The sequence below is a fragment of the Arthrobacter sp. 10T419 genome, assembly GCF_056394105.1.
On sequence record NZ_JBFTHF010000005.1, the window covers coordinates 113,492 to 171,162 of the forward strand.

The window sequence follows — 57,671 nt, forward strand, 5'->3', positions numbered from 1 at the left end:
CCGATCGTCATGCTGACGGCCAAATCCGACACCTCGGACGTGGTCCGCGGACTCGAGTCCGGCGCCGACGACTACGTTCCCAAACCTTTCAAGCCCGCCGAACTTGTGGCCCGGGTGCGGGCACGGCTCCGTCCCGGCGACCAGAAGGCCCCGGAGACGCTGCGCATCGCGGACGTCACGATTGACGTCGCCGGCCACGTGGTCAGCCGCAACAGCGAGCGGATCTCGTTGACCCCGCTGGAATTCGACCTGCTGGTCGCCCTGGCGCGCAAGCCCTGGCAGGTCTTCACCCGGGAGCTGCTGCTGGAGCAGGTCTGGGGCTACCGCCACGCGGCGGACACCCGCCTGGTCAACGTCCACGTCCAGCGGCTGCGCTCGAAGATCGAACGCGATCCGGAAGCCCCTGAAGTTGTATTGACGGTCCGTGGTGTCGGCTACAAAGCAGGTTCCTGAGCCGGCGGACGGCCCGCCGGAGACCGCTGCCCGGCTTGAGCTCCCGGAGACTGCCGCCCCGTCGGACGGCCAGCCTGATGCTGCCGCGACCGAGGCCGCTGCCCCCGAGGGCCAGACGGCGCCGTCGTCGTCCCGTGGACAGACCCCGCTTTTCAGGGCCCGGATCTGGAGCCGCCGGGCCCGGATTGTCACCGCCCGCGTTGCCCGGTTGGTCCGCACCGGTGCGTCCCGCATCCTGCCGGCAACCAGGTACCTGTTGCGTGCCGTGCACCGGCGCTGGCGGCGGTCCCTGCAGTTCCGCACCGTGCTCACCACCCTCATGCTCGCGATCGGTTCCTTCGCCGTCGTCGGCGCGTATCTCTCCAACCAGATCGCCAACAACCTATTCCAGKAGCGGCTGGCCCAGGCGGAGTCGGAGACCCGCTACAACGTCAAGCAGGTCCAGGACACGTTCGACGGCGCGCAGGTCACCGACCAGTCCAGCGTCATCACCCTCGTCTACGACACCCTGAACGCCGTCGAAGGCCGCGGCTCGGTGATCCAGCGGCGCTACGTCTTCGAGGCCATGCCCGAACAGACCAAGCCGCGCAACCGGTGGGTCGAGTCGCGCGCGTCCGACCAGCTCACGATCAGTGTGATCCCGCCCGAGCTGCGCAAGGCGGTGCAGGACTCCGGCAAAGACCAGTTCTGGGCCTCCACGGAATTCCCGGTGGGAACCGAGGATCGCCCCGGGATCGCGGTTGGCAACAAGGTGACTTTCAACGGCACGGTCTACGAGCTCTACCTGATCTACGACCTCAACACGGCGCAAAAGACCCTGGACGAAATCCAGAACGTCCTGCTGGCCGGTGCCGCCGCCCTGGCCCTCATGATCGGCGCCGTGGCCTGGTACGTCACCCGCAACGTGGTCAGCCCGGTCAGCCACGCTGCCGTTGTCTCCGAAAAGTTGGCCGCCGGCCAGTTGCAGGAGCGCATGGTGGTCAAGGGCGAAGACGAAGTCGCCCGGCTGGGCGCTTCCTTCAACCACATGGCCGCCAGCCTGCAGGAGCAGATCACCCAGCTGGCCACCCTGTCCCAAATGCAGCAGCGGTTTGTCTCGGACGTCTCGCACGAGCTCCGCACCCCGCTGACCACGGTCCGGATGGCGGCGGAGGTGCTCTACGACGCCCGTGAGGACTTCGACCCGATCAACAAGCGGTCCGCGGAACTGCTCTACAACCAGGTGGAGCGCTTCCAGTCGCTGCTGGCCGACCTGCTGGAAATCTCCCGGTTCGACGCCGGCGTGGCCATGCTCGACGCCGAACCGTCCGACATCGTCCAGCTCGTCTCGCACGTGATCGAGGGGGTGGCCCCGGTGGCGGCCGAATACGGCTCGGAGGTGACGCTGAATGCCCCCGCAGGCAGCATCATCGTCGAGATGGATGACCGGCGGATCGACCGGATCCTGCGGAACCTGGTTCTGAATGCGCTGGAGCACGGCGAGGGCCGGCCCGTGAACATCTCCGTGGCGGCAAACGACACCGCGGTGGCCGTCGCCGTCCGGGACCATGGAATAGGCATGACCGCCGCGGAGGCCGCGCGCGTGTTCGACCGTTTCTGGCGCGCCGACCCGGCCCGCGCCCGCACCACGGGCGGCAGCGGCCTGGGTCTGTCCATCGCGACCGAGGACACCAAGCTGCACAACGGCTGGCTGCAGGCCTGGGGCGACAAGGGGAGGGGCTCCAACTTCCGACTGACCCTGCCGCTGCGCCAGGGCGAAACGATCACCCGATCACCGCTCCAGCTGGAACCCGCCGACGTCGGGCCCGCCGGCGTCGTGCGTGAACGGACGATGCTGCTGCTGGAGACGGCCGTCAGGGAGCCCCGTCCGGCCCCGTCCGGCCCCGACACAACGAAGGAGCAGCCATGAGAGGTGCCGGGAAACTCACCAGGCTCGCCGGGGCCCTGCTGGCGCTGGTGCTGCTTCTTCTGACCTCGTGCGCGCAGATTCCGCGCTCCGGCCCGGTAGGAAAGAGCACGGACGAGAGCGCGGGAAAGCCCAACAACGCACCGGTCTTCTTCCCCGTGGCTCCGCGGGCGGGGGCGGGCCCGGAGGCAATGATCGAGGACTTCTACCTCGCGGGCAGCGGCTACGAGGACGACTATGCCGTGGCCCGGCAGTACCTCACCCAGGCCTCCTCGGTGAAGTGGAAGCCGGACCAGCGGGTGCTGGTCTTCCGTTCCGCCCGCGTGGTGCGCACCGCCGTCGAAAATGTCTTCAACTACGAACTGGACCTGGCGTATTCGGTCGACGCCGACGGGATCGCCACGCCGTTGCCGGAAGGTTCCAAGGAAAGCATTCCCGCAACGCTGACCAAGGTCGACGGCGAGTGGAGGATCTCGGAAATCCCTGATGGCACCGCCATCCCCGAGCAGACGTTCAAGGTCATCTACGGCGCCTACCCCATCTACTTCTACGACCCCACCTTCACCTACGCGGTGCCGGACATGCGCTGGTTCATCAAGAAGAAGACCGTCAAGGCCATGACCAGCGCCCTGCTCGGCGGCCCGGCCCCTTACCTCAAGGGCGCCGCCGTAAGCGCGTTCCCTTCGGGCATGAAGCTGGCGCGCGAGTCGGTGCCGGTGGTCTCCGGCGCCGCGCAGGTGGACCTCACGGCCAAGGAGCTCGTGGACGCTTCCAACGAGGACCGGCTGCGCATGCAGACCCAGCTGGCGCTGACCTTCCGCAGCCAGCCCGACGTGATCAACGTGGAGCTGCGGGCGAACCAGGACCTTGTCCGGGTCGAAGACGACGGCTCCGTGCTGCCGCCGGTGCGGGACAAGGACGTTCCCGCCCACCAGATCGCCGTCAGCAACAACGACCTGATCCGCTATGAGAACAACAAGCTGGGTCCGCTGCCGGACATCCAGTCCGTCCGGGCGCTGGCGCCGCGTGTGCCCGCCGAATCGCCGGTGTCCCAGGCAGCGGCGTTCCTCAACGCCGGCCGCACCACGCTGTATTCGATCCTGCCGGGCCAGCCGGCGCGCGCCCTCACCACGCGGGCAGGCCTGTCGCGGCCGTCCTTCGACCGCTACGACTGGGTCTGGACCGCCGGCCCCGGCAGCAACGGGGCCACCGAGGTTCTCGCCTACCATCCTGCCGGGACCGCGCCGGGAGCGAACGTGCCTGCCGTGACCATGACCCCGCCCTGGCTCGCCGGACGGAGCATCAAGGAGTTCAGGGTCTCGCGCGAAGGAACCCGTGCACTCGTCATCTCGGAGTTGAACGGCAAAACCAGCGTCCAGATCACCGGAATCATCCGTAACGGCGACGGCACCCCGAGGGACCTCACCGCGCCGATCACACTCCTGTCAGCCCGTGCCCCCGACCGGGGCGTCTGGGTCAACGACACGACCGTCGCCGTGATGAAGAGCTCGGCGAACGACAACGTCACGCCCGAGCTGCTGTCCCTTACCTCCGGGGCGCCGCAGCTGCTGGCACCTTGGCCGGGGCTAACCGCGCTCAGCGCCGGCAACGGACCGACGGAGATCTACGGCCAATCCACGGAGGGCATCTTCCAGCGGCTCGGTAACGGCTGGTCGCCGCAGGTCAAGGGCGCCATCGACCCCTCCTACCCGGGCTGACCGGGAGGGGCCGGGCTGACCGGGAGGGGCCGGGCTGATCGGGCGGCGCCCGGACAGATGTCCACATAGCAGCCGGGAGGGCTTCCGCGGCGGACCGGCGGCGCCCAGCCTTGAAGGGTGAACAAACGCCGGCGCCGCGCCAGAGACCGCACCCGAAACAGCACCAGAAACAGCACCCGAAACAGCACCAGAATCCGCGCTGTCGACCCGGACCTTGCCCCGGTACCCCCGGCAGCGAAACACCGTGGTGGCTACCGACGCTGGACGGAGCGCATCGCGGACCGTGCCGCCACAGCTGCCGCGGAGTTACTGGCGCTGGCAGCGCCGGTGGAATGCGTCTGCTGCGGCGCGGAGGACCGGACGTTGTGCGCCGGCTGCGCGCATCGTGTCCGCCAGCTGACGCGGCGGCCGTTCCGGGCGGAAGGGCGGGCCCCTGCCCTCGTGGACCTGGACGGCTCGGTCCTGCTGCCGGTCGTGGCAGCCGGGGTCTACCGGGGCGAGCTGGCCCAGTCCCTGCTGTCCTTCAAGAGGCACGGCCAGCGTCAGCTGGCCGATGAACTGGCCAAGGCCCTCGTCAAAGCCATCGGCGCCGCGGCCGGCCGGGCGGAAGGAATCCTGCTGGTGCCCGTGCCTACCAGCGGTGCCGCGTTTCGACGCCGGGGCTTCAGCCCGGTCCACCTCCTGCTCGCGCGGGCCCGGCGTATCCCCGCCCTGGCCGGAGCCGACGTCGCCGACGTGCTGCGCCAGGCGCGGCCCACCCTAAACGGTCCCCGGGGCCGACCCGGGCTGGCGGCCGGCTCGCCCGGCGGGCAGAAGGGATTGGGCCGCGCGGCCCGGACCCGGCGGGTACGCGGTTCGATGCGGATCAAGGGCGGACTCCGCCGGCCGGAGCTGAACGGTCGGCCCTGCATCGTCGTGGACGACGTGCTGACCACCGGCGCCACGCTGGCGGAAGCGGCCCGCGCGCTGCACGCCGCGGGAGGGCTGGTCCGCGGCGCAGTGGTGCTCGCGGCGACACGCCCGCCCGCCCGGTACAACTTTGCCGCGGCAATCCCCGGGCTGGCGGGGAACCCCGGCGGTGAGGAAAAAAATAAACCAAAAAAAGATGAATAACAGGGGTCCATGAACTAACGTCGAACATGGGTACCAAGAACAGATGTACCTGTCGATAGCGGCTCGGAAAGGGGCTCGACTGTCAGTCAGATCAGCCCCGGGAAGTGCCGCCGTCGTGTCACCGAAGTCATTTGGAGGGCACCATGGAGTTCATGATCAGCGGTCGTAATTTGACGGTCTCGGACCGGTTCCGCGAATACGCCGACGAAAAGATCTCGAAGATCGCATCACTGGGGGACAAGGTCCAGAGGGTGGACGCCAAGGTTACCAAGGAGACCAAGGCCCGGCAGACCGCAGAACTGCTCACTGTCGAGCTGACCGTCCTGGGCCGAGGGCCCGTGATCCGTGCCGAAGCCAGCGCCGCAGACAAATTTGCCGCGTTCGACCTGGCCTACAACAAGCTTCTTGAACGGTTGCGCCGTGCCAAGGACCGCAAGAAGGTCCACCACGGCCGGCACACTCCGAAGTCCGTCACCGAGGCGACGGCAACCCTGGAACCTGCCAGCACCAGCGAGCCCATCTACGAGGAAGCGAGCCATCCGCCGCAGCCCCGGTCCGCCGAGAAGTCGCCGTACGAGGTGGAAAACGATATTCCTGCCGGCGACTCGCCCGTGCTGATCCGCCGCAAGGTCTTCCCCGCGGCGTCCCTGTCGCTCGACGACGCCGTCGACAACATGGAACTCGTAGGCCACGACTTTTACCTGTTCGTGGACAAGGAGACGAAGGCCCCGTCGGTCGTCTACCGCCGTGAAGGCTGGACCTACGGCGTGATCAGCCTGGACCAGACCTGCGAACCGGGCGAGGCTCCGCTGGAAGAAAAGATCATCGCTTATCGTTCAGAGGATGAGCCCGCCAGCGCCTGAGCTGGTGACCATCCGACGAAGGGACTGATGTGCACGCATCGCTGAGCCTCAAGCAGGCACGGCGGATCGCATTGGCAGCCCAGGGATTGGACAAGGTCCGGCCCGCCGCACCCGTGAGCGCACGGGCGGTGGGCCGTACCTTTGCCCGTCTCCACCTGGTCCAGATTGATTCCGTCAACGTGCTCTCGCGGAGCCACTACCTGCCGTTCTTCTCCCGGCTCGGGAACTACGACCGCACCATCCTGCACCGCATGGCGGGGACACACCCGCGACGGATGATGGAGTACTGGGCCCACGAGGCCAGTTTCATCCGGCCCGAGCATTTCCAGGATCTCGTGCTGTGGCAGAACCGAAAATGGGTCGGCGCGCATGCCATGGATCCGGAGCTGCGCAGCGAGGTGGCAGGGCGGGTACTGGAGGCGCTGGCCGCGGGCCGGCCGCTGACCGCCGCCGAACTCACGGCCAGGCTGGGCCACGTCGAGGACAGGCCCAAGGACAACTGGGGGTGGAACTGGAACGCGGTCAAACGGGTCCTCGAGCACCTCTTTGAAGAGGGCCTGGTCTCGGCCGCGTCCCGGACCGAGTCCTTCGAACGCCGCTATACGCTGACCTCGAGGGTCCTGGCCGGCAGCGTCCCGGCCGCGCCGGGACCACCCGCCGCGGGCCGGGAGCCGGATGCCGCGGCCGCCATGATCCGGCTGATCGACGCCGCAGCCCAGGCGCACGGGATCGGCACCGTGCGGTGCTTCGCAGACTATTTCAGGACCCCGTTGCGCGCCGCCGCCGTCGCGGTGGAACACCTCGTGGACGCCGGGCGGCTGGAGCCCGTGACGGTGGCCGGGTGGAACAGGCCGCTGTACCGGCACGCCGACGCCGGGTTGCCCCGCGCCGCCAACGGCCGCGCGTTGCTGAGCCCCTTCGATTCGTTGGTCTTTGAACGCCGCAGGCTGGAGGAACTGTTCGGCTTCCATTACCGGATCGAGATCTACACCCCCGAGGCCAAACGCCGCTACGGCTACTACGTGCTGCCCTTCCTGCTGCGCGACGGAATCGTGGCCCGCGTGGACCTGAAAGCGGACCGGGCGACCGGCAGCCTGCTCGCCCGGGCCAGCCACGCCGAGCCCGGCGCGCCGGCCGACACCGCCGTCGAACTCGCCGAGGAACTGCAGCTCATGGCAGAGTGGTTGGAGCTGGACCGGGTCGTTGTCGCCCCCGTGGGGGACCTGGCGCCGGCGCTCGGGCAGGCCGTGGCAGGCCTGCATCCGCTCTGAGGGAACAGGCGCGTCCCGCCCTGCGTCTCTCCCGTAGACTAAACACGCCGGAATTCGGCAGCTTGAGACTGGGAGCAATTTCACGTGGCATCACTAATCGAAAAACTTCTCCGCACGGGTGACAAAAAGACCCTGCGGCAACTGCGGAACTATGCCGATTCCATTAACGCCCTGGAAAGCTCCTTCAAGACCTTCACCGACGCCGAACTGCGCGAAGAGACCGACCGTCTCCGCGCCCGCCACGGCGACGGGGAGAAGCTCGACGACCTGCTGCCGGAGGCCTTCGCCGCCGTCCGCGAGGCATCCTCGCGGACCCTGGGGATGCGCCACTTCGACGTCCAGCTGATGGGCGGCGCCGCCCTGCACCTGGGCAACATCGCCGAAATGAAGACCGGTGAAGGCAAGACCCTGGTGGCCACCGCTCCGGCCTACCTCAATGCCCTCACCGGCAAGGGTGTCCACGTCATCACCGTCAACGACTACCTCGCCGAGTACCAGTCGGACCTGATGGGCCGCGTGTACCGCTTCCTCGGCCTGAGCAGCGGCTGCATCCTCTCCAACCAGGACCCCGCCGTCCGCCGCGAGCAGTACGCCTCGGACATCACCTACGGCACCAACAACGAATTCGGCTTCGACTACCTGCGCGACAACATGGCGTGGGACAAGTCCGAACTGGTCCAGCGCGGCCACAACTTCGCCATCGTCGACGAAGTGGACTCCATCCTCATCGATGAGGCCCGCACCCCGCTCATCATTTCCGGACCGGCCCAGGGCGACACCAATCGCTGGTACAGCGAGTTCGCGAAGGTGGTGCTGCGCCTCCAGCCCGAGACCGACTACGAGGTCGATGAAAAGAAGCGCACCGTCGGCGTCCTCGAGGCCGGCATCGAGAAGGTCGAGGATTACCTCGGCATCCACAACCTCTACGAGTCCGCGAACACCCCGCTGATCGGTTTCCTGAACAACGCCATCAAGGCGAAGGAACTGTTCAAGCGGGACAAGGACTACGTCATCCTCGACGGCGAAGTGCTGATCGTGGACGAGCACACCGGCCGCATCCTCGCCGGCCGGCGCTACAACGAGGGCATGCACCAGGCGATCGAAGCCAAAGAAGGCGTCGAGATCAAGGCCGAAAACCAGACCCTCGCAACGGTCACGCTGCAGAACTACTTCCGCATGTACGACAAGCTCGCGGGCATGACGGGTACCGCCGAAACCGAAGCCGCCGAGTTCATGAGCACCTACAAGCTCGGCGTTGTCGCGATCCCCACCAACCGGGACATGCAGCGCATCGACCAGCCGGACCTCGTCTACAAGAACGAGACCGTGAAGTTCGACGCCGTGGTCAAGGACATCGCCGAGCGGCACGAAAAGGGCCAGCCGGTCCTGGTCGGCACCACCAGCGTCGAAAAGAGCGAATACCTCTCCCGGCTGCTGGCCAAGGAAGGCATCCGCCACGAGGTCCTGAACGCCAAGAACCACGCCCGGGAAGCGTCCATCGTGGCGCAGGCCGGCCGCAAGGGCGCCGTGACGGTCGCGACCAACATGGCCGGACGTGGTACCGACATCATGCTCGGCGGCAACGCCGAGTTCACCGCCGTCGCCGAACTCGCCCAGCGCGGGCTCGATCCGGAAGAGAACTCCGAGGAATACGAGGCCGCCTGGCCCGCCGCGTTCGAGGCCGCCAAGCAGTCGGTCAAGGACGAGCACGAGGAAGTCCTCAACCTCGGCGGACTCTACGTGCTCGGCACCGAGCGGCACGAGTCCCGCCGGATCGACAACCAGCTGCGCGGCCGGTCCGGGCGCCAGGGCGACCCCGGCGAGTCCCGGTTCTACCTGTCGCTGACCGATGACCTGATGCGGCTGTTCAACTCCGGCGCGGCCGAACGACTGATGAACAGCTCGGTGCCGGACGACGTTGCCCTCGAATCAAAGCTCGTCTCGCGTGCCATCGCCTCGGCCCAGGGCCAGGTGGAAGGCCGCAACGCCGAACAGCGCAAGAACGTCCTGAAGTACGACGACGTCCTGAACCGCCAGCGCGAGGCAATCTACGGCGACCGCCGTCGCATCCTGGAAGGCGATGACCTGCACGAAAAGGTCCAGTACTTCCTCGAGGACACGATCACCGCGTTCATCGATGAAGCAACCGCCGAAGGTACCGGCGACGACTGGGACTTCAACCTGCTCTGGTCCAACCTGAAGACCCTGTACCCGGTCAGCTTCTCGCCGCGGGACGTGATTGACGAGGCCGGCGGCAAGTCGCGGATTACGGTGGAGTTCCTGAAGGAAGAGATCCTCTCCGATGCGCGTCTGGTTTACCAGGCCCGCGAAGAGCTGATCGGTTCGGAAAGCATGCGTGAGCTGGAGCGCCGCGTGGTGCTCTCCGTGATCGGCCGCAAGTGGCAGGAACACCTGTACGAGATGGATTACCTCAAGGAAGGCATCGGCCTGCGGGCGATGGCCCAGCGCGATCCGCTGGTCGAGTACCAGCGCGAGGGCTTCATCATGTTCCAGGCCATGATGGAGGCCATCCGCGAGGAGAGCGTCGGCTTCCTGTTCAACCTGGAGGTCGAGGTGACCCCGGCGGAGGACGTCGTGGTGGCCGACGCCGCGGGCCAGCACACGGAGCACCACGAGCCGCAGATCCACGCTGCCGGCCTGGAAGCGCCGGAGAAGCCGGCCCAGTTGCAGTACACGGCGCCGGGCGAGGACGGCGCGGCCCAGACCCGGGTCGAGGCGAAGTCCTCCGGCCGTTCCGGCAACCCGGCGAAGGCCGCGGCCCAGGAGTCGCCGCGGCGCGCCAGCAAGAAGAAGCGCCGCTAGGCCTCAGCCGCAAGGACTAGAGCGCACAAGCAGGGCCGGAACGACAGTTCCGGCCCTGCTTCATTTAAGTTGACCTCCTTTCCCTGGGTCCTGGCGCGGATCCTCAGCCGATCTCCAGAACGGTGACCCGCCAGACCAGCCTGCTGCGCTCCAACCGCAGGGCGACGGCGCGGACGCGCAGTTCGTCGGACACGACGGCGCTGGCCTCATAGACGTCCTCGGACACCCGGCAGGCGCGGACCGAGCGGACGGACGGATTCCGGTGCAGCCGGCCCGCCGTCGGCGAGGTGCCCGAAGCCACGCGGCGGGTCAGCGCGGCCCGGTGCTGCAGCGCCGCCAGGCAGCGCTCGTCGAGCCGGCGGGCCAGCTGCTGTGCGGGGCGGGTACCGGCAAGGACCTCGATGGCGGCCTGCACGGTCGAGCGGCAAATCGCACACACCTCGCGGTCCTGGTCCACCAACCGCAGGACCGGTGCCGTACCGGCTGGCACAGGCGGGCGGGGAGCATGCAGCGGGACGGGGCGGGGACCCGGCGGCGCCACCGGGAGGGGGACAGCGGTGCCTGCGCGGATACCGGTCATGGGACTCATGGGACTTCCTTTGCTGTCGTGGAGGGATTGCGGGTTGGCTTGGTTTAGCGTGCGGGCGGCATCCGAAGGACCTGACCGGGAAGCAGCAGCCCGGGGTCGCTGCCGATGACATCGCGGTTGGCCTGGTAGAGCCGCGGCCACGCCAGGGCGATGTCGACGTCGGACGCCAGCGGTCCGAGGTCCGCCGCGCAGATGCTCCACAACGAGTCTCCGGCCCGGACGGTGACCGCCGCCGTGCCCGCCGGCTCCGGGGCGCGCCGCGGGGAGGGCGCCAAGGACCGGGGATCCACCGGCGGCGGCGCCGGCATCCAGTGAGGATCCAGGCCGAGGCTCCGGGGCATAGCGGAGGGGACAGGAGGCTCAGGCTCCGGCGCAGGAGAACGGGCCGGAGGGGGAGCGGCGGATCCGGACGCGAAAGCGGCCAGCTCGGCCCCGCTGGGGATCCATGCGGCGGAAACGGCGGGAGGGGCGGTCGTCTCCGGGCCGGCCGGGGCAGGGTTTGCGTGGGCCAGCGGGGCGGTGGCGAGTTGGAGCCCGAGGGCGGCCAGCGCCAGCCGGCGCATGAAGGCGGGACTGAACTTCCCCGCCGCTTCGGCGGAACGGCGGCTGCCCTCGCGTTCGAGGAGCGCCGCCACGAAGGCGATCAGGAAGGACAACGCCCACCAGACGACGACGATCAGCCCGGCGGTGTTGGCGGCAACCCCGATCTGGTCCTCGAAGGAGGGGGATTGACGCCTCGCCGCCGATGAATGCAGGCGCTGGGCGAGCCGGGCTCCCGAGCCGGCGAGGAAGGCCCCAAGCAGGAGGATGACGAGGGCCATGGCCGCGTCCGCGCCCAGCCCGCGCCGGCGGCCCGCGCCGGAAAAATTTCTTGGGTCCACAACCGCCTCCTCTGCGGGCCGAGCCGCTGTCCTGCCCGCTTGGCCGGTTCGCTGAATGCGGCCGGGAGGGCTTCTGTAGCTGTTTAATGTGATTTGATGCTCTTGGAGTGAGTTTGATGCCTAAAGAAGCTGTTTGTCTATAGGGTGCGCAAAGAATGTGGATTGACCGCCGTTGGGGGTGCGCCTACGCTGGCGCCATGCGTTGGGACGCCCTGTTTGCAGACTTGGAGGCGCAACTGGCTGCCGGCGAACGCCTGGACCTGGACGCCGAAATTGGTGAGCGGGCGCGGGTGGATGCGGCCGCCGTCGAGCTGGCGGACCGGTTGCGGGGCTCGCTGGGCCTGCGGATCGGCGTCCACCTTGGCTCCGGAACTTTGTACGAGGGCACGCTCAGCCACGTGGGCAGCCAGTGGCTGGTGCTCGACGAGGAGCGGCACCAGGTCCTGATTCCCTACGCGTCGGCGGTGCGCTACGCCGGCCTCTCCCGGCTGGCGGTGGTCGCAGGCAACGGTGCCCGGCACCGGCTCGGGCTGGCCAGTGCCCTGCGGGGACTGGCACGGGACCGCGCCAACCTCGCCGTGGTCGTGTCTCGAGGGGCGGCAGGCGAGTCCGTCCTGCACGGCGTCATCGACAGGGTCGGCCGCGACTTCCTTGACCTCGCGCTCACCCCTGTGGGGGAGGAGCGTCGGCCTGCGAATGTCAGCGGCGTGGCCACGGTTCCCTTTGGCGCCCTCGCAGGGATCAGGTCGGTCCGGGGCGCCGACAGCTAGGGGCGGCTCAGTGGCCCTTGGCCTTGGCCTCCTCGATCATGCGGCTTGCCTCCGCGTAGCGCTCCTGGATGTACTGCTCGAGCATGGTTTCTTCGACCCGCCACTGGCCCCGTCCGCCCACCTGGATGGCCTTGAGCTGGCCGCTGCGAACCAGCGCGTAGGCGGCGGGGGAGTTGATCTGGAGCTGCTCGGCAACATCTGCGAGCGTCAGGAATCGGGGCATGGCACCATTTTGCCACCGGTGCTGGCGTTTGGGGGCGTTATCCACAATTTGCTGCTGTTTGCTTAGGTGTCTTCCCGCAGGGCCGCCAATTCGTGAGAATAGGGGTGTCCGGAGCCCGCGGCCCGGGCTGCGACTACAGGGGGAGCAGGACGCATGAGTGTGAGCACGGTAGCCGGCGGCGCCCGGTTAAAGCGGCCCTCGTGGAAGGACCCGCGGCTCCTCGTGGGCATCCTGCTGGTGCTGGCCTCCGTAGTCGGCGTTGTGTCACTCGTGGCGGCAGCGGACCAGACCACCGAGGCCTACGCCGCCAGCGAGCCGATTGCGGTCGGGGAGAAGGTCTCTCCGGACAAGCTGCACCGCGTCAAGGTCCGGCTGGGCGACGTCGAGCCGCAGTACCTCACTCCGGAGTCCGGCATGGACGGCGGCCTGGTCGCCCTCCAGCGCATCGGCAAGGACCAGCTCCTGCCGCGCGAAAGCTTCGGCAGGCTGGACGCCCTGGACCGCAAGCCGGTCGCCATCTCCGTTGAAGAGGCGCTGCCGCCGCAGGCGGTGGCGGGCTCCCGCGTGGATGTCTGGGTGGCGCTGCCGGATACCCGCAACGGTTTCAGCGAGCCGACGCTGCTGCTGCCGGGGGCCGAGATTGCGCAGCTCACCCCGGGAAGCACCGCCCTGGGCTCACAGCGGTCCACTGTGGTGATGGTCCTCGTGTCGGACGGGCAGATGCCCAAACTGCTGGGGGCACAGGCCAACAAGGCAAAGATCTCCGTGGTCTGGAATCCTGGAGGCGCGCCCTGATGGGCATTCCGGTGGTGACGGTGGGCCGGACCCGGGACGACCTGGTCGGCGGGCTGGAGCGGCTCCATGGCCCGGTGTCCGTCGTCCGGCGCTGCAGTGAGCTCGCCGAACTGCTGGCCGCCTGCCAGACCGGCCTGGCGCGGGCCGCCGTCGTCGCCGAGGGGACCGGGGAGCTTACCGCCTCGCTGGTCGACCGCCTGTCCGCCGTGGGAGTCGCCGTGGTGGCGCTGACCGACAGCCCGGAGGAATCGGCCAGGCTTCGGGGGATCGGCGTTACCCCGGAGGTTTCCGGAGTGGAAGCAGCCGCGCTCGCCGCCCTGATCGCGGGCGCGGTGGCGGAACTTGCCGGCGCGCGGCCCGGTCCGCCGGCAAGCGGCTTGGCCGACCCTTCCGCGGCCCTTCACACGCCGGCGGGCCCGGACCGCACTCTGGACGGCGGGGCCGGGGCGGAGCGGGCTGGCCCCGGGCCCGGGCCCGGCGCCGGGGAAGCGGGAACTGCAACGGGAACGGGGAGAATTATCGCCGTCTGGGGTCCCGCCGGATCGCCCGGTCGGACCCTGATGGCCGCCAATATGGCCGGCGAACTGGCAGCGGAGGGAAAGTCCGTCCTGCTGGTCGACGCCGACAGCTATGGCGCCAGCGTCGCGGCGGTGTTGGGGCTGCTGGACGAGGCGGCCGGACTTGCGCAGGCCTGCCGGCTGGCCGACCAGGGCCAGCTCGACGGCGAAGCGTTGCGCCGGATCGCCGTCCCGGTATCCACCCGCGCCGGAACGTTCCGGGTGCTGACCGGCATTACCCGGGCCGACCGCTGGACCGAACTTCGGGCGGCGGCACTCGCGCTGGTCTACGAGCGGGCCCGGGAGATCGCCGAGGTCACGGTGATCGACGCCGGCTTCTGCCTGGAGGCGGACGAGGAACTCAGCTTTGACTCGATGGCGCCGCGCCGGAACGCGGCCACCCTGCGAAGCCTCGAAATGGCCGACACCGTCTATGCCATCGGCGCCGCCGACCCGGTCGGAGTGCCACGGCTGGTGCGCGGACTGGCCGAGCTGGACGCCGCCGTCCCGCAGGCGCGTCCCCGCGTGGTCCTGAACAAGGTGCGCGCCTCCGCCGTCGGCCGTTCCCCGGAACGCCAGCTTCGTGAGGCTTGGGCGCGCTACGGCCCGACCGTACCGCTGGAAGCCTTCCTCCCGGCGGATCCGGCGGCCTGTGACGCCGCCCTGCTGGCTGGCTCGTTGCTGCTCGAGAGCGCGCCGGATTCCACCCTCCGCCGGGCCATCCGGAGCTTGGTTTGTGCACCTGCCCAGCAAAATCGTAAATCCTCTGTCCTTTCTTCCACAGCAAAGCCCCGGCTAAAAGACTAGGCTCGCCATGAGGGCTGCAACGGTGCGGCCGTGAACTTTTTGATGGAGGCGTTTGTCGATGTCGTCTGGGTCCAGCGTGGAGGATCAACCCGTTTCGATCGGTGCCAGCGAAGGGTACTTCGGGGACTACTACGAACATCTCGCCGAGGAGGATGCCCGCGCCTACGGCGATGACGTCCTGACCGCACGGTCACAAACGCACCTGCAGGTGGCCGCCACCCGGCAGCCCGGCGTGGCGAACATTTCGATCTCCGACGAGGCTGAGTCCAGCGTCGTCTACATCGTCACCGACGACATGCCATTCCTCGTGGACTCCGTCAACACCGAGCTGGTCCGGCAGAAGTCCCCGATCCACCTCGTAATCCACCCGCTTTTCGTCGTCACCCGCAACCGCGAGACCGGCCGGCTGGTCAAGGTGGCCCGGGTCCCCTCGCACCTGGGCATCTCCAGCGGCGACACAGCGGCGATGCCCAACCTGTCCCACCTGATCGCCCAGGGGGACAACGCCTCGCACATGGAGTCCTGGATCGCCGTCGAAATCGAACGGGTCGACGACGCCAAGCGGGAGCAGCTGATCGAGGGCCTCTCCCGGGTGCTCGGCGACGTCCGTGCGGCGGTCGAAGACTGGCCGAAGATGCGCAACAAGGCGCACGAGATTTCCGACGACCTCGACAAGGTGGCGCAGGCTGCGCAGATCGCCGAACTGCGCCAGGCCCAGGAACTGCTCCGTTGGCTGGACGACGGCAACTTCACCTTCCTCGGCTACCGCGAATACGACCTGAAGAATGAATCCGGCGAGGATGTGCTGGAACTGCGGGAGGACAGCGGGCTCGGCCTGTTGCGCAACGGCGCCGACACCCGCCACCAGATCCAGCACCTGACCGAAACGGGCCGGAAGAAGGCGCGCGAGAAGAGGGCACTGGTAATCACCAAGGCCAACTCCCGCTCCACCGTTCACCGCTCGGCGTACCTCGACTACATCGGCGTGAAGAGCTTTGACGCCGCCGGCAACGTCAACGGCGAACGGCGTTTCATCGGCCTGTTTGCCACGACCGCCTACGCCGGTTCCGTCCGGGATATCCCGGTCGTCCGTGAAAAGGTCGACGCCGTGCTGCGCGACGCCGGCTTCCCGCCGGACTCCCACTCGGGCAAGGACCTGCTCGGCATCCTTGAGACCTATCCGCGCGATGAGCTCTTCCAGATCGAAATCCCGGACCTCGCAGCCATCACCACCGGCATCCAGCGCCTGCAGGAACGCCGCCGGACCCGGCTGTTCCTGCGCCCGGACATCTACGGCCGGTTCATGTCTGCCCTCGTCTACCTGCCCCGGGACCGGTACACCACCAACGTCCGGCTGCGCATCGAGAAGGAACTGCGGGAGACGTTCGACGCCGTGTCGATCGACTATGAGGCGCGGATGACCGAATCCGCCCTGGCCCGGTTGTTCTTCCGGATCCGGCTGCCCAAGGATGCGGACGTCAGCCACGTCAACAGCGACGAACTGGAAAAGCGCCTGGTCCGCGCCGCCCGGTCCTGGAGCGAAGGCATCACCGAGGTCCTGCGCGCCAGGGCCGGCGCCGACGGCGAGAACGGAGCCAAGGAACTCGCCGCCGTCTGGGCCGAGGCGTTCCCGGCCAGCTACCGCGTCGACTACGAAGTCGAGGACGCGCTCGAGGACATCGCCCGCTTCGAGAAGTACGGCGCCGCCGAGCGCACCGGCGAGCCGGGCGGGGAGCGGCCGGGCGTGCACGTGTACCTTCCGCACGGTGCCGGCGCCACCCTCGAGGAGGACGCCCGCGTCAAGCTGTACATGCTCGAGCCCAAGAGCCTGAGCCAGATCCTGCCGTACTTCCACAACCTCGGCCTTGAGGTCCTGGACGAACGCCCCTTTGAGATCGAAACGGCCGACCACCGCGACTTCTTCCTCTACGACCTTGGCCTGAAATACCCGGCCGGGGTGGACCCGGAGCGCACCGGAGCCTTGCTGGGCGAGTCCTTCGGCGCGGCAGTGTCCGGCGTGGTGGAATCGGACAGTTTCGACCGCCTGGTGCTGCGCGAAGGCATGCACTGGCGCCAGGTCATCGTGCTGCGCGCCTACGCCAAGTACATGCGGCAGATGGGCAACACCAACTCATTCGAATTCATGGCCGACACGCTGCTGGCCAACCCGGATGTGGCCCGGGGCCTGAACGCGCTCTTCGCCGCGCGCTTCGACCCCGCGCTGCCCGACGGCGAACGCGAACAGCGCCAGGACCAGGTCCGCGCCGGGCTCGACACGGCCATCGAGCAGGTGGCCACGCTCGACGCCGACCGGGTGCTGCGCACCTTCAAGAACCTGATCCAGGCCACGCTCCGGACCAACTTCTACCAGAACAAGACGCACGTCAGCTTCAAGCTGGACCCCTCCGGCATTGACGGCCTGCCGTTCCCGCGGCCGATGTTCGAGATCTGGGTCTACTCGCCCCGGGTCGAAGGCGTGCACCTGCGCTTCGGCAAGGTGGCGCGCGGCGGACTCCGCTGGTCGGACCGCCGGGAAGACTTCCGCACCGAAATCCTGGGCCTGGTGAAGGCACAAACCGTCAAGAACGCCGTGATCGTTCCGACCGGCGCGAAGGGCGGCTTCTACGCCAAGCAGCTTCCGGACCCCGCGGCGGACCGCAGCGCCTGGATGGCCGAGGGCATCGAAAGCTACAAGACCTTCATCCGCGGGCTGCTGGACCTGACCGACAACCTGGTCACCACCCCGGAGGGCGAGAGGCTGGTGCCCCCGGCCGACGTCGTGCGGCACGACGGCGACGATTCCTACCTCGTGGTCGCGGCCGACAAGGGCACCGCCTCGTTCTCCGACATCGCCAACAGCCTTTCCGCCGAATACGGCTTCTGGCTCGGCGACGCCTTCGCTTCCGGCGGCTCCGTCGGCTACGACCACAAGGCCATGGGCATCACCGCCCGCGGCGCCTGGGAATCGGTCAAGCGGCACTTCAGCGAGCTGGACCTGGACACGCAGGCAGAGCCGTTCACGGTCGTCGGCGTCGGCGACATGTCCGGCGACGTTTTCGGCAACGGCATGTTGCTCTCGCGGCACATCCGGCTGCTCGCCGCGTTCGACCACCGGCACATCTTCCTGGACCCGAACCCGGACGAGGCAGCCTCCTTTACGGAGCGGCAGCGGCTCTTCGAGCTGCCCCGCTCCTCCTGGGACGACTATGACAAGTCCCTGATCAGCGAAGGCGGCGGCGTGTTCGCCCGCCAGGCTAAGTCGATTCCCGTCTCCGAGCAGGTCCGGGCCGCGCTGGGGCTGCCGGAAGGCACCACCCGGCTCAGCCCGCCGGAACTGCTCCGGGCGATCCTGCTGGCCCCGGCCGACCTGCTCTACAACGGCGGCATCGGGACCTACGTCAAGGCGAGCACCGAGACCAACGCCGAGGTCGGCGACAAGGCCAATGACGCCATCCGCGTCGATGGCCGCGAACTGCGGGTGAAGGTGGTCGGTGAAGGCGGCAACCTGGGCATGACCCAGCGCGGCCGGATCGAGGCCGCACTGCAGGGCGTCATCCTCAACACGGACGCCATCGACAACTCGGCCGGCGTGGACTGCTCGGACCACGAGGTCAATATCAAGATCTTCGTGGACCGCATGGTGGCCGCCGGCAAGCTGGATCCGGCCGAACGTGCGGAGTTCCTCGCCTCGATGACCGACGAAGTCGGCCGCCTGGTGCTCGAGGACAACATCGACCAGAACATCCTGCTGCTCAACGACCGCATGCGGGTCGCCGAATGGAGCCCCAGCTACGAGCGGCTGATGGACTGGCTGGAGAAATCGGCCGACCTCAAGCGTGAACTCGAAGCGCTGCCGACCACCGAGACGCTGCGTGAGCGGCTCGAACAGGGCCAGGGACTGACCTCCCCGGAACTCTCCGTGCTGGCCGCCTACGCCAAGATCGAACTCGCGACGGCGCTGCGCGACAGCGACCTCGCGGAAGACCCGTGGTTCCGCGAGACGCTCCGCGCCTACTTCCCGAAGCAGCTGCGGGAACGGTTCGACGCCGAACTCGATACCCACCCGCTGCGCCGGGAAATCATCGCGACAGTCGTCGCGAACGACATGATCAACCTGGGCGGCATCACGTTCGCGTTCCGCGCCATGGAGGAGACCTCAGCCACCCAGTCGGCCATCGCCAAGGCGTTCGTCGCACTCCGCGAGGTCTACGAGCTGGACATCATGGTGGCCGAACTCAACGAGCTGCCGGCGTCGTTCCCGACCGAGCACTGGAGCACCGTCCACCTGGACATCCGCCGGCTCCTGGACCGTGCCGTCCGCTGGGTGCTGAGCCAGGGCAACGCCGCGCGGCCGATCGCGGAGATTGTGGCGGAGTTCAAGCCGCTGATGGATCCGATGCGGGCCCGGCTGCTGGACTACCTGCGCGGCGATGACCGCGAGCGGGTGTCGCAGTGGCTCGAAAAGGCCCGCAGCTGGGAGCTTCCCGAGGACCTGGCGCACCGCTGGGCGGAGCTGTTCGAAAGCTTCGTGCTGCTGGACATCGCCAAGATTGTGCACGTCAGCCCGGAGCCGGTGGAGAACATCGCGCACGTCTACTACACGGTCTTCAACCGGTTCCACGCCGATTCGCTGCTCGAGCGCATCACCAAGCTGCCGAGGAAGGACCGCTGGCAGGCCCTGGCCCGTGCGGCCCTCCGCGACGACCTCTACTCGACCGTCTCGGATATGACGACGGCGGTCCTGGAGGCGACGTCGGCGGATATGCCGGCGGAAGAGCGGCTGGTGGCCTGGGAAAGCCAGAATGTGGAGCAACTTGGGCGGGCGAAGAGCATGTTCGACGAGGTGAACGCCCTCGAGGCCGATGACATGGCCTCGCTCTCGGTAGCATTGAGGCTCTTGAGGTCAATCGTCCGACGCTAGGGTCTGCCGGCCCCGCGTCGCAAATGGAGGTGCTGTGGCAATCTTTACGGACCCTATCAGGGAGCATGCTGATTTCGGGCCGGGGGATGCCGAGTGGCTGCATCTGCTCGTGGGGGACTGGCAGATGGTCGCCGACCTTGCCTTCGCCGACCTTGCCTTGTGGTTCCCGCACCCCGAACTTGGCTACGTGGCGCTGGCCCACGTGCGCCCCTCCACCACGCATACGGTGTTCCACGCCGACTTCGTGGGGGAGGGGATCCGTTCGGACCTGAAACGGCTTGTGGACAAAGCCTGGGAAAGCCGCACCATCGAACGCTCCAACGAGACCAACTGGAGCAGCGACATGGCAATGCGGGTCGAGGCCGTGCCGATGGTCCGCAACGGCCGGACGCTCGCGATCGTGACCTCGCATATGGACCTCTCCAGCTCCCGGATGCCGTCGCGGCTGGAACTGACCTACCGGCAGTGCGCCTACGACCTGCTGCGGATGGGCACCCTGGGACTCTGGCCGGATTTTGCCTCGCCCACCGGATCGCGACGGGGCGCCCCGCGCGTCGGCGACGGCCTAATCCGGCTCGACGCCGAGGGGATCGTGCAGTACGCGAGCCCCAACGGCGTCTCCGCCTTCCGCCGGCTCGGCGACGGCGAATCGTTGGAGGGCCGGTCACTGGCCGAAGTCACGGCAGGGCTGCTGCGGGACCGCCGCATGGTCGACGAGACCCTGCCGCTGGTGGTGACTGGGCGAATGCCGTGGCGCAGCGAGATCGAGTCCCGCGGCGTCAGCCTTTCGCTCCGGGCCATCCCGCTGCGGGACGAACAGCAGCGCTTCGGGGCGCTGGTGCTCTGCCGCGATGTCTCGGAGCTGCGCCGGCGGGAAATGGAACTCGTCACGAAGGACGCCACCATCCGCGAGATCCACCACCGGGTCAAGAACAACCTGCAGACCGTGGCGGCGCTGCTGCGCATGCAGTCGCGCCGGATGGTCAGCGACGAGGCCAAACAGGGACTCGAACAGGCGATGCGGCGGGTCGCGACCATCGCCCTGGTCCACGAAACGCTGTCGCAGGGCCTGACCCAGAGCGTCGACTTCGATGAGCTGATCGGGCGCCAGTTCCGCCTGTCAGCCGAGGTTGCCTCGCCCTCGCAGCAAGTGAAGACCCAGCGTTCCGGGCTGTTCGGGGAGCTGCCGAGCGACTTCGCAACGCCGCTGGCCCTCGTCATCAACGAACTCGTGACCAACGCCGTCGAGCACGGGCTCGAGGGCAGGGCCGGGACGGTCTGGCTGATCGCCGACCGCTCCGAGAGCGAGGACGGTGACGAACTGCTCACCGTGACGGTGGCGGACGACGGCGTCGGGCTGCCGGCCGGCTCCTACACCGAAGGCCTGGGGCTGCAGATTGTGCGCACCCTCGTGACGAGCGAGCTCGGCGGCAGCATCCAATGGAAGCCGCGGGAGGGCGGCGGAACCGCAGTGCAGGTGGTCTTGAGCCTCGCCACACGCTAAGGGCGGCCACGACGCGGCGTTAGACGCGGCGCTTAAACAAGCAGTGGCCTCGGACCAGTCGGTCCGAGGCCACTGCTGATTGGGTCGCCCGAAGGCTGAAAATCAGGAGGCGCGGCGGGCGCGGGCCGCGCGGCGCTTCAGGGCGCGGCGTTCGTCTTCGCTCATGCCGCCCCAGACGCCCGCGTCCTGGCCCGATTCGAGGGCCCACTGGAGGCAAGTGTCCACAACGGGGCAGCGCCGGCAGACGCTTTTTGCTTCCTCGATCTGCAGGAGGGCGGGGCCGGTGTTTCCGACGGGGAAGAACAGCTCCGGGTCCTTGTCAAGGCACGCTGCGCGGTTACGCCAATCCATGCTGATCAGTAACTCCATTCCTGGGAATTCGTTAAATGCCTCTTGTGAAATTATTCACTAGAGGCTTCATAAGAAAGGGGCCCTGTGGGCCCCCTCGGTCATCTGGATTAAGCGTGTCATGTTAACGCTGTGTAAACAAGGGGTATTTGCCGAACAAATGCCGCCAAATCGTGAGCGATGCGTCACATTGCCTGGCGGAACCCCCAATTCTGTTCGACTATGTCCGGTAGGGTGCCAGTGTGTCAAGACCCCCAGTGAACCCCGCAGATCCCGCTGACCCGCAGCCCGGCGGTCCAGAGGCAGGCGGCCCGGTGCCGGCTCCCGCCGCCAGACCTGCCGGAATCACCGTCGTATCGGTCGTCACAGCCCTGGAGGCCGCGGCGCTGCTGGTGGCCGCAGGGTGGTACGGATTCCAGCTGCTGACCGGTGCACCCGTCCTGTCCTTCTGGGGCGCGGTCTTCACCCTCGGTCTGCTGCTGGCGTTCTCGGCATGGCTTTTTGCCGTGAGCCATTTCCTCTTCCGCGGGTACCGCTGGCCCAGGGCCGGAGCGCTGGTGGCCCAGCTGTTCATGCTCACCATCGGCTTCCCGACCCTCACCGGCGGTTACCCCCTGGCCGGACTCGCCATGCTGCTGCCGGCGGCCCTGGCCATCGTGCTGCTGTTCGACAAGCGGGTCATTGCGTTCGCGTCCCGGCCGGGCGGTTCAAGCCGGGCCCTGTAGGCGCGCGGGACAGACGCAAGTCCGGCCTACGGCGGTTCCGCGACCGCCAGCTGCACGGCCGAGGTCCGGCCATTCACCACGACAAGGGCGCGGCCGGGCGGCGGGCTGGGCTCCGGTTCGAACCGGACACCGAGAAGGTCGCCGTCCATCAGTTTCCGGGGACCGATCAGGATCCCGCTGCCCTGGCCGCGGGCCTGGAGCGTTAGCGGCACGCGCTGCTGGATCGCGGGACTGTAGCCCGCGGTCAGCACGACCGTCCAGCCCAAGGAGTTGAGCTCCGACAGCCGCAGGTTGGCGTCCAGGCCCAGGAGATCCGCGTCATCAACCACCACGATGGCCGCGTGGTCGAGCTGTCCGGTGCGCGCCCGTTCCAGGACGGCGGACCACTGCCGGGCCGGATCGCTTCCCACCGCGGGCGGCAGCCAGTCCGCGAAGGGATTGAGATCCGGCAACGCCCGGACAAGGGACGTTTTCCCCGAAGCCGGTCCGCCGAGGACGGCAAGAACGCTGGCCGGTGGCAGCGGAACACCGACCGGTTCGAGTTCGTCCCCGCCCACCCCGATCCAGAGCCGGACGCCTTTTGCCGGCGGTGCCTGCTGCGGAGACTCCGGGCCGATCCGGGCCCGGACCTCGGCGACGGTCACTCTTGCCGGAAGCGGCTCGACGCGGAACGGCCGGGCTGTAGGGCGCTCGCTTAGAGGCACGGTGGTGCGCGGCCTGGATGTTGCATCCGCCGGCCCGTAGAGCTGGGCTGCGTGCGGGGCGGCTTCGGCGAAGGGACCGGCGACGGCCACCCTGCCGGGGATCGACGGAATATCCGGCAGTCGAGGCCAGCCGTGCCGGGTTTCCTCTGTCGACCCGGCGGGGAAGAAGATGCGGTTGGGAAGCGCAGCGAAGAACCGCGCGGCCACGAGTTCGCGCTCGCCGGATACGACGGCCGCAATGCCCGCCGCGGGGCCGTCGCGGATGATGTCGTGGACGATGTCCTCGGCCCAGGCCAGAGGGCCGGCCCGGAATGCTGATACCCACGACCCCCAGTTGTTCAGTACAAGAACCAGCGCCGGGATGTCCGCTGTTCGGGGAGCGGCCAGCCTGTTGCGGATCTCCTCGGCCAGCCGTTCGAGTACCCGGACAGCCCGACGCAGCTCGTGGGCGCCTGTCCACGCGCCGACTCTGGGCGAGGCGGCTGCACCGCGGAGGGAGCCATCCGCATCGAGGATATACAGGTGCGATTCGGCCGCGCTGTCCAACAGCCGGTCCACCGTGAGACTCAGGGCACCTGCCGGCCCGGCCGGCGTCCCGCTCCGGGCGCCGCCGACGAGGGCCAGATGGCCATGGCCGAGCGGACACCAGCGGAGCTCACGAAGTCGCTGCTCTTCCGGCACGTCAAGCATCCCCAGTAGCAGCCCGCGCGCGGGCCCCGCGGCGGCGGGGCCGGCCGCGTGGCGGGGAAGCAGTAGCGATCCCGCCAGCGGCTCCGCTATCGGGCGCCGGGGGAGCGCGCCGCCGTGCTCCGCCCACAGCCGTGATGTCAGGCGCACCAGGCGAGAAACGTCGTGCTGCGGGTTGGGAGCAACGGCCCGATCCGTGCGGGGCTGGAGGCCAGCGGGTCTCTGCTGCAGCAGGGTCGCGGCTTCCGTGACCGTCACGACGGTGCCCGCAGGGGGCGAGGGGGCCGCCAGGGCGGCGGTCTGGAATTCCTCGGGTCTCCCGCTTCCGCGCACGAGGTAGGCGCGCCCCGGACTCCCCAGCGGAATGGCGGCGGCGAGCCGCGAGTTCATGACGTCGGAAGACTCGAGCTCCGACTGGACCCTCAGGACGATGCTGCTTGTGACGTTGGCTCGGATGTCCGCGTTCAGCGCCCCCTGCGGCCGCTGCGTGGCCATTACGAGGTGGATCCCCAAAGAGCGTCCGATGGTTGCGATCCGCATGAGCTCCCTTAGCGCGGCGGGCGCCTCCTCCACCAGCATCCGGAATTCGTCGATCACCAGGACCAGATGGGGCAGCGCCGGCAGTGCTGGCGCCTGGGCGGTATCGAGGGCGTGTGCCTGGTAGGCGGTGAGGTCAGGCACGCCGCCCGCGGCCAGCAACTCCTCCCGGTGGCGGACCTCGGCGCGGAGCGAGGCGAGAGTGCGCTCCACTTCGTGGCTCGACAAATCGGTCAGCATGCCGACGCAATGCGGCAGCCCGGTCAACGGCCCTAGCCCGGAGCCGCCCTTGAAATCGACAAACAGCAGGTTAACCAGGTCCGGCGGGTAGCTGGCCGCCAGCCCGGCCACCAGAGTCCTCAGGAACTCAGATTTTCCGGAGCCCGTGGTTCCTGCCACGAGCAGGTGGGGGCCGTCCGCCTGCAGGTCCACGTGGAGCGGCCCGGATGCCGCGCGGCCAACAGGAACGGACAGCCCCCGCATCAGCGACCGGCCCACGGATTCCCAACGCTGTTTCACATCCGCGGCCGAGAGCGGCAGGAAGTCGGCCAGGCGGCAATCGTCCGGGATCTGCCCAGTTTCGCTGTCTGTGGCGGTTTCATGCTGGCTCCGGTTCCGGCAGAAGCGGTCAAAGACGTCTTCCGGAACAAGGTCGGGGGCAAAGGCGGTTTTCGCGGTGCCAGAGAAGAGAAAGGCTCGGCGCTCGCCGAGCACGACTGACTGGCGGCCGGCACCGGTCTGCTCAGCAGCGGAACAGCAGAGTACTTGCCAGCCGTTCGGAGTTGCCGCAGCGCAGAGCGCCGAGGCGCCTCCGGTGTCCGCGACAATGATCAGCACGCCGCGGTCACAGCCTGGGCCGGGGCCGGCGGCAAGGTGCGCGGCGGTCATTGAATCACTGGCGGACAGGGAAACCCGCGCCAGGAAGCGGGCCGCCAGGGGCAGGGACGCCGCCGGGCCATGCAGCAGCACCCGGGTTCGGCCTGCCCGGGGGTAGCTCGCAAGCTGCATGACCAGGAAGCGGATCAGCCCCGCGAGGGAGTCTGCCGGGCCCCGGAGTTCGGTCGGGGCCGAGGGGTCCAGGCACACGGGGACGGGGCCCACGGGCGGGGCGCTGAACCCGGGATCGTCCGGGTCTAACCGGATTCTCGCCCTCCCCGGGGCCAGCCCGAGCCGCAGCCACACGGGCCCGGGTTCAACCTCCGCTGCACCGCTGGACTCCGGCGGCCCGGCGTCGGTGACCAGAGCGGCGGCAGACGGCGCGGCCCGGCGTCGTCGATCGCGGTCCGCGTCCGCCGCGGTCGCTACGGCCGCCTTCAGCTCACGGCGCCGTCTTCGGCCGGACAGCGACGGTACCAGCACGGCCACTCCCGAAACCGCGGAAAATGCCAGGAACATCCACATGCCAGTGGCGACGGCCAGTGCGGCGCCCGCGGCCAAGGGCAGGACCGCGGTGAGGAGAAGCGCGGCGCGGTTGGCCGGGGAGCCCGGATTGGGGATCCGCAGCGCTTCCGTCGTGTCAGTGCCGGCCTCGGCACTTCCGGCCCCGGCACCTCCGGCCCCGTCGCCGCACCGCCCGGCGCGCCCGCCGCGGAACACCAGGCCCAGGGTGGACTGGCCGCAGCCGATGACGGAGTCGCTCGTGACCTGGCCGCTCTTCACCGGACGGCCGTCAACGGTGGTTCCGTTGGCGCTGCCCAGATCGACCAGGGTGACCGCGGAATCGGTAACCTCCAGCCGGGCGTGTTCGCGGGACAGTTCGGGATCGGGAAGTACGAGTTCCGTGCCGGCGCGGCCCAAGAGGTAGCGGCCCCGGCGCAGCGGAAGTACCGTCCCGGCGCCTGGTCCGCTGAGCACAGCCAGCAGTAAGGCCGCGCCGGAGACGGATCCGCCGTCGGAGGCCGGACCGGCACCGGCGCCGTCGATCAGGACGGCGCCGTTGACCAGCGGGGCGTTGCCGGCGGACAGGGCATCGAGAGGAGAGCCGGCCACCGTCAGCCTGACCGTGCCGTACTTCCGGGCCAGCGCTAACTCCAGTTCTGCGCCGGGGCAGCCCGCCGGCAGTTCGATGGACAGTTCCACGGGCATCCCCGGCTGTGCCGCGACGGGTCCACGGACCAGGGTGCACTGCAGCAACACCGGGAGCCTCCTTCCTGCGGTCAGGCGCTGGGACGCGCGCTAAACCCACGCTAGGGAAGGGCCCCTGGCCGGCAGGCCATCGAATCCGGCCATGTGGAAAAGGGTCCGATGTGGAAAAGACCCGCCGGGGGCAACCAGGTGCGGCTCGGGACCGGACAGCTCCGGCGGCACACCGTGGCGGGCGCCGCGATTCGTGGCTCCGGCAAAAGCCTCGGTAGTCTAGAGCAGCAGACAATGCACAACGTTGCGCTGCCCACATTCGAACCAGGAGATTTTGTGACCGCTGACCTCGTCATCGTAGGGTCGGGCTTTTTCGGCCTGACAATCGCAGAACAGGCCGCCACTGAGCTGGGCTTGAAGGTCGTCGTTATCGACCGCCGCCACCACATCGGCGGCAATGCCTACAGCGAAAAGGAGGAGCAGACCGGGATCGAAGTCCACCGGTACGGCGCCCACCTCTTCCACACCTCCAACGAACGCGTCTGGGAGTACGTCAACCGCTTCACGACGTTCACCAACTACGTGCACAAGGTCTACGGCGTCCACAAGGGCGAGGTCTACTCCCTGCCCATCAACCTGGCCACCATCAACCAGTTCTTCCGTGCGAACCTGACCCCGGGCCAGGCCCAGGACCTGATCAAGGAACAGGCCGGAGAGCTCGCGGGCACCGACCCGCAGAACCTGAACGACAAGGGCATCCAGCTGATCGGCCGGCCGCTCTACGAAGCGTTCATCAAGCACTACACCGGCAAGCAGTGGCAGACGGATCCCAAGGACCTGCCCGCGGGCATCATTTCCCGGCTCCCGGTGCGTTACAACTACGACAACCGCTACTTCAACGACAAGTACGAGGGCCTGCCGACGAACGGCTACACCGCGTGGATCGAGAAGATGGCCGAGCACCCGAACATCGAGGTCCGGCTCAACACCGACTTCTTCGATGAGTCGCACGAGTACAGCAAGGACAAGGTCGTCGGCAACATCCCGGTCGTCTACACCGGACCGGTGGACCGCTACTTCGACTACGCCGAGGGCGACCTCTCCTGGCGCACCATCGACTTCGAAGAGGAAGTGCTCGACGTCGGGGATTTCCAGGGCACCTCCGTGGTGAACTACAACGACGACGACGTCGCCTACACCCGCATCATCGAGCCGCGCCACTTCCACCCCGAGCGCGAGTACCAGACGGAAAAGACCGTCATCATGCGTGAGTTCTCCCGCGCGGCCGAGAAGGGCGACGAGCCCTACTACCCAATCAACACCGCCGCCGACCGCGAACGGCTGCTCAAGTACCGCGACCTCGCGGCCGCCGAGCGGGACGTGCTCTTCGGCGGGCGCCTGGGCACCTACAAGTACCTGGACATGCACATGGCCATCGGTTCCGCCCTGACCATGTTCGAGAACAAAATCCGCCCGCACTTCGAGGCCGGCGCCAAGATTGAAAGCGGAGGAGTGGACGCATGAGCGTAGCCGTGGACGCATCGACACGGGCTGAAGACCAGCGCCCCTTCCGGACTGTCCACCGCGTCGTGCTGCCGGTCGACGGCGACACCGACGTCCTTCCGCTGTACGTCGATTTCAACCCGGTCCAGCGCGTGGTGCAGCTGTCCAAGCGCGCCCTCCGGCGGGGTCGGATCTCGGCGCCCCCGACGGTTCCGGCTACCTCGCCCCAGCACTCCGGCTTCATCACCGGCCGCAACAGCATGACGCTGCCGGAGTTCCGGAGGGTTTCGCTGGGAACCTATTTCAACGCGTTCCCCGCCAGCTACTGGCGGAACCACACCGCCGTGGAGACGGTACGGCTGACGGTCGACGTCGACGCCGAGGCAACGGTCATTGTCTACCGTTCCAGCCCCCGCGGCACGGCGAACCGGGTGGACAGCACCCACGCCTCGCAAGGCGGAGAAGTCACCTTTGACCTGCCGCTGAAGTCGTTCGTCGACGGCGGCTGGTACTGGTTCGACCTCGTGGCCCACGGCACCCCGGTAACCCTCAGGAGTGCCGGGTGGTCCGTCCGCGAACCCGAAGGGTTCGTGCCCGGCACCCTCTCCATCGCCGTGACCACCTTCAACCGGCCCGACTACGCGCTGCGCCACATCGGCACGCTGGCCGGGGACGCCGACGTCGTCAAGATCCTGGACCGCTTCATCCTGGTGGACCAGGGGACCGACAAGGTCCGCGCCCAGCCGCAGTTCGAGGAGCAGGCGGCGATTCTCGGGGACCGGCTCAAGATCATCGAGCAGGGCAATATCGGCGGCTCCGGTGGCTTCTCGCGCGGCATGGACGAGACGCTGAAGGATGGGCGCAGCAAGTACGTCATGCTGCTCGATGACGATGTCAGCATCGAAACCGAAGGCATCCTGCGCGCGGTTAGCTTCGCGGACTTCACGCGGACGCCCACCATCGTGGGCGGGCACATGTTCAACCTGTACGAGCGCTCGGTCCTGCACACCTACGGCGAGCAGGTCGACGACGCCCGCTACTTCTGGCGACCCGCCGTGAACACCAAAGAGGCCCACGACTTCGGCGCCAGCAACCTGCGCACCACGCCCTGGATGCACCGCCGGATCGACGTCGACTACAACGGCTGGTGGATGTGCATGATCCCCACCTCGATCGTCCGCGAGGTCGGCTACGCCCTCCCCGTCTTCATCAAGTGGGACGACGCCGAATACGGCATCCGCGCCAAGGAACACGGCATCACCACGGTGACCCTGCCCGGCGCCGCCGTCTGGCACATGCCCTGGAGCGAAAAAGACGACACCATCGACTGGCAGGCCTACTACCACCAGCGCAACCGTTGGGTGGCGGCGCTGAGCCACTCACCGCGTAAAAAGGGCGGCCGGATGCCGTTCGAAAGCATCGCGGTGGATGTCCGGCACCTGATCTCGATGCAGTATTCCGCCGTTGAAGTCCGGCTCAAGGCGCTCGAGGACGTGCTCAGCGGACCCGAGCACCTTCACGCGACCATCGCGGACAGGCTGGATTGGGTGCGGAAAACCCGCGCCGACTTCACCGACGCGCGGATCACTCCGGACCTGCACTCGTTCCCGCGTGTCCTCCGCTCCGGTGAAGTGGATGCGGAACACGAACCGAACTACGTGGCGGAATCGCTGGTTCGCGCGGTCACCGGGCTGCTGCGCCAGCTGCGTCCCGTCCGCGAGGACGCAATGACGAATCCCGAAGTGGCCGTCCCGGCTGTGGAGGCGCGCTGGTGGCGGCTCGCGGCACTCGACTCTGCCCTCGTGTCCTCCTCGGACGGCAGCGGCGCGTCCTGGTACAAGCGTGACCGGAAGCAGTTCGGAAGCATGCTCCTGCGGACGGTCCGGCTGCACATGAAGCTGATGGCCGAATGGGACAACAACGCCCGCCGGTACAAGGACGCGCTGCCCGGGTTCACCGGCCAGGCGGCCTGGCGGGAAACCTTCGAGGCTGTCGCGGTCAAGGAACAGGAGAGGGGAGAGGCGAAGATATGACCGCCACTCCATCCGGTGGCGGAACAGTGGTTTCCCCGCTGACCACCCCCGGCGAAGGGGGAGGGCTGCGGGACGTGTTCCGCCAGTGGTTCCTGCTCAAGCTCCTGGTGCGCAAGGAAATCAAGGTCCGCTACCGCGGCTCGGTCCTCGGGCTGCTGTGGTCCTATGTGAAGCCGCTGATGCAGTTCCTGGTCTACTTTGTGGCGCTGGGTATCTTCCTGAACCTCCAGGGCAGCACCCCGAACTACGCGATCTACCTTTTCTCCGGAATCATCCTGGTGAACTTCTTCGTTGAGGTCCTTGGCAACTCGACCCGTTCGATCGTCGACAACCGGGACCTGATCCGGAAAATTTACCTGCCGCGTGAATTGTTTCCGGTCTCGACGCTGCTGGTGTCCGCCATCCACTTCCTGCCCCAGACGCTGGTGCTCATCGGTGCCTGCCTGATGGCGGGCTGGGCCCCGAGCATCCTGCAACTCGCCGCCGTGGTCCTCGCCTTCATCATCGTCGGCGTGCTGGCCACCGGGTTGGGACTCCTCTTCGGAGCCGCCAACGTGTACTTCCGGGACTCGGAAAACATCGTCGACATGATCCTCATGATCGTGACCTGGGCCTCGCCGGTCCTGTACGTCTGGACCATGGTGGAGCGGGCCCTCGGCCCGTACTTCTTCCTGTACCAGCTGAACCCGATGACCGTCGCGGTGGAGATCTTCCACTGGGGCTTCTGGTACCCGACCCTGAATGCCGACCAGGTCGCGGCCGCCCCGGTCATGCACGGGCTCGCTTCGGTCTGGGCGCCGGTGGCGCTCGGCGTCTCGCTGGTGATCCTGTTCATCGGCCAGCTGGTCTTCCGCAAGCTTTCCGTCCGTTTTGCCCAGGAGCTGTGAAAGTCATGCAGGAAAAAATGCTGGCGATTACGTGCACGGACGTGCGCAAGAAGTTCGTGCTGCGGCACACCAGGTCCCTGAAGGAAGCGCTGGTCTGGTTTGTCCGCGGGCGCAAGGGCGACATGTACAAGGTTTTCGACGCGCTGCGGGACGTCTCCCTGGACGTCCACCAGGGGGAGACCGTGGCGCTGCTCGGCCTCAACGGCTCGGGCAAATCGACGCTCCTCAAGCTCATCTCCGGCGTGCTGCAGCCCGACGCCGGTACCGTCCGGACGCGGGGGAGGGTGGCCGGTTTGATCGAGGTCGGAGCGGGCTTCCACCACGACCTCAGCGGACGGGACAACGTGTACCTGAACGGTGCCATCCTGGGCATGACGGAAAAGCAGATCAACGAGATGTTCGACTCGATCGTTGAATTCGCTGAAATCGGGGAGTTCATCGACACCGAGGTGAAGTTCTACTCCTCGGGAATGTACCTGCGTCTCGCCTTCTCGATTGCCGTGCACACGGACCCGGAGATCTTCCTGATCGATGAAATCCTTGCGGTCGGCGACGAACCGTTCCAGCGCAAGTGCATCGCGAAAATCAAGGAGTTGGCGGAGGCCGGGAAGACACTCTTTGTCGTCAGCCATGACCTCGACCTTGTCTCCACCGTCTGCGAGCGGGGGGTCCTCCTCGAGCACGGCAACGTCGTCCTGGACGGACCGGTCGCTGAAGTCGTGACGGAACTGCGACGCCGGTCGGCCGCGGCGTCCTAGTCCGCCGTCCGCCGTCCCATCTCTTGAGGAGTTGCCACAGATGTCCTGGTTTGCGAGCCTGCCCGCGGTACTGACGGCCGTCCTGGTGCTGGTCGTGCCCGGACTGGTCCTCGGGCGTGCCCTCGGCTTCCGGGCATTTGCCGTTGCCGCGCTGTCACCGGTGCTCTCAATCGCACTGGTGTCCGTTGCGGGCCTGCTGGCCCCGTTCCTGAAAGTCCCGTGGTCGCTTCTGCCGGTCGCCGGCCTGACCGCCGTCGCTGTCCTCGCGGCCGTGGGTCTCCGGCACGTGCTGCCGGAAAGATGGCGCGGGCTTCAAACGGAGCGGCGGATCGATCCGCGGTTCTGGTGGGCCCTTGGCGGTGCCGGCCTCGGCGGCATCATCATTTGTGCGCGGATGGTGGAGGTCATCGGGTCCCCGGAGCACATTTCCCAGACCTTCGACAACATCTTCCACCTGAATGCCATCCGATTTATTGAGGACACCGGCCAGGCGTCGTCGCTGACCCTCGGCGCCATGACCGGCGGCTCGTTCTATCCGGCGGGCTGGCATGCGTTCATCTCGCTGATCGCCCAGACATCCATGGCTTCTGTCCCCGTCGCGGTCAACGCCGGCAACATCGCCATCGCGTCCATCGCATGGCCGCTGGGCTGCGTCTACCTCTGCCAGCAGGTCCTGGGCCAGCGCAGGGACGCCGCCTTCATCGCGGGCATCCTGTCCGCCGGGTTCGGAGCGTTTCCTCTGCTGATGATCCACTTCGGTGTCCTCTATCCGAACCTGCTGTCGCTGTCCCTGCTGCCGGCCCTGCTCGCGCTGGGCGTGCAGGCCCTGGGGCTTTCAGCAGTTCCGGAGCTTCGGGGACCGCTGCCAGTGGTCGTGCTGGGGCTCGCCTCGGCCGGCGTTGCCCAGGCGCACCCCAGCACCTTCCTGGCCTTCCTGGCGTTCCTGGCTCCCGCCGTGCTGTACGTCTACGTGGTTTCGATCCTGAAATGGCGCCGGGACTGGGCGGCGAACAAGGCGAAGGCCGCCGCCTGGAGCGCCGCCCTCCTGGTCGGAGGCGCGGCGGCGCTGGGCCTCTGGGTTTTCGCCAGGCCATCCTTCCCGGCAGCCTTCTGGCCGCCGGTTCAGTCCATCCCCCGGGCGCTGCTGCAAGTGGCGGGCAATGCGCCCCTGGGCACCTCGCCCGCCGTCGCAATCTCGCTACTCACGGTGGTCGGCGTCGTCCTGGCCGCCCGCAAGCGGCGCAACTGGTGGCTGATCGGCGTCCTGCTCATCGCGGCGCTGCTCTTTGTGGCCGTCTCCAGCTTCCCCGCCGGCCGGCTGCGCTACCTGCTCTCCGGCACCTGGTACAGCGACAGCTACCGGCTGGCCGCCCTGCTGCCGGTGGCGGTGATAGTGCCGGCCGCCGTCGGGGCAACCGCCGCCTGGACATGGCTCCGGTCCCGGCTCGCCGTGGCCGGCGCGGGTGCAGCCGGCGCCGGCGACGCCGGTCCGTCGCGGAGTCCGCTGCTGTCCCGCAAGCCAGTGAAGGCGACCGTGTCGGCAGCCGGCGCCGTGGTGCTGGTGGTCCTCACCCAGTTGGGCAGCGTTCCGGACATGGTCTCACTGGCCCGCGGCAGCTATGCGCTGACGGCGGAGTCGCCGCTGCTCACCTCGGATGAAGCCGCCGTCCTGGCCGAGCTGGACCAGTACGTTCCGGCGGATGCGGTCATCGCCTCGAACCCGGGAAACGGCAGCGCCCTGGCCTACGCCCTGGCCGGCCGGCGCACCATGCAACTTCACATCCTGACCAGCAACGAGAGCCCGGATGACAAGACCATCCTGGCCCGGCTGCGGAACGCCAAGACGGACCCTGACGTCTGCCCCGCGGTGTCGCGGCTCGGCATCGGTTACGTCCTGGACTTCGGCACCCAGGAAATCAATAACGAACACCACCCAGCGCCCGGCCTGGCCGACCTTGAGAAGGCCGGCGTGGCCAAGGTGGTCGACCAGCACGGCGAGGCCAAACTCCTGAAACTGACCGCATGCAGGTAAACGGGCCGCCCTTTTTGCACGCGATACACTCGGACCTGTCCAGCGGGCCCGCACCATTGTCCACCACCGAAATACTGAGGATTCAAACATGGCCATGACGCCGCCGAATGGACCAACGACCGGCAAAGTGGTCGGCCGGCGCGGATTCCTCGCCGCAATTGTTGCCTTGCCCCTGGCGCTGCCCGCCTGCAGCTCGACCAAGGGCAGTGACGCAGTCGAGGTCTCAGCCAGCGCGTTTCCGCTGAGCCTCACCCACAGCTACGGGACGACGACGGTGGCCGCGCCGCCCAAGCGCGTCGTGGCGTTGAGCAGCGCCGACGCCGACACGGCCGCCGCGCTGGGTCTGGCCCCGGTGGGGATCTCCGGGTCCGCCTCGTCGCCGTGGTTCACCGACGCGATGCGGGACATCGACGGCGCCCCTCCGTTCCTCCTCAATGACAAAGTCGCGATGCCGCTCGATGACATCCGCAATCTTGATCCGGACGTCATTTTGGCCGTCGGCGGCAGCATCACCCGCGCCGACTACGACAAGCTCTCGGAGATCGCGCCGGTAGTGCTCTCCGAGTCGGCGGATTCGGGCCGTGACTGGCGCCAGCGGTCGGCACTTATCGGAAAGGTCCTGGGCCGTAGCAGCGCTGCCTCCGAGCTGCAGGCCAAGACCGAGGGGGCGGTCAGGGATTCGGTCCGTGACTACGCCGGACTCAAGGGAACCACCGTCCTGTTCGCGGCGGCGTCGTCCGCGGACGGCGCCGACATCCAGGTCTATCCTGACGATTCCGTGGTGCTGGGCGTGCTGAAGGATTTCGGTCTCGCTCCGGCCCCGGCGCTGGCCAAGGTCAAGGCAGAAGGCCGTGCCACCGGCGGGCAGAAGTCGCCGGTCGCCTACGTTTGGCCGCACGAACGCGCTGACGAGCTCACCGCGGACATCCTGGTGGCCTCCATCAGCCAGGACGACATGGCCTCCCTGCGTGCGGGCGGCAAGATCCCGGCGCTGACCACGGCCAAGCAGCCCTCCCTGTTTTATGCTGCGGGGATCGAGGATCAGGCCCTGCGGTCCGGCTCCGCGCTGGGCGTCGCCTGGGCCGGCCGGAACATTGTTCCGGAACTGGCGAAGGCGGCCTACTATGAACAGCAGCGCAGCGCAGGCAAGTAGTACGCAGGAAAGTAGTACGGAGAGAAGTAGTACGCAGGAAAGCGAAGAGCCAGGCCGGGACATCGTCCCCGGCCTGGCTCTTTTGCTGGCAGGGCGCTACCCGCAGGCAGTCACGCGGAAAAGGCGGGCGCTGCCCACGGCCTTGACGAGCTTTACTCCCGGGGCGGTGTTGTCCGTCAGGTCGCGGACGCCCACGAGGGGCTCGGCACGGGGGGTGATCTCGGTGTTGCCGAAGTCGAGTGCCCAATAGGCCTTGAGCGACTTAATCGCCGGGCATACTGCGGCGTTGTAGGCGGCTTCGTCCCAGTGGTCAAGGAGGAGCTGTTCCTCCGGGGTACGGATGCCGAAGATATGCGGGGCCAGGGCGCGGCGGCCGGAGAAGGCATAAACCAGCGAGGCGCCGGTCCGGGGGTTGCCCACCACGACGTCGCCCTCGGGCACAATGGCCGCCACTTCGTTGAGCAGTGAGACCTCGTCGGTCGACAGCAGCGAGGCCGTCGGCGTCGTGGTGAAGATGGTGCTGATGCGGTTCTGGACCGTGGAGAGGGTTCCGCCCTGGGCGCCGAGGCCAAGAGCCAGCAGTACCACGCAGCCCATCGCGATGCCCGAGGACGCCGGCAGCCGGCCGATCATGCCCGAGGCTGCCCGAGGAAGGGCTGCCGGCCGTTCCTTCGCGGTCGCGATCAGGGCGCCGGTCAGGGCGCGGACGCGCCAGATCACCCATTCGGCGCCGAGCACGACGACGGGGAGAGTCACCACCGGGAGCAGTGCGGCAAGCCTGAAGCTGTCCGTGTACCAGACTCCGGTGAGGAAATTGCGGAAGAAGCCGTTGCTCCAGCTGGAAACCACCAGGTAAAGCACGGCGCCGGCGGCGTACATGCCGGCGACCCACCAGTAGCGTCGCAGTTGGCGTGCGATGACGTACAGCCCCACGATGGTCAGGACCAGCATGACCCAGGCAGTGGTAGTCCCCATGGGCGCGCTGCCGAGGATTTCGCCGATGGCCCGTGCGTTGGTCTGGAACGGGGTCCAGCCGGCAGAGCTGAGGCTGGGGCGGGCGACCACCCAGACAGCGGTGGTGGCGAGCAGGTAAGCGACCGTGAAGGCCAGCCAGAACCGCGGCTGCCGCCGTGAGACCAGCCCTTCCCTGGCAGCGAGCCAGGAACGGATCAGGCGGCCGATCACCACGGGGGTGGCGAAGCCGAGCAGCGCCACGAAGGTGCTGGGGTGGGAGAGGGCGAGGCCCGGAACGGTGGCGGCAAGAGCCAGGACAGGCGCCAAAGGCGAGCCCGGGGGAGTGCGCGACATCCCGAGGGTCTCGATGGCCAGCCCAAGCACGGCAGGAAGCAGAGCGATGGCGGCGTGGTTCGGGTACAGGACACCGTAGCCCACCATGAGGTAGGGGAACCCGCTGAACCCGGCGGAGAGGATTCCAGCCGCCAGCAGGGGCATCGGCCGGTAGCCGACGATCCGGCTGATCAGGAACACGCAGCCCAGCGGCCAGACGATGGCTCCGGTAACGATGGTTCCGACGTTGACCACGGCCATGACCGACGGGGCACCGAGCATCAGGACCAGCGCCATGGAGTCGTGCATGGCCGCCGGGTACAGGCCCTTGGACGCGGCGGTGAGGTTGCCCAGTGTTAGCGTCGAACCGTTCTGGGTATCGGCGATGTAGCGGACCGCGTTGAGGTGGTAGATATTGTCGAACGTCTCGGAGAAGCTGTCCGGGGATCCGAAGCCGGTGATGTAGCGAAGGCTGATGATCGCCGCAGGGATGAGGACGGCGGCGGGAATGGCCAGGCGGGCCAGCCAGATTCCGGTGTCCGCAGGGGAGAGCGGGACGTTTGCTCCCAGGAAGCCGGTGAACCGGGTCCCGGCTGCCTCGGATCCGGCCGCCGACCGGCGTCGGCGGCGGAGCAGCCTGAACACTGCCACGGCGGCCGCCGCGAGCACGCTGACGGCGAAGTAGCTCACCGGGTTAAAAGGGAGCTTCAGGTACGGCAGCATGATGGCCGTCATGCCGGAAACGGACGCCGATACGGGGGCGGCCAGGGCCACCAGGTTCAACCGGCGAAGACCGGCAGCTGCCAGGATCATCAAACCGGGAAGGAAGTAAACCAGCGCAGTCGCTGCCAGCGTAGGAAGCGTTTCCCACCAAGTCATTGATCCAGTCTCCTAAGTTTCAGAGCCAACCCTACAAGTATGCGGACGGCCTCACGAATCCGGCGGCGGGCGCCGGAGCCGCGCTGGGCGGCAGCGCACAGCGGGGCAAGGGGCGGCAGTGGCACGTTGCTATACTTTCAAACCATGGGTAACTCACAGCGTTCCGGCGTTTTAATAGTCATGCCGGCTTGGAACGAGGCCGAGGCCATCGGCAACACCATCCGGAAAGTCCTGGCTGTAGTCCCCCAGCATGATGTCCTCGTCGTCGACGACGGCTCGAAGGACGACACCCCGAGGATTGCCCGGGAAGCCGGTGCCACGGTCCTCCGCCTGCCTTTTAATCTGGGCGTCGGAGGGGCGATGCGGGCGGGATTCAAGTACGCCCTCCGCAACGGCTACAGCTCGGTGATCCAGGTGGACGCGGACGGCCAGCACGATCCGCACGACATCGACCGTGTTCTGGCCGGCCTGGAGTATGCCGACATCTCGATTGGTGCCCGTTTCGCCGGCAAGGGAAACTACGGAGCCAAGGGCCCCCGCCGCTGGGCCATGTTCTTCCTCGCCAAGGTCATCTCGGCGGTCGCCGGAACCCAACTGACGGACGTCACCTCGGGGTTCCGCGCCGCGAACGAAACCGCACTGCGGCAGTACATTTCACATTTCCCGGCCGAATACCTGGGGGACACCATCGATTCGCTGGTCGTGGCGGTCAAGTCCGGCTGCCGCGTGACCCAGGTGCCCGTCGAAATGAAAGAACGGCAGGCCGGTACCCCCAGCCAGGGGCCCATCAAAGCATCCATCTATCTCGCGCGCTCGGGCCTGGTCCTGTGTTTCGCGCTGGCCCGACGCCGGACTCCGCGCGCGGCCGAACTACATGCGCCGCTGTCCGGCGACATTGCCGGAGAGGGAAGTGCCTAAGGCATGAACGTTGCAGGTTCCTTGATTTTGTCCATCGTGATGGTGGCAGTAGTCCTCATAATGCTTCGCAACGGCCGGTTGCGGGAGAAGTACGCGATCCTGTGGCTGGTCATCGGCACGCTGACCATCATTCTGGGTATCTTCCCCAGACTCCTGAACTGGGCGGCCGCGCTGGTGGGCGTCGTCGTTCCGTCCAATCTGCTGTTCGCGCTGGCGATCCTGCTGCTCGTGGGCGTCAGCCTGCACGTCTCCCGCGAACTCACCATCCTTGAGGATGAGACCCGCATTCTTGCGGAAGAAGTCGCCATCCTGCGATCCTCCGTGGAACGACTCCAACGGGAATCCAAACCAATCCAGCCGACGGCAGGCGGGGCCGAGACGGCTTCCGCCGTGCCGCCAACCGAGAGAAGAAAATAGTGACAATTGACGTAATGTTCCCGTACTACGGGGACGTAGCCATGATGAAGGCTGCTGTTTCCTCCGTACTCGCACAGGACGACAAGGATTTCCGCTTCACGATTGTGGACGATGGCTATCCGGACGACACCCTGCCGGAATACTTCGCCGGCCTCGTGGCCGCGGACGACCGGGTCCGGTACTACCGGAACGAGGTCAACCTCGGCGCCAACGGCAACTACAAGAAGTGCGTGGGCCTGGTTGAGCACGACATCGTCGTCATCATGGGCGCCGATGACCTGATGCTGCCGAACTACCTCAGCACGGTCCGCAAGGCCTGCCAGGACCCGGAAGTCAGCATTGTCCAGCCCGGTGTCGAGGTGATCGACGAGAACGGCTCCGTGTACCAGCCGCTGGGTGACTCCGTCAAGCAGTTCCTCCGCCACAAGCTGGTCGGCAAGGCGTCGGAAGCGATCGTTGCCGGCGAAGCCATCGCGGAAAGCCTCATGGTGGGCGACTGGCTGTACTTCCCCTCGGTTGCCTGGCGCGCCGACGCCATCAAGAAGCATGACTTCCGTCCCCAGTACGACGTCGTCCAGGACCTTGCGCTGGCCATCGACATCACCCTCAGCGGCGGCAAGATGGCCGTCGTGGACACGGTGTGCTTCCAGTACCGCCGCCACCGGGAGTCCGACTCCTCGGTCCGGGCGCTGGACGGCCGCCGCTTCGCCGAGGAGCGCGCGTTCTTCGACGAGTGCGTCCGTGACTTCACCGCCAAGGGCTGGTCCTCGGCCGCCCGCGCCGCGCGCTGGCACCTCACGTCCCGGCTGAACGCCGTGTCCCTGACGCCGAAGGTGGTCTCGAAGGGAATGTGGCCGGGCCTGCGCAAGCTGGTCACGCACGCCGTCAGGCCCTGACCATCCGAGCCCGCCGCCGGGAGCGGCGGTGGTGATCCCGATCGACAACTTAAGGTGCCGCTCAGTCCCATGGACATCCAGAACCACTACTACGGCCACTCGGCCGTCTTTGCCCTGTACTGCGGATCGCGCAGGCTCCGCCACGTGTCCGGCCTCATCCAGCACGGATGGACCGTCAGCAGCCCGGTAACGGCCCAGTTCGGCGACTTCGCCAGCTGGGGCCCGGCCCGGCGCCGGCTTTCCTGGACCAGCTCTTCACGCGGCTGGAGCCCGGACGACGCCGGCAACTTCTTCAGCGACGGCACGCCCATGCTGGACGCCATCGGCGCCCCGTACCTCTACCTGCTTGACGCCGCCCGCGCCAACGGCGCCGTCCCGGAACGCACCGACCGAACCCTCGTACTTCCGCTGCACGGGACGGCCCTGCTCAAGGTGGACGGTGACCACGGCGCCTACGCGCAGATGGTCCGCGAAAAGGAGGGCCCGGCGACGGTATGCCTCCACATTGATGATCTCCACAACGACGAGATCCTTGATGCCTGGCGCTCTGCCGGCCATGACGTGGTTAGTGCCGGGGACCGCCGCGACCCGCAGTTCATCGGACGGATCCTCTGGATGATGTCCGTCGCGAAGCGTGTGGTGTCCAACCGGCTGTCGACCTCCATCATGTACGCAGCGGTCAGCGGGGCCGACGTCGCCATCTACGGTCCGGACTTCCGGCTGGGCGCCAACGCCGCCGCGGATCCGGGCCTGGTCATGCGGGATCTGTGGCCGGAGTTCTACGACGAGTCCACGCCCCAGCACGTGCTGACGTCGATCGCCGAAGCAGAGCTGGGCCGCGGGGACATGCGCACGCCGCATGAATTGTCCCGGCTGCTCGGCTGGGACGCACACACAGTGGTTCCCTTCCTGGAGTACTGGGCCAGCGGCCCCCTGACCAAAGCGCAGACCGTGCTCGGCCTCAAGAAGGTCCCCGAAGGCGCGCACGCAACCGAGAAGGGGCTCTCCCCCTGGCACTGGATCCGCCACCCGCTGCAGCACCTGCCCTCGCCGTTGCCGAAGCTGCCGGCGATGGCGGCCGTGGAGCCGTTGAGGCCCTAAGGCCCGGGGCGGCGGGGTGCCTGGGCTACCAGGCGCTCCAGCCGCCGTCGACGGCGATGGTCTGGCCGGTCACGTAACGCGAAGCGTCCGAGGCCAGCCACGCCACGACGCCGCGGAAATCGTCTTCGGTGGCCATCCGGCCCAGCGGGGTCAGCTTTTCATACCGTTCCGTGAAGGCGCTGTCCTGTCCGCGGGCGATGCCGCCGGGGGCGAAGGCGTTGACCCGGATTCGGGGTGCGAGCACGGTGGAGAGATAGCGCGTCAGCTGCACGATGCCGCCCTTGGTGGCGCCATACGCGGCCGGGTTACCCATCCGGGTTCCCTCGTAGAGTCCCATGTTCGGCGCGACGATGCCGTAGATCGATGAAACATTGATGATCGATGCCCCCGCGCTTTCAGCGAGCTTGGGCGCCAGCTGCCGGGCCAGCGAAAACGGTGCCCGCAGGTTCAGGGAGGACGCGAGCTCGAACGCCTCATCCGTCTGTTCCTCGAACGGCACGGCGTAGCCCGGGACCCCGGAGGTCCCGGTGAAGGCGGCGTTGTTCACCAGGATGTCCAGGGGACCGTCAATCGCCTCGACTAGTTTCCGGGTGCCGTCGGGTTCGAGCAGGTTGGAACTGATGCCGCGGGCGGCCACACCGTGGCGGTCGTGCAGGCCCGCGGCGACCTCCTGGCACGCCTGCTCGTGGATATCGGAGATGATGACGTCCGCGCCCTGGGCCGCCAGCGCGTCCGCGAGGACGCTCCCCAGCGGGCCGGCCCCACCGGTGACCAGCGCGGTCCGGCCGGTCAGGGAAAAGAGGTTCTGCGCGCTGCTCATGCTGAGTGGTCCTTGTCCAGGGTCTGGCGGGAGTTCTTACCCGCGTCGTCGAAGCCGGGGAGAGGGGCCAGACCGGCGGAGACGACGGCTTCAACCAGCAGGAATTCGTTCTCGTCATCGATGCTGAAGGCATGGGTCTCGGGAATCTCGGCGTAGCCGTGGCGGCCTTCGTCGAACCAGCTCTTCTCCAGCCGCCGGATGAATTCGGCCCGCCAGACGTAGAAACTGCCGTTGATGCGCAGGAACCGGGACACGTCCTGGCGCCGCACCACACCTGTGCCCTCGGCGAAGTAGCGCTCGAGTTCGATGCCGCCTTCGGTCTGCGGCTTGACGCCCACCCAGGTCGGGTTGAAGAACGGCTCGGAGACCGCGACGACGCCGTCCAGTTCGGGGCTGCCGCCGAGCGTCGCGATGGCTTCGTTAACGCTCTCGGGTGTGCGGGTGGGGCTGGTGGGATCCAGCAGCAGGACCATGTCGTAGGTCGTGCCGTCCAGTGACTCCATCGCCTCCAGGGCGTGCCGGAGGACAACGCTCATCGGGGCGGAGTCGCTGGCGAGGTCCGCTGGGCGCATGAAGGGGACTTCCGCGCCGGCAGCGCGGGCGGCTTCGGCGATCTCGGGGTCGTCGGTGGAGACGATGCAACGGACGTTCTCTCCCAGCAGCGCGGCGAGGGCCACGCTGTGGGCCAGCAGGGGTTTGCCCATCAGCGGCCGGATGTTCTTACCGGGCAATCCCTTGGAGCCTCCCCGGGCGGGGATGACTGCAAGAACGCGGGGCGCGGACGGTTTTTCGTTCATTGTTATTTCTCAACCTCGTCGTGTGATCGCAATGGTGCGTGGCCGGATTGCGGTATCACCACAGTACCTTTTCAGTTCCGCCGGTCGCCGAGGCCAGCCTGGCCGCGTCGCAGATTGCGACCGCCAGCAGCCCCTCGGCCAGGCCGGCCGGGGAGAACGCCTCCATGGAGCGGCCGGTGACGGTCCCTGCCCGCTCGAGCACCGCAAGGGACTGGCGCGCCAGCACGACGTCGACGTCGGCGTCCGCCGGGAACGCCGCACGGACCGAACCGGCGGGTTCCGCCGCGGAAGCGGGCCAGTCCAGCGTCACTTCGTTCCTTACTGCGTCCCAGCCGATTGCCCCCTGCTCGGTCGCAATCCGGATGCTGCGCGTTTTAACCGGCGTGACGTAGTCCAGGCGCAGGTGCACGCAGGGACCATCGCCCCACAGCACATCGGCGGACTCTTCGGCCTCGATGCCGAGGATCCCGTGCCCGAGGGTGGCCTTAAGGGAAACCGGGGCGCCCAGCAGCATCGCCGGGTAGTCGATGTCGTGGACCAGGTCCCGGAGGACACCGCCGTCGTCCTTGCGGGCCGAGTAGCTGCTGCGGAAGTCGCGGCCCGGCCGCCACGAGGGCAGCCACGACTGGGACACCACCTGGGCGCTGGTCACGCGGCCAAGCAGGGGCAGAACATCCGCCGTCAGTGCCAGCCCCTGATGGAAGCGCAACGGTGCGCTGACCATGATGGTGTTGGCCCGCGGATGCTCCAACAGCACGCGCGCTTCTTCCGCGGACGGTGCGACCGGCTTCTCCAGCAGGATCGAAGCGGGGGAGTGTTCCAGCGCCTCGAGGGCGTCGGCGACGTGCCGGTTGGTGTCGGTGGCGATGATGACCAGGTCAAGGGGTTCGTCCGGGTAGCGCTGGACCAGCTGGACCGAGGCGGGGTAGTCGGCGGCGCGTGCGGACGGGTCCGACGACGGCGGCCTAACCGGCCACGCAAAGAGTTGTTCGACCCCCAGGCTGTGCAGCACACGCAGGTGCCGGGCCCCGATGGAGCCCGTACCGCGGACCAGGGCACGCAGCGGGCGGCCCGCTTGGACCCGGGCGGCAGGCGTGGCGACGCTCGCCATCACCTTAGAATCGTCCAAGTATGATGAAAAGGTCATCTGGCAACTCTATTCTCAAAGGCGCTGCGACTATAAATGGATGGGCAATCCCCGAAGGAAACGGCATGGCTCATCATCGGCGCCTCCGGCCATAGCCGCAGCCTGGCCGCCATCATCCGCGGCCGCGGCGAACGGATCGCCGCCCTCAGCGACCGGGCCTTCGGCGCCGCGGGTGCGCGCCCGGATGGCCCTGTCCCCGACCTCGCCGCTTTCGCGGGCCGCGACGGCGAGACTCCCGCCTGCTTCGGGGACGACGGTGAGGCCTTGGACTACGCCGCCCGGCATTCCCTCGCGATCGCCGTCGGGATCGGCGACAACGCCATTCGCTCCAAGATTGCGGACGCGATCCTGGCCGAGGCCCGCTTTGCGGCCCTGGCCGCTCCGCTGGTTGCCAGCAGCGCGACCGTGGACAGCACGGCGGTCCTCGGCGCCCTCAGCCAGGTCTGCGAGCACGCGCATGTGGGTCCGCAGGCCCGGATCGGCGACGCTGCGGTCATCAACACCAGCGCCATCGTCGAACACGACGCGGTGGTTGGAGCCGGTACCCACATCGCCCCGGGGGCCGTCCTGCTGGGGGCCGCCGTGACGGGAATCCAGGTGTTTCTAGGCTCGGGTGCCCGCATCCTGCCGGGCGTTTCCGTGGGGGACTTCGCGGTGCTGGGGGCAGGGTCGGTGGCGACGCGGCCGTTGGCCGGTATGACAACATATGTGGGAGTGCCCGCACAGCGACTTGTATCTACGAAAGGTCCAGCCAATTGACTCATGACCCGATTTCCAGCTCCGTAACTTTTGGCAGCCACCGCATCGGCCCTTCCGAAGAGATCTTCATCATCGCGGAGGCCGGCGTGAACCACGATGGTGATGTGGCCGTGGCCCATGAACTCATCGACCTGGCCGCCGATACGGGTGCAAACGCGGTCAAGTTCCAGACCTTCAAGCCGGAGGCCCTGGTCACCGGATCGGCCGACACCACGCCGTACCAGAAGGCTGCAGGGTTCTCGGAGTCCCAGTCGGAGATGCTGGCCCGGCTCACGCTGCCCGAGTCCGCCTGGGCCGAGTTGCGGGACCACAGCACCGAACGCGGCATCACCTTCCTTTCCACTCCGTTCGACTACGACAGCGCCCTGATGCTGGCGGAACTGGGTGTCCCGGGGCTCAAGATCGGGTCCGGAGAGCTCACCAACACTCCGTACCTCGCCGCGATCGCCGAGTTCGGCATCCCGATGATCGTCTCGACCGGCATGGGCACCCGCGAGGAAATCGCCGCGGCGCTCGAGGCGACTGCCAAGGCTCCGGCCACCGTGCTGCTGCACTGCGTCTCTGCGTACCCCGCACCGCTGGAAGAAGCCAACCTCCGGGCCATCCCCGCGCTCCGCCAGGAATTCGGCGTCGAGGTCGGCTGGTCGGATCACACCCCGGGGTCAGTGACGGCCATCGCCGCCACCGCCCTCGGGTCCACGCTGCTCGAGAAGCACATCACCACCGACAAGACCCGCAACGGCCCGGACCACTCGGCATCCTTGGAGCGGGCGGAATTCGCAGACTACGTGCGCTTTGTCCGGGAAGCGCACCTCGCGCTCGGGGACGGGAACAAGCGGCGGATGCCCAGCGAGGAAGCCAACGCCACGCTGGTGCGCCGTTCCTTCCATGCCGTCCGCGACATCCCGGCCGGTGCCGTCATCACGGCCGACGACGTTGCCATCCTGCGCCCCGAAGGCGGGCTGTCGCCGTCCGCCCTCGTGGTGGGGCAGCAGGCCAAGCGCGCCATCGCCGCCGGTTCTCCCGTAACCGGCGGGGACATCGCCTGAGATGAAGGTTCTTGCGTTCGCCGGCACACGGGCGGATCTCTTCCCGCTGGGACCGGTGCTGGTCGCCCTGGACGCCGATGCCGCAGTGGAGCTTCACGTCGCGACCGCCATCGGTTTCCCTGACGGCACAGCGCATGCCCGGCTCCTGGAGGCGGGGCTGTCGCCCGACACTTTCGTCCACCACGAACTGGGCCTGTACCTGGCAGAACCGTCCGCCGAGCGGCAGTCGCTGACCGGCGCGGCCCTGTCCACCGGGATGGCGAAGCTGCTGCCCGAGCTCAAGCCGGACGCCGTCGTCGTCCTGGGGGACCGGTGGGAACTGCTCTACGTGCTGCCGCCGGTGGTGATCAGCGGTGTCCGCCTGATCCACCTGCATGGCGGCGAGGTCACCGAAGGCGCCCTCGATGAACGGGTCCGCCACGCGGTGACCAAGCTCGCGGACCAGCACTGCGTCAGTACGGCACAGGCCGCGCGCAGGGTTGCCCAGCTGGGCGAGTCCGCCGAGCGGATCCACCAGACGGGCGCCCCGGGGCTGGACCGTTTCGCCCATCCCGTGCCCTTGAGCGGTGAGGAATTCCAAGCCGAGTTCGGCGTTCCCCTGGTTCAGCCCCTGGTCATGGTGACCTACCATCCGCCGACCGCCGAGATGGCGACCAACGCCGGCGAGCTGGCCCGGCAAGTCTTCGAAGAATCCCTCGCCCAGGCCGGCACGGCCATCCTCACCTACCCCGGCTTCGACGCAGGCCGGGAGGACATCATCGCCGTCCTCGAGGAGATCCGGGAGCGGAACCTGCCAGGGGTCATCGTGCGCGAAAGCCTGGGCCCGCTCTACCCCCGGGTCATGGCCACCGTGCGTGCACTGGTAGGGAATTCCTCCTCGGGAATCCTGGAAGCAGCGTCCTTCCACGTGCCCGTGGTGAACGTCGGTGACCGGCAGCGGGGCCGCGAGTACGGCGCCAATGTGCTGCAGTGCCGGGATGAGCGGAACGAGATTCACGCTAGTATTGAAAAGGCCCTGAGCCCGCAGTTCCACCTGATGTGCCGTAGCGTGGTCAACCCGTACGGGGATTCCCACTCCGCAGAGCCAATCGAACGCGTGATCGTGGGTAGCCTTGCCACGGGCCTGACCAAGGCTTTTGTTGACTTACCGCTGGAGAGTTGAATCTATGACCATTGAGGGACCGTTGAGCAACGTCTGCGTGGGCCCCGAGGCCACCGTGCGCCAGGCGTTGGAAGCAATCGACCGTGGCGCTTCGGCAATTGCGCTGGTCACGGACGACGGCCGCCTCCGCGGTGTCATCACCGACGGCGACATCCGCCGCGGCCTGCTCAGCGGGGCGCAGCTGGACTCCCCGGCGCTTAAATTCGCCAACGTCGAGCCGCACGTGGTCCGGCCGGAGGCCACCCGCGCCTCGGTGCTGGACCTGATGCGCAGCCTGCGGATCAGCGAGGTCCCCGTTGTGGACGACTCCGGCACGCTCGTCGGGCTGCACACCCTCAACGATATCGTCGGACGCAAGCGGCTGAGCAACATCGCAGTGATCATGGCCGGAGGCAAGGGAACCCGCCTGGGTGCCCTGACGAAGGACACCCCCAAGCCGCTCATGACCGTGGCCGACCGCACCATCATCGAGTGGATCATCCTCGGCCTGGTTGAGTCCGGCATTACCAACATCTACGTTTCCGTCGCCTACCTGGCGGAGAAGATCAAGGACCACCTCGGGGACGGCTCCCAGCTCGGCTGCAAGATCAGCTACCTATACGAGGATCCAGCGACCCCGCTGAACACGGCCGGTGCGCTCGGACTCCTGCACCACGAGGTGCCAGACATTTCCGAGCCCGTCATCGTGACCAACGCTGACCTGATGGTGCGGTACTCCGCGGCGGACTTGCTGGCCTTCCACAGTTCCAGGAACGCTGCGGTAACAGTTGCGGCCCGGCCCTACACGCACCAGGTGCCCTTCGGTGTGCTCGAGATCGGCGAAGGCCGGTCCATCAGCTCGGTGGTGGAGAAACCGACCATCGAATTCGAAATCAGCACCGGGATCTACGCCGTTTCGCCCGAAGCCCTGGCGATGGTGCCCTACATGAAACCGTTCTCCATGCCCGACCTCGTCAAAGCCTGCATCGACGACACCAAAAACGTGGCCGCGTGGCCCATTGAGTCCGACTGGATCGACGTCGGAACTCCCAAAGACCTAGCAACAGCGAAAGGCCAGTGATAGCCGTGAACTACCAGGACATTAAAGGCAAGACAGTGGTCGTTACCGGCGCCGATGGCTTCATCGGCAGCCACGTCACCCAGCGCCTCATCGCCGAGGGCGCCAACGTGCGCGCCCTCTGCGTGTACAACTCCAACGGCTCCTACGGCTGGCTGGACGAGCTGAGCCCGGCAGAGCGTGACGCCGTGGACCTGCAGCTCGGCGACATCCGCGACTCGGAATTCGTCTCGGACCTGGTCAAGGGCTCCGACGTCGTCCTCCACCTTGCCGCGCTGATCGCCATCCCGTATTCCTACCAGGCGCCCCGCTCCTATGTGGAGACGAACGTCGTCGGAACCCTGAACGTGCTCGAAGGCGTGCGGCGCCACGGCGTCGGCCGCCTGGTCAACACCTCCACGTCCGAGGTCTACGGCACCCCCAAGACTGTCCCGATCACGGTCGACAACGAACTCCGCGGCCAGTCGCCGTACAGCGCAACGAAGATCGCTGCGGACAAGCTGTGCGAGGCCTGGGCCAGCTCCTTCGAAACGCCCGTGGTCGTCCTGCGCCCGTTCAACACCTACGGCCCCCGGCAGTCCGCCCGCGCGGTCATCCCCACCGTGCTCCAGCAGATGGTGGCCGGCGCCGAAAAGATCCACCTCGGATCGTTGACCCCGCGCCGCGACTTCACCTTTGTCTCGGACACCGCGGACGGCTTCTTCAAGGCTGCAACAGCTGACATCCCGCTGCAGGGCCAGGTCATTCAGCTCGGCACCGGCCACGACGTCACCATCGGTGAACTCGTGGAAATGTCCGCCAAGGTCACCGGCTCGACCGCCGAAATCATCACCCAGGACGAGCGCGTCCGGCCCGAGGCCAGCGAGGTCATGCGCCTCCTCTCGGACCCCTCCCAGGCCCTCGCGGAACTGGGCTGGGCACCCCAGGTCAGCCTCGAAGACGGTCTGCGCCAGACCGCCGAGTGGATCCAGGCCCGCGGCGTTGACGCGTCCGCAGCCGCGAAATACTCCCGCTAAACACCCGCCAGAAAGGCACACCGTGACGCGAGTCCCCCTAGCCATTCCCAACATCGGCGCCCGCGAGGCGGAGCTGATGAACGAAGCCATCAGTTCCGGTTTCGTCTCCTCCGTGGGGCGCTTCGTGAGCGAGTTCGAGACCCGCTTCGCCGAATACGTTGGCGCCAAGTACGCCGTGGCCTGCGCCTCGGGCACGGCCGCGCTGCATATCGCCATGCGACTGGCCGACATCCAGCCGGGGGACATGGTGGCCGTCTCGGACTTCACCTTTATGGCGAGCTCAAACGCGGCGTCGTACCAGTTCGCGGAACTGCTCCTGGTGGACTCCGACGCCGAGTCCTGGTGCATGGATGTCGACCTGCTCCGCAAGGAACTTGAGCGCCGGAAGGCGGCGGGGGAGAAGCTCCCGAAGGCCATCGAAATCGTGCACATCCTCGGCCAGCCTGCCGACGTCGCCGCTGTCGTGGAACTTGCCCGCGAATACGGGATCATTGTGATCGAGGACGCCGCCGAGGCGCTCGGCGCCACCTGGACGTCCGGCCCGCTGGCAGGCCGTCACGTGGGAACCGTCGGCGACATGGGCGCGTTCTCGTTCAACGGCAACAAGATCATGACCACCGGCGGCGGCGGCATGTTCACCACCGACGACGAGGAACTGGCGCGCCGTGCCAAGCACCTCTCGACCCAGGCCCGTATGCCCGACCGCGGCTACCTGCACGACGAGATCGGCTTCAACTACCGGCTGACCAACATCGCAGCCGCGCTCGGCGTCGCCCAGCTTGAACGCCTCGACGATTTCGTCGCCGCCAAGCGGGCCGTCGCCAAACGTTACAACGACGCGTTCGCCGGAACGGCCATCCAGACGCCGCCGACCCTCCCCGGACAGGAGTCGACGTACTGGCTGTACTCGATCCAGGTTCCGGCGGAGCGCGGGCCGGGTGCCCGCGATGAGCTCCAGGACTTCCTGGCCGAGGTGGACATCGAGTCCAGGTCGCTGTGGCGCCCCCTGCACATGCAGCCGCCACTGAAGAACGAGCCATTGCTGGGCGGCGCCGTCGGCGAAGATCTCTTCGCCCGGGGCCTGTCCCTGCCGTGCTCGACCGAGCTTACGGAAGCCGATCAGAAGCGCGTAATCGACCGGGTCCACGAATGGCTTCAGCTCAACGGTGGATGATGTAGCCGGCAGCGCCGACCGCCCGGGGACAGCCGAGCCGGCTTCCCGGACGGGACGCAACTCGGTGCTTTACCTCGCCGGGGCCCTGATGCAGGGCCTCGGCGTGTTCCTCGTCCAGCCTTTTGCGCTCCATGTGCTCAACAGCGACGTCAAATGGCAGGAACTGTTCCTGTCCGTGTCGCTGATCCAGGTGGGCGTGGTCCTGGCTGCGGCCGGCCTTCCGCTGGCCATCACCAAGGCCTGGTTCGACCCGGACGGGCCCTCGAAGGCCCGATCCATCAGCGGACTGCTGACCGTGGGCGGTATTCTCGTCGGCGGCCTGGCCGCCGCCGTCTACTGGGCTGCGGCGGGCGCCGGTCATTCCACGAGCTTTGTCATTGCACTGGCGGCGATGGGACTGCAGTCCGCCGTGCTGGCGGCCCAGGCCATCCTCCGGGCCCAGGGCCGGGCGATCATGTTCGTCGTCTTGAGCCTGTGCTCGTCGATGGCGGCCTACGTCGGCGGGCTCGCCGCCATGCTGGTCTTCGGCGCGGAACCGGAAATCTTCATGGCCGGCTATGGGCTGCTGGTCCTGCTCAGTGCAGTGCTTTCTGTCGCCGTCGCCCGGCCCGCGCCGCCCTTTGCCCACCGGGGCGCCGCCAAAGAGGCTCTCGCGATCGGCCTGCCCGTCCTTCCCCATACCGGCGCGCTGATGCTGCTGACCCAGGGGGCGGCGTTCCTGCTGGCCCTCACGGCCGCCAATGGTGTCTCCGGTGACTACGGCAAGGTCCAGATTTTCGTACTCGGCACGGTGACGCTGCTCGGCGCCCTGAACAACGCCTGGGTCCCGGCGCTGATGTCTGTGCGCGGCAACGCAAGGGTCGCCAGGATGCGCTCGACCATGACGACGGCGAGCCTGGCCGGGCTGGCCATCATCGTTGTCGCTGCCGCCGGAGCGAACCTCGTGACCCACGTGATGGCCGGCGGCAAGGAAAGCCTGATCCCGGTGGCGCAAATCATGCCTCTGATCGGGCTCGGCTACGTCCTGTACCTCAACGCCTCCACCCTCTTGTTTGCCGACAATGCCACCTGGTGGCTCTCCATCGTCACCCCGACCGTCCTCGGCGTCGGCGTGCTGCTCGCGCTGTGGCCGGCGACGCACGGGGACCTCGTCGGCATGGCCGTGGCGTCCGTGGCAACGTTCTTCCTGCTGGGCTGTGCGTATTTCCTCGTTGCACGGCGGCGCGCCGCCGGTGGCTGGGCGCTCAAGGTCTATGGCGCCTGCTGCCTGGCCGCGGTGGCCTACGTGGCTGTCCTCCTGCTCCTGCCCCGGGATATCCTGACGGGCGTAATAACCGTCGCGGTAGTGGGTGCGGTAATGGCCGCGGCCGCCATCATCTGGCGGGCCCGCGCCCGCCGCGCCACCGCGGTAGCCCAGAGTCGAAAGGAACAGATCCTTGACTGACGCACCGCCAGTGGTGGAACGGACCGGAGCGCCGTCGGCCAAGCCTGCCCCCGGCCCCATCATCTTTTTCGACTTCGCCCGCGGGGTTTCCGCCCAGGCGGTGGTCCTGGGCCACGCGCTCAACATCTTTGTGCCCGGGATTTTCATGGTCCCCGGACAACGGGTGTTCTACATGCAGTCCTTCGCCGTGATCATCTTTTTTGTACTGTCCGGCTTCCTGATCACCAGCGCCGTCCTCAAGAAGAAGTCCCAGCCCGGCTTCACGTTCGGCTCGTACCTCATTGACCGGATCGCGCGGGTGGTCTATCCGCTCGTCCCGGCCCTGTTCCTGATCACCGTGTTCGACTTCCTCGTCCTCCACGGCTCGACCAAGTTGCCCTTCATCAGGATCGACCTCAGCCCGCAGACGATTGCCGGCAACTTCCTGCTGCTGTTCAACCACCCGATCCTCCAGGAACTGGCGCCCCGGCTGCGGATGCCGTGGATCAGCGTGGGTCCGGTCGGTTCGGGCGCCCCGCTCTGGTCAGTGGTGGCCGAGTGGTGGATCTACGTGGCGTTCGGCCTCCTGGCCTTCGCGGCCATCCGCCGGATGAAACTGGGCGTCGGCAGCGCCCTCCTGCTGGTGTTCGCCATTGCCGTTCCCGTTGGCTACATGGCGAAGGGCGGCTACGAGTCCCTCGCCTGGATCATCGGAATGCTCTATGCAATGGCTGCCGCGCAGCTGCGCAAGCTGCCGGCCTCGTTCCACGGGATGCTCGCCATCCTGGCGACGGCAGGATTCCTGGTGTCCCTGTATTACGGCGGGCAAAACCTGCATGCGGCCAGCGCCATCGGCACCGCCTCCGTGGCATTTTGCCACCTGTACTTTTGGCTGTCCGGCCGCAAGGAGCGAGCCGCGGCGGCGCCGAACTTTGATGCTGCGCGGCCGGCTCCGGCGACCCAGTGGTTTAACAAGGCCAGCGTCTTCCTGTCCAGCTTCAGCTATTCGCTGTACCTGATCCACTTCTCGGTCATCACCTACCTCTGGTTCTACCTGCACGACCGCCTCAGTGCGTGGCAGCTGATTCCGCTGGCGCTCGTGGTCAGCAATGTGCTGGCCTACGGCTACTTCCTCCTGGTGGAACGGCACTTCCACAAGGTGGGAAAGTTCCTGAAAGCCCGCCTGCTCAGGTAGGAACGGATGCGGCGGTAACAACCCGGGCGGCGAGCCGGATTGGATCTTCAACGAAGGTACTATTCGTGTGGGGGATTTCCAGGATCACCCTGAAGACTGATATCGGCTTGCTAGTTGTTTGGGGATCATGATCGTGACCGACCACGTTAGTGTCTGGAAATACCGGCTGCAACACGGCTCGGCGCATGCCGGCCTCGCGTTGTTGTTCATCCTGGCGGTCATGCTCATGGGGCCCGGCGTCGTCTGGGGCGACACTGTCCAGTACATCAGAATCGCCGACCAGCTGCAGGGCATCCCCTCGGACCAGGCGTGGCTGCACGCCTTCACGGAATTCTGCAAAAACCCGTCCGTGCCCTACAAGGGGACCCTCGAGAACTGCATCACCAAGACCGTTGCCGGCCGCGGCCCGGTGATCGGCTGGGTGGACCGGAACCCCCAGTACCAGGCCATCTTCACCCCAAGGGTGGGTTTCCCGCTCCTGTCGATTCCCTTCATGCGGCTTCTCGGCGAGCGTGAGGGCATGTGGCTGGTCGCCGTCGCCGGAACAGCCATCGCAGGGCTGCTTATGGCCCGGCTGGCACGGATGGCCGGGCTCAACCTGGTGCCGTCCCTCCTGGTCCAGGCCGCCTTCTACGCCCTGCCCGCCAGCATCCCGCACGGTGTCGCCCTGCTGGCGGAGGGTCCGACACTTGCCTCCGCCCTGGTCATGGCCATCGGCATGGCCCACGTACTGCGGGGCTCCCGGGGTCGGGGGACGGCCCTGCTGGTGCTCGGGCTGGGACTGGTGTTTTTCTTCAAGTACTCCTCCGCCGTGCTGCTATGCCTGAGTTTCCTGCTGGTCTGCGTCGGCCTGTTGATCTTCAAGACCTACCGCCGCTACAGCCAGATACGCCTGGGCATCGTCATCGCCACCGTCTTGATCGTGACCTCGCTGGCCGTCAACGGACTGTTTGGCTTCCCGGGCCTCAACGAGAGCCTGCAGGACACCTTCACCGACCACTTCCGGCACCCGCCGGTGGACGATCCGTTCAGCCTGCTGATCGTGCTGGAGGGGGACTTCCTGTGGAGGTTCCTGATGGATCTCCCGGCCAACGCTGCGTATCTCCTTGTCTTCGTTGTGGGTGTGTGGGGATACGTGCGCGCCATGCGCGAGAAACTGTTGCCGCCGGCCGGCTGGGCTGGAGTGGCGCTGTCCCTCTACGGAATCCTCAGCGTCGTCGGACACCCGGTCTACACGCAGGCAGAGCGCCTGGGCTCCAGCCTCTGGGTCGGCGTCGCCATTGGCATAGGCTTGCTGGCCAGGTCGGTGACTGATCGGGTCCGGCAACGGAAGAGGTCACCTCAGCACCTGGCGGGGAGCGGAAGCCCGATCTAGCCCGGGCGCCCTGCCGCAAAGATGAAAATGGCCGGGTGAAAGTCCAATGACTTTCGCCCGGACATTCCCGTCGACTCTGGGATCTTCGCCTAGAAGTAGGCCACCTTGACGCCGGACGCGGTCCAGGTCATTGTCCCTCCCTGGAAACGAACTGTCTTGTACCCGGCGTAGGAGATTGCGGCCTGCGTGGGGTAACCGAGCTTGCCCATCTGCCAGCCGGCCACGCGCCACTGGCTCATGTATGGTTCGTTCACGGCGTGGGCGCCGCTCGCCGCCGTCCAGTAGATGTTGCCCCCGCTGAAGGGCTGGTAGCAGCCGCTTCCGTAAAGTCCGCAGACCACCGAACCCTTCGGGTAGCCGATTCCGCGCTGCCAGGCTGCTTCACCCCACCCCTTCCAGTAGGCGCCGGTGACGGCGTGGGCTCCGGTGGCGGCGCTCCAATAGATGTTGCCGCCGGTGAAGGGCTGGTAGCAGCCGCCGTTGTAGAGTCCGCAGCTGACTGTCCCCGTGGGGTAGCCGATCTTCGGCTGGAATCCGGCGCGCTGCCAGCCCTTCCAGTACTCGCCCGTGACGGCGTGGGCTCCGGTCGCGGAGCTCCAGTAGATGGTGCCGCCGGCAAACGTCTGGTAGCACCCGCCCCCGTACTGCCCGCAAACGGCCTCGTTGGTGGGGTAGCCGATGGTCGTTTGGAAGCGGACCTCTTTCCAGCCATTCCAGAAGGCTCCGGTCACCGCGTGGGCTCCCGTGGCGGAGGACTGGTAAATGTTGCCGTTGCTGAAGGACTGGTAGCAGCCGCCGCCATAAAGCCCGCAGGTGACGTCGTTGGTGGGGTAGCCGATCTTGGTCTGCCAGCCGGCCCGCCCCCACGCCGCCCAGAAGTCGCCGGTCACGGCATGGGCGCCGGTGGCGGCGGACCAGTAGATGTTGCCGCGGGTGAATTCCTGGTAGCAGCCGCCGCCGTAAAGCCCGCAGTTCTCGTTGGATTTGGGGTACCCGATGCCGTCTTGCCAGCCTGCTGCTTTCCAGGCGGCCATGTAGGAATTCTTCACGACAAACGTCCCCACGCCGGGGGTGTTGTAGGCGTTGCCGCCCTGGAAGGTCTGGTGGCACGTGGTTGTGGTGGTGGGGCAGATGGCGTCGCTGGTGGCGTAGCCGATTCCTGTCTGCCATCCGGCTTTGCCCCAGGCAGTCCAGTAGGCCCCGGTGACCGGATGCGCCCCCGTCGCGGAGGTCCAGTAGATGTTGCCGTTGGTGAAGGCGCGGTAGCAGCCGTTGCCCACGAGCCCGCAGATCTCCGAGGTCGTTTTGGCTGCACCCAGCGGCCCCGTTGCACCGCCGGTGGCCACCCATTTGGCGTCGATTGCACCGTTGGAGCCGACAGTTCCGCGGGCGAATGACTGCAGCTGGGCCGTGGAACCGTTCCAGACGTTCGAGTCCCCATTATTGGCGAAGGGGCCGGTGCTGCTGAACTGCCAGATGCTGTAGGTGGACCAGCTGGTGGGGATCGGTCCGGCGTCGTTGGAGGCCTTGACCGGGTAGGAGGCCAGCCAGAGCGGGTTGTCGCCGAAGCCGAGGGGATTTCCGACGCAGTCCTTCCACCAGTAGTAGCCGGTGTAGATCACGGGCAGTCGACCCGTGAGTGCCTTCATGGTGTTGCTGAAGTCCTTGGCCCAGGCAGTCAGGGCCGCCCGGGACATGTCATAGCAGGCGTTGCCCTGGTAATACCCGTTGATGGTCCGGCCCTCGTACGGGTTGCCCTCGAAGTCGAGCACCGGCGGCATGGTGTGACCGTCGTTGGACCAGCCACCGCCACTCTTGACGAAGATCCTTGCCTGGTCGGCCCCGGACGACGCCGCCGGGTTGGCGAAGTGGTAGGCGCCCCGGATCATGCCGACGCCGCGGGCACCGGTGTACTGCGAGCCGAAGAGCGGATTCGTGTAGTAGTTCCCCTCGGTCGCCTTGATGTAGGCAAAGCGGGCGCCGAGGTTCCATTGCTGCTGCCAGCTAATCGAGGCCTGGTGCTCGCTGACGTCCATGCCCTTGACACCGAACGTCGGCGTCCAGGTGCCCTCGGTCGCCAGCGCCTGGGTGGTGGCCTTGTCCCCGGTGGACGTGGCGGCGGAAAGTCCTGCCCCGCCCATTTCCGCTCCGCCGGTACGGGTTGCGGCCGCCATGGCGGCGCGGTAGGCCTCGGATGTCCGGTCGACAGTCACCGGCGCGGTGCTCACGGACGGCGACGGTGCTGGAGAGGACGACGGCGCCGGAGCGGCCGGGGCCGGGGCAGGCGTTGGGGAGATGGTCGGGGCCGGTGTGCTCGCCGTGGGCGCCGGCGTCGCCGTTGTGGTCGCCGCGGGTGTGGGTTCAACGGCGGCGGCGGGCGGCACCAGTCCCGGGACCGCAAGCAGGGAGGCGGCCAGAAGCACGGCTCCGATCCGGCTGCCGAGTAGGCTCAGGGGTGGAAGTTGGGTCCGTTTCATTTGCCGCTCCGGAACAACACGCTCATGGCAGTGTCATAGTGATCCCACGCCCGGGTGCCATGCAGGAGGCAGCTGTCCGGGATGTGAGAATGTCTGACTTGTCGCGCCCACCCTAACACCGCCGCCAAGCGTGAACCAGAGTGCCTCGTGTTACTAGTGAGGCAATTGTTATGAATCGGGGAATCTGTTTTCCACATAGATCCGGCCGCGCCCTTGTCCGTCGGCCCGGGCGCCTCTAGCTTTAACCCAGTTGCACTGCCCCAGGGGGATGGGTAGCGGTCATGTTGGGGGCACCGTGGAAGCTGTGCGCATCGTCGAGGACGAAGTCCGTGAGTTGATCCGTCGCCGCGGCCTTGATCCGCTGCGGCAAAGCGGGGAAGTCCGCCGCCTCGTGGAGGAGGCGATCAGCGACTACGACGAGCGCGCGCTGCTCGCACCGCTTCCGCCCATCGGCCCGCTGGAGCAGGCCCGGAGATTTGTCTTCGACGCTGTGGCGGGATTCGGGGCGCTGCAGCCGTTGCTCGACGATCCGGCCATCGAAGAGATCTGGCTCAACGCCCCGGATGAGATTTTCGTCGCGCGCAACGGTGAATCCGAGCTGACCTCCATCGCCCTGACGGACCAGCAGGTGCGCAACCTGGTGGAGCGGATGCTGAAGAGCTCCGGGCGGCGGCTGGATATTTCCTCCCCGTTTGTGGACGCGGCCCTGCCGGACGGCTCGCGGCTCCACGTCGTCATCCCCGACGTGACCCGGCGGCACTGGGCGGTCAATATCCGCAAATTCGTGGTCAAAGCCAGCCGGCTCGAACACCTCGTGGACCTGGGCACCCTCACCCCGCAGTCGGCCCGCTTCCTCGGCGCCGCCGTGGCAAGCGGGCTCAACATCCTGGTTTCCGGCGCGACCCAGGCCGGAAAAACCACCATGCTCAATTGCCTGGCCGCGAGCATCGGCACGCGCGAGCGGGTGGTCACGGTGGAGGAAATCTTTGAACTCCAGTTCCCGCTGCGCGACGTCGTCGGGCTGCAGTGCCGGCAGCCCAACCTGGAGGGCGAAGGCGAGATCCCCATGCGCCGGCTCGTCAAGGAGGCCCTGCGGATGAGGCCGGACCGGCTCGTGGTCGGCGAGGTCCGCGAGGCCGAAAGCCTGGACATGCTCATTGCCTTGAATTCGGGGCTGCCGGGAATGTGCACGATCCACGCAAATTCGGCCCATGATGCGGTGACAAAGATCTGCACGCTGCCGTTGCTGGCCGGGGACAACATCTCAAGTGCCTTCGTCGTCCCGACCGTGGCGTCCTGCATCGACCTGGTGGTCCACTGCAGCCGGCAACCGGGTGGCCGGCGGCAAGTCACGGAAATCCTTTCGCTGGGGCGCAGGGTGGAGAACGGCATCATCGAGTCGTCCATGGTGTTCGACATGCTCGACGGCAAGCTGCAACCGCAGGCGAATTCCATGCCCGCTGCCGAGAAGTTCGCCCGCTCCGGGTTCGACGTCGCGGCGCTGCTGGAGCCGCGCTGATGGCGCCGCTGCTGGGGGTGCTCGGGGGAGCCGGACTGCTGCTGGTCTGGTGGTCAGCCTGGGAACAACCCCACCGAGCCAGGCGCCGGCCCCGGGTCAGCCGGCTGGAGGACCTCCTGCGATCCGCCGGCATCGAAAAGGTCAGCCGGCTGGGCCTACTCGCGACGTGTCTCGGCGTCGGTGCTTTCGTGACCCTCGTGTTCTTCGCGGGCACCAGGTCATGGCCGATTTCCGGCTGCTTCGGGCTGTTCGGGGGCTGGCTCCCGCTGGGCATCGTCAAATGGCGCGCCCGCAAACGCACGGCCGTACTCCGCGAGCTGTGGCCCGACGTCGTCGACCATCTGCGCTCGGCCATCCGGGCGGGCTTGTCGTTGCCGGAGGCACTTATTCAACTGGGCGAGAAGGGGCCGTCCGAGCTGCGGCAGTTGTTCCGCGACTTCGGCGCGGATTACCGGTCCGGCGGCCAGTTCGACCCCGCCCTGGACCGGCTGAAGGAGAGACTTGCTGATCCCGTTGCTGACCGGATCGTTGAGGCACTGCGACTGACGCGCGAGGTAGGCGGATCG

Annotated in this window: 44 protein-coding genes (2 of these 44 running past the window's edge); 34 read left to right on the forward strand and 10 right to left on the reverse strand. The window is 67.4% G+C overall.

Going from position 1 to position 57,671, the window contains the following annotated elements; all coding sequences use genetic code 11:
- The 7 genes from mtrA to secA form a co-directional block, all read left to right on the forward strand.
- On the forward strand, window positions 1–453 hold the 3' portion of the coding sequence (gene mtrA / locus AC1DBD_RS10615) for an MtrAB system response regulator MtrA (protein WP_175321836.1). Its footprint begins 222 nt before the window's first position; 453 of the gene's 675 nt are visible here — the last part of the coding sequence; its start codon lies off the left edge, out of view; its stop codon occupies window positions 451–453.
- A gap of 163 nt (window positions 454–616) precedes the next feature.
- Complete coding sequence (mtrB, locus tag AC1DBD_RS10620; protein WP_476982120.1) at window positions 617–2,362, forward strand: MtrAB system histidine kinase MtrB; 1,746 nt, start codon at window positions 617–619, stop codon at window positions 2,360–2,362.
- Window positions 2,359–4,077 carry an LpqB family beta-propeller domain-containing protein gene (locus AC1DBD_RS10625; RefSeq protein ID WP_476982067.1) on the forward strand — a complete coding sequence of 573 codons (1,719 nt, stop codon included), beginning with the start codon at window positions 2,359–2,361 and terminating at the stop codon, window positions 4,075–4,077. Before mtrB ends, AC1DBD_RS10625 begins: the two co-directional genes overlap by 4 nt.
- Window positions 4,078–4,194: 117 nt before the next feature.
- Complete coding sequence (locus tag AC1DBD_RS10630) at window positions 4,195–5,190, forward strand: ComF family protein (protein WP_476982068.1); 996 nt, start codon at window positions 4,195–4,197, stop codon at window positions 5,188–5,190.
- A 143-nt stretch (window positions 5,191–5,333) separates the two neighbouring features.
- Entirely contained in the window at window positions 5,334–6,053 is a 720-nt protein-coding gene (hpf, locus tag AC1DBD_RS10635; RefSeq protein WP_441417258.1) for a ribosome hibernation-promoting factor, HPF/YfiA family, read from the forward strand.
- Window positions 6,054–6,082: 29 nt separating this feature from the next.
- Window positions 6,083–7,324 (forward strand): winged helix-turn-helix domain-containing protein, encoded by a 1,242-nt coding sequence (locus AC1DBD_RS10640; RefSeq protein WP_441417259.1) that lies wholly within the window; start codon window positions 6,083–6,085, stop codon window positions 7,322–7,324.
- An 84-nt stretch (window positions 7,325–7,408) separates the two neighbouring features.
- Window positions 7,409–10,147: a preprotein translocase subunit SecA gene (gene secA / locus AC1DBD_RS10645; protein ID WP_441417260.1), complete on the forward strand. Its 2,739-nt coding sequence runs from the start codon at window positions 7,409–7,411 to the stop codon at window positions 10,145–10,147.
- A 103-nt stretch (window positions 10,148–10,250) separates the two neighbouring features.
- Here secA and AC1DBD_RS10650 read toward each other — a convergent pair whose 3' ends face one another.
- Both AC1DBD_RS10650 and AC1DBD_RS10655 read right to left on the reverse strand, forming a co-directional pair.
- Entirely contained in the window at window positions 10,251–10,736 is a 486-nt protein-coding gene (locus AC1DBD_RS10650; RefSeq protein WP_476892243.1) for an Rv3235 family protein, read from the reverse strand.
- Between the two features lie 44 nt (window positions 10,737–10,780).
- Window positions 10,781–11,617, reverse strand: a complete 837-nt coding sequence (locus AC1DBD_RS10655) for a LysM peptidoglycan-binding domain-containing protein (RefSeq protein WP_441417262.1) — start codon at window positions 11,615–11,617, stop codon at window positions 10,781–10,783.
- Window positions 11,618–11,814: 197 nt separating this feature from the next.
- Here AC1DBD_RS10655 and AC1DBD_RS10660 point away from each other — a divergent pair, with 197 nt between their 5' ends.
- Complete coding sequence (locus AC1DBD_RS10660) at window positions 11,815–12,387, forward strand: hypothetical protein (protein ID WP_441417263.1); 573 nt, start codon at window positions 11,815–11,817, stop codon at window positions 12,385–12,387.
- Window positions 12,388–12,394: 7 nt separating this feature from the next.
- On the opposite strand, the gene AC1DBD_RS10665 is transcribed toward AC1DBD_RS10660, so the two are convergent.
- Complete coding sequence (locus tag AC1DBD_RS10665) at window positions 12,395–12,610, reverse strand: helix-turn-helix domain-containing protein (RefSeq protein WP_175321842.1); 216 nt, start codon at window positions 12,608–12,610, stop codon at window positions 12,395–12,397.
- Window positions 12,611–12,763: 153 nt separating this feature from the next.
- Between AC1DBD_RS10665 and AC1DBD_RS10670 the strand changes: the two genes are divergently transcribed.
- Genes AC1DBD_RS10670 through AC1DBD_RS10685 form a run of 4 tightly spaced genes read left to right on the forward strand, consistent with a single transcriptional unit; the run spans window position 12,764 to window position 21,194 of the window.
- Window positions 12,764–13,405: a CpaB family protein gene (locus AC1DBD_RS10670; RefSeq protein ID WP_476892245.1), complete on the forward strand. Its 642-nt coding sequence runs from the start codon at window positions 12,764–12,766 to the stop codon at window positions 13,403–13,405.
- Window positions 13,405–14,769, forward strand: coding sequence for a CpaE/TadZ family protein (locus tag AC1DBD_RS10675; RefSeq protein WP_476917095.1), 1,365 nt, complete (start codon window positions 13,405–13,407; stop codon window positions 14,767–14,769). Before AC1DBD_RS10670 ends, AC1DBD_RS10675 begins: the two co-directional genes overlap by 1 nt.
- A gap of 58 nt (window positions 14,770–14,827) precedes the next feature.
- Window positions 14,828–19,690 (forward strand): NAD-glutamate dehydrogenase, encoded by a 4,863-nt coding sequence (locus AC1DBD_RS10680; protein ID WP_476908560.1) that lies wholly within the window; start codon window positions 14,828–14,830, stop codon window positions 19,688–19,690.
- Between the two features lie 34 nt (window positions 19,691–19,724).
- Entirely contained in the window at window positions 19,725–21,194 is a 1,470-nt protein-coding gene (locus tag AC1DBD_RS10685; protein WP_441417267.1) for a sensor histidine kinase, read from the forward strand.
- Between the two features lie 102 nt (window positions 21,195–21,296).
- Here AC1DBD_RS10685 and AC1DBD_RS10690 read toward each other — a convergent pair whose 3' ends face one another.
- Complete coding sequence (locus AC1DBD_RS10690) at window positions 21,297–21,545, reverse strand: WhiB family transcriptional regulator (protein WP_003804966.1); 249 nt, start codon at window positions 21,543–21,545, stop codon at window positions 21,297–21,299.
- Between the two features lie 239 nt (window positions 21,546–21,784).
- Here AC1DBD_RS10690 and AC1DBD_RS10695 point away from each other — a divergent pair, with 239 nt between their 5' ends.
- A complete protein-coding gene (locus tag AC1DBD_RS10695) occupies window positions 21,785–22,267 on the forward strand; it encodes a hypothetical protein (protein ID WP_476892248.1) in 483 nt (160 codons plus the stop codon).
- Between the two features lie 26 nt (window positions 22,268–22,293).
- Here the strand turns inward: AC1DBD_RS10695 and AC1DBD_RS10700 are convergent, their stop codons facing one another.
- Complete coding sequence (locus tag AC1DBD_RS10700; protein ID WP_476982069.1) at window positions 22,294–26,331, reverse strand: FtsK/SpoIIIE domain-containing protein; 4,038 nt, start codon at window positions 26,329–26,331, stop codon at window positions 22,294–22,296.
- A gap of 276 nt (window positions 26,332–26,607) precedes the next feature.
- Between AC1DBD_RS10700 and glf the strand changes: the two genes are divergently transcribed.
- The 6 genes from glf (at window position 26,608) to AC1DBD_RS10730 (ending at window position 34,637) form a co-directional block, all read left to right on the forward strand.
- Window positions 26,608–27,795, forward strand: a complete 1,188-nt coding sequence (gene glf, locus AC1DBD_RS10705; RefSeq protein WP_441417270.1) for a UDP-galactopyranose mutase — start codon at window positions 26,608–26,610, stop codon at window positions 27,793–27,795.
- Window positions 27,792–29,807 (forward strand): glycosyltransferase, encoded by a 2,016-nt coding sequence (locus AC1DBD_RS10710; RefSeq protein WP_441417271.1) that lies wholly within the window; start codon window positions 27,792–27,794, stop codon window positions 29,805–29,807. Before glf ends, AC1DBD_RS10710 begins: the two co-directional genes overlap by 4 nt.
- Window positions 29,804–30,694: an ABC transporter permease gene (locus tag AC1DBD_RS10715; RefSeq protein ID WP_441417272.1), complete on the forward strand. Its 891-nt coding sequence runs from the start codon at window positions 29,804–29,806 to the stop codon at window positions 30,692–30,694. The genes AC1DBD_RS10710 and AC1DBD_RS10715 overlap by 4 nt, the downstream gene beginning before the upstream one ends.
- Window positions 30,695–30,699: 5 nt before the next feature.
- Window positions 30,700–31,452: an ABC transporter ATP-binding protein gene (locus AC1DBD_RS10720; protein WP_441417852.1), complete on the forward strand. Its 753-nt coding sequence runs from the start codon at window positions 30,700–30,702 to the stop codon at window positions 31,450–31,452.
- Window positions 31,453–31,492: 40 nt separating this feature from the next.
- Window positions 31,493–33,484 carry a DUF6541 family protein gene (locus tag AC1DBD_RS10725; RefSeq protein ID WP_476982070.1) on the forward strand — a complete coding sequence of 664 codons (1,992 nt, stop codon included), beginning with the start codon at window positions 31,493–31,495 and terminating at the stop codon, window positions 33,482–33,484.
- A 94-nt stretch (window positions 33,485–33,578) separates the two neighbouring features.
- Window positions 33,579–34,637 (forward strand): ABC transporter substrate-binding protein, encoded by a 1,059-nt coding sequence (locus AC1DBD_RS10730; RefSeq protein WP_476982071.1) that lies wholly within the window; start codon window positions 33,579–33,581, stop codon window positions 34,635–34,637.
- Between the two features lie 96 nt (window positions 34,638–34,733).
- Here AC1DBD_RS10730 and AC1DBD_RS10735 read toward each other — a convergent pair whose 3' ends face one another.
- Window positions 34,734–36,803, reverse strand: coding sequence for a DUF6541 family protein (locus tag AC1DBD_RS10735; RefSeq protein WP_476982072.1), 2,070 nt, complete (start codon window positions 36,801–36,803; stop codon window positions 34,734–34,736).
- Window positions 36,804–36,947: 144 nt separating this feature from the next.
- Between AC1DBD_RS10735 and AC1DBD_RS10740 the strand changes: the two genes are divergently transcribed.
- The 4 genes from AC1DBD_RS10740 (at window position 36,948) to AC1DBD_RS10755 (ending at window position 40,135) form a co-directional block, all read left to right on the forward strand.
- The gene (locus tag AC1DBD_RS10740) at window positions 36,948–37,721 is read left to right on the forward strand and encodes a glycosyltransferase family 2 protein (protein ID WP_441417276.1); all 774 of its coding nucleotides are present in this window, start codon (window positions 36,948–36,950) and stop codon (window positions 37,719–37,721) included.
- Between the two features lie 3 nt (window positions 37,722–37,724).
- Window positions 37,725–38,138 carry a DUF2304 domain-containing protein gene (locus AC1DBD_RS10745; protein WP_441417277.1) on the forward strand — a complete coding sequence of 138 codons (414 nt, stop codon included), beginning with the start codon at window positions 37,725–37,727 and terminating at the stop codon, window positions 38,136–38,138.
- Entirely contained in the window at window positions 38,138–39,034 is an 897-nt protein-coding gene (locus tag AC1DBD_RS10750) for a glycosyltransferase family 2 protein (RefSeq protein WP_476982073.1), read from the forward strand. The genes AC1DBD_RS10745 and AC1DBD_RS10750 overlap by 1 nt, the downstream gene beginning before the upstream one ends.
- 69 nt (window positions 39,035–39,103) lie before the next feature.
- Complete coding sequence (locus AC1DBD_RS10755; RefSeq protein ID WP_476982074.1) at window positions 39,104–40,135, forward strand: hypothetical protein; 1,032 nt, start codon at window positions 39,104–39,106, stop codon at window positions 40,133–40,135.
- 25 nt (window positions 40,136–40,160) lie between these two features.
- Here AC1DBD_RS10755 and AC1DBD_RS10760 read toward each other — a convergent pair whose 3' ends face one another.
- Genes AC1DBD_RS10760 through AC1DBD_RS10770 form a run of 3 tightly spaced genes read right to left on the reverse strand, consistent with a single transcriptional unit; the run spans window position 40,161 to window position 42,899 of the window.
- Window positions 40,161–40,955, reverse strand: coding sequence for an SDR family oxidoreductase (locus tag AC1DBD_RS10760; protein WP_476892253.1), 795 nt, complete (start codon window positions 40,953–40,955; stop codon window positions 40,161–40,163).
- Window positions 40,952–41,752 (reverse strand): acylneuraminate cytidylyltransferase family protein, encoded by an 801-nt coding sequence (locus AC1DBD_RS10765; RefSeq protein ID WP_476908564.1) that lies wholly within the window; start codon window positions 41,750–41,752, stop codon window positions 40,952–40,954. The genes AC1DBD_RS10760 and AC1DBD_RS10765 overlap by 4 nt, the downstream gene beginning before the upstream one ends.
- Window positions 41,753–41,807: 55 nt before the next feature.
- A complete protein-coding gene (locus tag AC1DBD_RS10770; protein WP_476982075.1) occupies window positions 41,808–42,899 on the reverse strand; it encodes a Gfo/Idh/MocA family protein in 1,092 nt (363 codons plus the stop codon).
- A 36-nt stretch (window positions 42,900–42,935) separates the two neighbouring features.
- Between AC1DBD_RS10770 and AC1DBD_RS10775 the strand changes: the two genes are divergently transcribed.
- From AC1DBD_RS10775 to AC1DBD_RS10815, 9 genes are all read left to right on the forward strand, one after another.
- Window positions 42,936–43,658, forward strand: a complete 723-nt coding sequence (locus tag AC1DBD_RS10775) for an LbetaH domain-containing protein (RefSeq protein WP_476982076.1) — start codon at window positions 42,936–42,938, stop codon at window positions 43,656–43,658.
- Window positions 43,655–44,707, forward strand: a complete 1,053-nt coding sequence (locus AC1DBD_RS10780; RefSeq protein ID WP_441417284.1) for an N-acetylneuraminate synthase family protein — start codon at window positions 43,655–43,657, stop codon at window positions 44,705–44,707. The genes AC1DBD_RS10775 and AC1DBD_RS10780 overlap by 4 nt, the downstream gene beginning before the upstream one ends.
- A 1-nt stretch (window position 44,708) precedes the next feature.
- On the forward strand, window positions 44,709–45,869 hold the full coding sequence (neuC, locus tag AC1DBD_RS10785; protein WP_476982077.1) for a UDP-N-acetylglucosamine 2-epimerase: 1,161 nt from the start codon (window positions 44,709–44,711) through the stop codon (window positions 45,867–45,869).
- 4 nt (window positions 45,870–45,873) lie between these two features.
- A complete protein-coding gene (locus tag AC1DBD_RS10790; RefSeq protein WP_441417286.1) occupies window positions 45,874–46,929 on the forward strand; it encodes a sugar phosphate nucleotidyltransferase in 1,056 nt (351 codons plus the stop codon).
- 5 nt (window positions 46,930–46,934) lie between these two features.
- Window positions 46,935–47,942 (forward strand): SDR family NAD(P)-dependent oxidoreductase, encoded by a 1,008-nt coding sequence (locus AC1DBD_RS10795; protein ID WP_441417287.1) that lies wholly within the window; start codon window positions 46,935–46,937, stop codon window positions 47,940–47,942.
- A gap of 22 nt (window positions 47,943–47,964) precedes the next feature.
- Window positions 47,965–49,116, forward strand: a complete 1,152-nt coding sequence (locus AC1DBD_RS10800; RefSeq protein ID WP_441417288.1) for an aminotransferase class I/II-fold pyridoxal phosphate-dependent enzyme — start codon at window positions 47,965–47,967, stop codon at window positions 49,114–49,116.
- Complete coding sequence (locus tag AC1DBD_RS10805) at window positions 49,109–50,560, forward strand: lipopolysaccharide biosynthesis protein (protein WP_476982078.1); 1,452 nt, start codon at window positions 49,109–49,111, stop codon at window positions 50,558–50,560. Before AC1DBD_RS10800 ends, AC1DBD_RS10805 begins: the two co-directional genes overlap by 8 nt.
- Complete coding sequence (locus AC1DBD_RS10810; protein WP_476982079.1) at window positions 50,553–51,734, forward strand: acyltransferase family protein; 1,182 nt, start codon at window positions 50,553–50,555, stop codon at window positions 51,732–51,734. The genes AC1DBD_RS10805 and AC1DBD_RS10810 overlap by 8 nt, the downstream gene beginning before the upstream one ends.
- A 133-nt stretch (window positions 51,735–51,867) precedes the next feature.
- Complete coding sequence (locus AC1DBD_RS10815; protein WP_441417291.1) at window positions 51,868–53,109, forward strand: hypothetical protein; 1,242 nt, start codon at window positions 51,868–51,870, stop codon at window positions 53,107–53,109.
- An 89-nt stretch (window positions 53,110–53,198) separates the two neighbouring features.
- Here the strand turns inward: AC1DBD_RS10815 and AC1DBD_RS10820 are convergent, their stop codons facing one another.
- A complete protein-coding gene (locus tag AC1DBD_RS10820) occupies window positions 53,199–55,586 on the reverse strand; it encodes a GH25 family lysozyme (RefSeq protein ID WP_476982080.1) in 2,388 nt (795 codons plus the stop codon).
- Window positions 55,587–55,881: 295 nt separating this feature from the next.
- Between AC1DBD_RS10820 and AC1DBD_RS10825 the strand changes: the two genes are divergently transcribed.
- Window positions 55,882–57,105 carry a CpaF family protein gene (locus tag AC1DBD_RS10825; protein WP_476982081.1) on the forward strand — a complete coding sequence of 408 codons (1,224 nt, stop codon included), beginning with the start codon at window positions 55,882–55,884 and terminating at the stop codon, window positions 57,103–57,105.
- Window positions 57,105–57,671: the 5' portion of a type II secretion system F family protein gene (locus AC1DBD_RS10830; protein ID WP_441417294.1), read on the forward strand. The gene runs 288 nt beyond the window's last position; only the first 567 of its 855 coding nucleotides appear in the window; the start codon lies at window positions 57,105–57,107; the stop codon falls past the right edge of the window. Before AC1DBD_RS10825 ends, AC1DBD_RS10830 begins: the two co-directional genes overlap by 1 nt.

Coding starts and splice junctions, on each gene's coding strand:
- AC1DBD_RS10625 (WP_476982067.1), top strand. CDS start 2,359: ATGAGAGGTGCCGGGAAACTCACCAGGCTCGCCGGGGCCCTGCTGGCG.
- hpf (WP_441417258.1), top strand. CDS start 5,334: ATGGAGTTCATGATCAGCGGTCGTAATTTGACGGTCTCGGACCGGTTC.
- AC1DBD_RS10650 (WP_476892243.1), bottom strand. CDS start 10,736: ATGAGTCCCATGACCGGTATCCGCGCAGGCACCGCTGTCCCCCTCCCG.
- AC1DBD_RS10660 (WP_441417263.1), top strand. CDS start 11,815: ATGCGTTGGGACGCCCTGTTTGCAGACTTGGAGGCGCAACTGGCTGCC.
- AC1DBD_RS10665 (WP_175321842.1), bottom strand. CDS start 12,610: ATGCCCCGATTCCTGACGCTCGCAGATGTTGCCGAGCAGCTCCAGATC.
- AC1DBD_RS10670 (WP_476892245.1), top strand. CDS start 12,764: ATGAGTGTGAGCACGGTAGCCGGCGGCGCCCGGTTAAAGCGGCCCTCG.
- AC1DBD_RS10675 (WP_476917095.1), top strand. CDS start 13,405: ATGGGCATTCCGGTGGTGACGGTGGGCCGGACCCGGGACGACCTGGTC.
- AC1DBD_RS10680 (WP_476908560.1), top strand. CDS start 14,828: ATGTCGTCTGGGTCCAGCGTGGAGGATCAACCCGTTTCGATCGGTGCC.
- AC1DBD_RS10690 (WP_003804966.1), bottom strand. CDS start 21,545: ATGGATTGGCGTAACCGCGCAGCGTGCCTTGACAAGGACCCGGAGCTG.
- AC1DBD_RS10710 (WP_441417271.1), top strand. CDS start 27,792: ATGAGCGTAGCCGTGGACGCATCGACACGGGCTGAAGACCAGCGCCCC.
- AC1DBD_RS10715 (WP_441417272.1), top strand. CDS start 29,804: ATGACCGCCACTCCATCCGGTGGCGGAACAGTGGTTTCCCCGCTGACC.
- AC1DBD_RS10720 (WP_441417852.1), top strand. CDS start 30,700: ATGCAGGAAAAAATGCTGGCGATTACGTGCACGGACGTGCGCAAGAAG.
- AC1DBD_RS10725 (WP_476982070.1), top strand. CDS start 31,493: ATGTCCTGGTTTGCGAGCCTGCCCGCGGTACTGACGGCCGTCCTGGTG.
- AC1DBD_RS10730 (WP_476982071.1), top strand. CDS start 33,579: ATGACGCCGCCGAATGGACCAACGACCGGCAAAGTGGTCGGCCGGCGC.
- AC1DBD_RS10735 (WP_476982072.1), bottom strand. CDS start 36,803: ATGACTTGGTGGGAAACGCTTCCTACGCTGGCAGCGACTGCGCTGGTT.
- AC1DBD_RS10740 (WP_441417276.1), top strand. CDS start 36,948: ATGGGTAACTCACAGCGTTCCGGCGTTTTAATAGTCATGCCGGCTTGG.
- AC1DBD_RS10745 (WP_441417277.1), top strand. CDS start 37,725: ATGAACGTTGCAGGTTCCTTGATTTTGTCCATCGTGATGGTGGCAGTA.
- AC1DBD_RS10755 (WP_476982074.1), top strand. CDS start 39,104: ATGGACATCCAGAACCACTACTACGGCCACTCGGCCGTCTTTGCCCTG.
- AC1DBD_RS10760 (WP_476892253.1), bottom strand. CDS start 40,955: ATGAGCAGCGCGCAGAACCTCTTTTCCCTGACCGGCCGGACCGCGCTG.
- AC1DBD_RS10765 (WP_476908564.1), bottom strand. CDS start 41,752: ATGAACGAAAAACCGTCCGCGCCCCGCGTTCTTGCAGTCATCCCCGCC.
- AC1DBD_RS10770 (WP_476982075.1), bottom strand. CDS start 42,899: ATGACCTTTTCATCATACTTGGACGATTCTAAGGTGATGGCGAGCGTC.
- AC1DBD_RS10775 (WP_476982076.1), top strand. CDS start 42,936: ATGGATGGGCAATCCCCGAAGGAAACGGCATGGCTCATCATCGGCGCC.
- neuC (WP_476982077.1), top strand. CDS start 44,709: ATGAAGGTTCTTGCGTTCGCCGGCACACGGGCGGATCTCTTCCCGCTG.
- AC1DBD_RS10790 (WP_441417286.1), top strand. CDS start 45,874: ATGACCATTGAGGGACCGTTGAGCAACGTCTGCGTGGGCCCCGAGGCC.
- AC1DBD_RS10820 (WP_476982080.1), bottom strand. CDS start 55,586: ATGAAACGGACCCAACTTCCACCCCTGAGCCTACTCGGCAGCCGGATC.